We start from the raw sequence: 57,671 nt of genomic DNA, 5'->3' as shown, positions 1-57,671 counted from the left end.
ATGGCTTTCTCCCGCAAAAAAGCTGGCCTTGAGGCCGTATTGGTCTGGGCGCGCAAGCTGCCCCTCGTGCACCGCAGCACAATGCGGCGTTGCACCATAACAATGTAGTTTCACCGTGATGACTACAAGTTGGGGAATGCACCTAGCAGAATGTTTGAGAGGCACGAACAAAACCCAGCGAAGCGGCCCTGGCAAAAAGCGCGAAACGCAGACAGCACGTGTAGTACGGCAAGTTCACGCGACGCCGCCGGGAGGGCCTTGTTCGCGGCGCCCGACTGGCCACGAACCGATCGGTGGCGGGGACGGGCGGCACAAGGCCACGATTTCCCCGCGAACAGTAGGGTCTTGAAATAAGGGACGGGGCGCCCATCTTGGGCACTGCAATCGATTTGTCACGGAGTGCCAGGGTAATGAGCGAACAGAACGAACTGAATCCACAACAAGAAAACCAGCAGGACGATCTCCAGCAGTTCGAAGACGCGGAAGCCGCGCAGGGCGAGCGCATGGACGCGCTGGCCGCCGAACTGGAGAAAGCCCGCCAGGATGTGCTGTATGCCAAGGCCGAGGGCGAGAACATCCGGCGCCGCGCCGCCGAGGAAGTGGACAAGGCCCGCCGCTTCGCCGTCGAGAAGTTCGCCCGCGAGTTGATGGCGGTGAAGGACGCGATGGAAATGGCGCTGCTGGATCAATCCGGCAACTTCGAAGCGCTGAAGATGGGCGTCGATCTCACCCATAAGGCGCTGGTGAGCGCGTTCGAGAAATTCGAGCTGACCGACATCGCGCCGCAGGCCGGCGACAAGCTCGACCCCAACCTGCACCAGGCGATCTCGGTGGAGCCGTCGTCACAGGAAGCGAACACCGTGGTGCGCGTGCTGCAAAAGGGCTACCTGCTCTCCGGCCGCGTGCTGCGTCCGGCGATGGTCATCGTCGCGGGCCCGCAGTAGACGCCACCGACAAAACCCTCCTGGCGGCGTCGCGTGGGGGCGCCGAGCTGAAACTTGCCGTACTACACGTACTGTCTGCGTTTCGTGCTCCTTGCCAGGATCGCTTCGCTGGGTTTTGTCGGCGGCGCCGACGATGTATTCAACGATGGATCGCCGCCGGGTTACCGCCACATGAAAGGCGACGCTTGAAAACCCGCACGACATCCCCACTTGCGCAACAAGGTTATTGAATTCAACGCCGCGATCGAGGTCGCGGCCCGGAACAAAGGATAGACAGACATGGCAAAAATCATCGGTATCGACCTGGGCACCACCAACAGCTGCGTGGCGGTGATCGAAAACGGTCAACCCAAGGTGATCGAAAACTCGGAAGGCACCCGCACCACCCCGTCGATCATCGCGTATCAGGACGACGGCGAGATCCTGGTCGGCGCCCCGGCCAAGCGCCAGGCGGTGACCAACCCGCGCAACACCCTGTACGCCGTCAAGCGCCTGATCGGCCGCAAGTTCCAGGAAAAGGAAGTGCAGAAGGACATCGACCTGATGCCCTACAGCATCGTCAAGGCCGACAACGGCGACGCCTGGGTGGAAGTGCGCGGCGACAAGAAGGCCCCGCCGCAGATCAGCGCCGAAGTGCTGCGCAAGATGAAGAAGACCGCCGAGGACTACCTGGGCGAGGAAGTCACCGAAGCCGTCATCACCGTGCCGGCCTACTTCAACGACAGCCAGCGCCAGGCCACCAAGGACGCCGGCCGCATCGCCGGCCTGGAAGTGAAGCGCATCATCAACGAGCCGACCGCCGCCGCGCTGGCCTTCGGCATGGACAAGAGCGAGAAGGGCGACCGCAAGGTGGCGGTGTATGACCTGGGCGGCGGCACCTTCGACATCTCGATCATCGAGATCGCCGACGTCGATGGCGACAAGCAGTTCGAAGTGCTGGCCACCAACGGCGACACCTTCCTGGGCGGCGAGGACTTCGACCAGCGCCTGATCGACTACATCATCGGCGAGTTCCAGAAGGAGCAGGGCATCGACCTGAAGAAGGACGTGATGGCGCTGCAACGCCTGAAGGAAGCCGCCGAGAAGGCCAAGATCGAGCTGTCCAGCGCCGCGCAGACCGAAGTCAACCTGCCGTACATCACCATGGACGCCACCGGTCCCAAGCACCTGGTGCTGAAGATCACCCGCGCCAAGTTCGAATCGCTGGTCGACGAGCTGATCGAGCGCTCGATCGAGCCGTGCCGCATCGCGCTGAAGGATGCCGGCCTGAAGGCTTCCGACATCGACGACGTGATCCTGGTCGGCGGCCAGACCCGCATGCCCAAGGTGCAGGACAAGGTGAAGGAGTTCTTCGGCAAGGAACCGCGCCGCGACGTGAACCCGGACGAAGCCGTGGCCGTCGGCGCCGCGATCCAGGGCGCCGTGCTGGGCGGCGACCGCAAGGACGTGCTGCTGCTGGACGTCACCCCGCTGAGCCTGGGCATCGAAACCCTGGGCGGCGTGCTGACCAAGCTGATCAACAAGAACACCACCATTCCGACCAAGGCGTCGCAGGTGTTCTCCACCGCCGACGACAACCAGAACGCGGTGACCATCCACGTGCTGCAGGGCGAGCGCGAGAAGGCGTCCGCCAACAAGAGCCTGGGCCAGTTCAACCTGACCGACATCCCGCCGGCGCCGCGCGGCGTGCCGCAGATCGAAGTCACCTTCGACATCGACGCCAACGGCATCCTGCACGTGTCGGCCAAGGACAAGGCCACCGGCAAGGAAAACAAGATCAAGATCCAGGCTTCCTCGGGCTTGAGCGAGGAAGAGATCCAGCAGATGGTGCGCGACGCCGAGCTGAACGCCGAAGAGGACAAAAAGCTGCACGATCTGGTCAGCGCCCGTAACCAGGGCGACGCCATGATCCACTCGGTGAAGAAGTCGCTGACCGAGTTCGGCGACAAGATCGCCGCCGACGAAAAGGCCGCGATCGAAACCGCGATCAAGGAACTGGAAGAAGTGGTGAAGGGCGACGACAAGGACGCCATCGAAGCCAAGACCAACGCGCTGATGCAGGCCAGCCACAAGCTCGCCGAACAGATGTACGGCCAGCAGGGCGGCGCCGAAGCGGGCGCGGCCGGCGCGGCCGGCGGCGAAGCCGGCCAGGGCGAGGACGGCAACGTGGTCGATGCCGAGTTCACCGAGGTGAAGGACAACAAGTAATTCGGGAAGGGGGAAGGGCGAAGAGGGAAGGGTGTGCGGCGCAACCATCGCGATCTGAAAGCCTGGCAACGGGCGATGGATCTGGTGGAGTGTGTCTACACGGCCACCCTCGCTTTCCCCCAGAACGAGCAGTACGGCCTCATTTCACAATTGCGGCGGGCATCGGTATCGGTGCCCGCCAATATTGCTGAAGGCTTCGCCCGAAATGGCAGCAGGGAATTGCTTCATTTCCTGGGAATCGCGGCCGGATCGCTGTCGGAATTGGACACGCTGATCGAATTGGCCATCAGATTGAATTACCTAAGCGATCAAGAGGAACTGGGCGGTTTGGTGGACGAAGTATCCGGATTGGTCATGGGGCTTGCGGCGTCCATTCGACGCAAGCTTTGACCCTTCCCCCTTCCCCCTTCCCCCTTCTCAGCCCATGAGCAAAAAAGATTTTTACGATGTGCTGGGCGTCAACCGCGACGCCAGCGACGACGACATCAAGAAGGCCTATCGCAAGCTGGCGATGAAGTACCACCCGGACCGCAATCCGGACAGCAAGGAGGCCGAGGAAAAGTTCAAGGAGGCCAAGGAGGCCTACGAGATCCTTTCCGACGCGCAGAAGCGCGCCGCCTACGACCAGTACGGCCACGCCGGGGTGGACCCGCAGGCCGGGATGGGCGGCGGGGGCGGCTTTGGTGCCGGTGGCTTCGCCGATGCGTTCTCCGACATCTTCGGCGACATCTTCGGCGGTGGCCGGGGCGGCGGTGGCGGGCGTTCCAACGTCTACCGCGGCGCCGACCTGCGCTACAACATGGAGATCACGCTGGAAGAGGCCGCGCGCGGCGTCGAGAAGCAGATCAAGATCCCCTCGCACGAGGAATGCGACACCTGCCACGGCAGCGGCGCCAAGCCCGGCACCGAGGCCAAGACCTGCCACACCTGCAACGGCCACGGCCAAGTGCGCGTGTCGCAAGGCTTCTTCAGCATCCAGCAGACCTGCCCCACCTGCCACGGCAGCGGCAAGTACATCCCCGATCCCTGCCGCACCTGCCATGGCACCGGCCGGGTGCAGACCACCAAGACCCTGGCGGTGAAGATCCCCGCCGGCGTGGACGAAGGCGACCGCATCCGCCTGTCCGGCGAAGGCGAGCCGGGCGTCAACGGCGGGCCTCCGGGCGACCTGTTCGTGGTGGTCCACCTCAAGCCGCACGGCGTGTTCGAGCGCGAAGGCAACGACCTGCACTGCGAGATGCCCATCGGCATCGGCACCGCCGCGCTCGGCGGCGAGATCGAGATCCCCACGCTGGAAGGCAAGGCGCGCATCAGCATCCCCGCCGGTACCCAGACCGGCCAGGTGTTCCGCCTGCGCGGCAAGGGCATCAAGGGCGTGCGCACCTCGATCACCGGCGACCTGATGTGCCACGTGGTGGTGGAAACCCCGGTCAACCTCACCAGCCGGCAGAAGGAACTGCTGAAGGAGTTCGAGGAGATCAGCCAGGGCGACGCCGAAAAGCACAACCCGCGCGCCAAGTCGTTCATGGATAAAGTGAAGGCGTTCTTTTCCTGAGCGGCGCGTTGCGCAACACAAAACCCCGGCCATGGCCGGGGTTTTGTTTTGTGGACGTCGACGAACCGCGGTGTGGCCAGGGGAACGCTTGCCGCGCCCGGCCCGTTGGATCACCCGAACCGATACACATCCATCGCCAGCACCCGCTCGGTCACCTCGTCGTGCAGCCGGACGACCGGCTCGCCGTCGGCGGCGCCCAGGGCCACGAACAGCGGCAGCAGGTGCTCCTCGCTGGGGTGCGCGCGCGCGGCGTGCGGCGCCTGTTGGCGATAGTCGAGCAGGGCGTCCAGCTCGCCGTGGTCCAGCCGCTGGTGCATCCATGCCTGGAACGGCGCCACATAGGCGGGCGATACCGGCTCGGCGCCGAACACGTCGTGCAGGTTGTGCGTCATGCTGCCGCTGCCGACGATCAGCACCCCGCTATCGCGCAGGCTGCGCAGCGCCTGGCCCAGGCGGTAATGCCAGGCGGGGCCCTGGCGCATGTCCAGCGCCAGTTGCACCACCGGCACGTCGGCGTCGGGATACATCACCCGCAGCGGCACCCAGGCGCCGTGGTCCAGGCCGCGGGTGAGGTCCACGCGCGGCGAGAAGCCCTGCGCGCCCAACAGTTCGAACACCTCGCGCGCCAGCGCCGGATCGCCCGGCGCGGGGTATTGCAGCGTATAGAGCACCGGCGGAAAGCCGCCGAAGTCGTGGATGGTGTCGGGCTGCGCCACCGCGCCGACCGCGCCGCCGCTGGCGTGCCAGTGGGCCGACACCATCAGCACCGCGCGCGGGCGCGGCAGGTCGCGGCCGATGGCGGCCCAGACCTTGCCGGCGTTGCCGGCGTCCAGCGCCAGCATCGGCGAGCCGTGCGACACGAAGAAGGTGGGAAGGCGGGACATGGCGGCACTCCGGAAATCGTCGGGTGAGGGGATGTCCCGGAGTGTGCCACCGTCAATTGAAGGGATAAATCAGCTCTGATGGGATGATTTGTCCTGTTTATCGCATCAGTGCCGGTGGCTGCGGGCCGCGTTGCCCCGCGCCACGACCAGACTTGCGCTGTCACCCCGGGCCGGTTTCGCCCCGGGGTGACCGGACTGCCGCGCTCCGGCAACCCGGCCCGCCAGGGTCACAGATTGCACGGCGACGCCAGCCCGCGCGACGGCACGGTGTCGCGGAACGGCACCTTCGCCCCGCGCAGCGCCTTCACCTGCGCATCGACCTGGGCGGGGGTCAGCACCTCGTCCTTCACGTGCAGCACCCAGTCGACCTCCTGCTGGTATTCGCGTCGCGTGGCGCCGAGCGACGCCAGATTGGTGAACCACAGGTTGAAGTTGATCGACATCGGCACCTCGGGGTAGTAGTCGCCGCCGTGGCGGGCGAACGGCTTGCCATCGAGGAAGTAGTTCACCTGCCCCTTGGCGATGTTCAGCACCAGCGTGTGCCAGCCTTCCTGGCTGCCGGCCAGCCGGTCGTACTGGTTGTCCTTCCAGAAATTGGGCGCCGGGATGAAGGTTTCCCAGGTGGTGGCGTAGAAGTACGGCCCGCTGGCGCCCCAGCCGCCGTTGGGCAGGTATTCGAAATCGGCCTCGCTGTAGTCCGGGTCCTTGGGCGCCTTCAACGGGCTGATCAGGTAGAAGGTCTCGACGATGGCGTCGCCGTCGGGGCCGCTGACCGGCGCGTCGCGGAAGCGCACCCGCGCGGCGTAGGTGCCTTCCAGGTACTTGCGGGCGTGGCACAGCTGCGCCTGGCGCGAGCCCTTGGCGCTGCCGTCGGTGGCGGCGCGCAGTTGCAGCAGGCGGTTGTTCTTGTCGGCCGGATCGGCGATCACCCGCACCCCGTCGGCCCACCATTGGGCGCCTTCCACGCCGGGCCAGCCGGCGCTGGTGCGCACGGTCCAGCCCTTGGCCGCCAGCGCCTGGCGGTCGGTGTACTGGAAATCGTCGAAGAACAGCGCTTGGGCCTGCGCCAGCGGGGCGAGGGTGGCGAGGCAAAGCAGAGTGGACAACGCACGCATGGGGTTCCTCCTTGGAAGGGGTAGGCGGACCTGGGCGGAGCCGGCATGCGTCGGCGGCGAGCGGGCCGCTTCGATTGGTTTCTTGGGGTTTCATGGGCGCCGACGCGGATGAAGCATCGCGATCCGGCGCGGGCGGATCCGCCTGGGGCGGACGTAGGGGTTATAGCGCGCGGGCGCCGGGCACGCCATGCACCGGGCGCATGGCCGTCCGCCCTATAATGCATGACCATTCGTTGACGGATGTTCTATGGAAAACGGCATGCACAACATGTTCCTGCCCGGGCTGGACGAGCCGGACTGGAAGGAACACCGCCAGGAAGCGCGCTTCCTGGTGAACTGGCGCGTCGCCATCGTCTACGAGGAACGCGAGCAGCGGCTGTCGTTCCGCGGGCGGGCGTTCGACATCTCGCACGGCGGCTTCAGCCTGCATTCCGACTTCAGCCTGCCGATGTCCGACAAGGTGACGGTGCTGATCTCGATCCCCGCCACCCATGCCGGCCAACGTCCCAAGGTGGTCGAGGTGAAGAGCCGGGTGGTCTACACCGTGCTGTCCAACGAATTCGGCCTGTTCCGCACCGGCGTGCAGTTCGTCGAATTCAAGGGCGACGGCCGCGAGTCGCTGGATTTCCATCTGTCTTATCGCAATCCCGCCCCCCAGCGCACCCGCCAGGAATAAAGCGGCTGACAAAGCCCAGCGCAGCGGTTCTGGCGGCGTCGCGTTCGCTTGCCGTACTACTCGTACTGTCTGCGCGCTCGCTCCTTGCCAGAACCACTGCGCTGGGCTTTGTTGCTGTGGCTGGCAAACCCTTCCGGCGTCGTCGCGTGGGGTGGCCGAGCCGAACTTGCCCGCTTCCCCCGCGCCGGCCGTCTTCAGGCCGCCGCCAGGCGCGGCCGGCGCACCAGCAGCGCCGCCGCGGCGCCCAGCGCCAGCGTCAGGCCGAGCGCGATGCCCGCCACCGCGTACCAGCCCAGCGCCTGATACACCCAGCCGGCCAGCCCGGCCGCGGCGGCCACCACGCTGAAGGTCAGCAACTCGTTGGCCGATTGCAGCCGCGCCCGGGCGGCGGGCGGGCTTTGCGCGATCAGCGTGCTGCCGCCCATGTACATCAGGTTCCAGCCCAGCCCCACCAGCAGCAACGACGCATGGAAGTGGTTCAGCGTCAGCCCGCCCAGCGCCAGCGCGCACGCCGCCAGGTTGAGCACGCCGCCGGCCCACGCCACCCGCCCGGCGCCGAAGCGCGCGATCAGCCGCCCGGTGACCAGCGACGGCGCGAACATCCCCAGCATGTGCCACTGGATCACGCTGGCCGCGTGCAGCGGGGTGAAGCCGCAGCCGGCGATGGCCAGCGGGCTGGCCACCATCATGAACATCATCAGCCCGTAGCCTCCGGCGCAACCGAGCATGCCGCCGAGCGCGCGCGGCGTGGCCAGCACCTCGCGCCACGGCGTGCGCTCGGCGGGTGCCACCAGCGGCGGCGGCGCGGGCAGGCGCGCCAGGGCCAGCGGCAGCAAGGCCAGCAGCGCCATCGACGCCATGCCGAGAAAACTGCCGGCGTACAGCACGTGCGGCACCCGGTCCACCGCGTAGCCGCCCAGCAGCGGGCCGGCGAACGCGGCCAGGATGCCGCCGCTCAGCACCCACGCCATCGCCGAGCCCTTGTGCGCATCGGGCGCGCCCTCGGCCGCCGCGTAGCGGTAGTACAGCGCCGTCGCCTGGTAAAAGCCCTGGAACGGCGCCGCCAGGCAGAACAGCGCGAACGATTGCAGGTACAGCGCGGTCACGCACACCAGGCCGCCCGCCATGCCGAGCACCGCCCCCAGCGCGAACACCCGCCGGTAGCTCGGGGCCTGTTCACGCTCTTTTCGCGGCAGCGTTCGGGGCAGTGCCGGTGTGCGGCAAGGCGCAGGACGCGCTGCGGTATGAATACCGTGAGCGGCGTGCAACGCGGTAGCGCGCCGGTAATGCCCCGAACCCTGCGGGCCGGGCCGGAAAAAGGTCATCCACTGCGTTGTGCTCCTTGGAAATAACCGGTTATTGCCTGCGTCGCACGCCTTGTGCCTGACCTTTTTCCGGCCCGGCGCTGCCGCGAAAAGAGCGTGAACAGGCCCTGGGCGCGCCAGCAGGCGCGGCACCACCAGCGTGGCCAGCGCGGTGCTCAGCGTGATCAGCAGGTAGGGCAGGGTGGCCAGGCTGCTCCACGGCGCCAGCCGCGCGCCGACCAGACCGCTGAACGAGATGCCGGTCGCCGTGGCCGCCATGTAGCAGAACTGGCATAGTCCGAGCAGCCAGGCGTTTTGTCTGGCAAAGGCTGGCTTCATGTTTATTTGTCCTATGACGTATTTGTAGATTTGGATGGTACAAAGAACGATTCTTGACTGCAAGGGCCGTGGCGCGGACGACATCTTCGTCCACGTGCGCGAGCTGATCGAAGACGGCACGCTGGGCCAGGGCGAAGCGTTGCCGCCGATCCGCGCGCTGGCGCAGGCGCTGGCGGTCAACCGCAACACCGTCGCCGCCGCCTACCGCAAGCTGATCGCCGCCGGCCTGGCCGAAGCGGCCGGGCGCGCCGGCACCCGCGTCGCCCCGCGCACCCGGCTGGGCATGCCGCTGGGCGTGCACGCCTTCACCTCGGCGCCGGGCATGCTGGAACTGGCGTCGGGCAACCCCGACCCGGCGTTGCTGCCCGACTACGCGCCGTACCTGGCGGCGTTGCCGGCGGAGCCGCCCGCCCTGTACGGCCAGCCCTGCTATCTGGCCGACCTCCAGGCGTGGGGCCGCGACTGGTGGCTGCGCCAGGGCCGTATCGGCGCCGAGGTGGCCGAGCCGCTGCTGACGCATGGCGCGCTGGACGGCATCGAGCGCGTGCTGGCGGCATGGCTGGCGCCGGGCGACACCGTGCTGGTCGAGGAGCCGTGCTTTCCCGGCTCGCTGGCGCTGCTGCGGCAGATGGGCGTGACCCTGATCGGCGTGCCGCTCGACGGCGATGGCATGCTGCCGGACGCGCTGGCGGCGGCGCTGGCGCGCAAGCCCAAGGCGCTGTTGTGGACACCGTATTCGCACAATCCCACCGGGGTGAACACCACGCCCGAGCGCGCCGCCGCGCTGCGCGCCGTGGTCGATGCCCATCCCGAACTGTTGCTGATCGAGGACGACCACTTCGCCGCCTTCACCGACGCCGCCACGCCGTCGCTGGTCTCGCCGGGCCGCGCGCGCTGGGCGGCGGTGCGTTCGCTGTCCAAGTGGCTGGGGCCGGATCTGCGGCTGGCCTTCCTCACTGGCGACCTCACCACGCTGACCCGGGTGCAGCGCCGCCAGTACGTCGGCCCGCGCTGGCCCAGCTTTTTGCTGCAACGGCTGGCGCTGGCGCTGCTGCGCGCGCCGGAGACCGAAACACTGCGTCGCCGCGCCGCCGCCTGCTACGCCGAGCGTCATGTCGCGCTGACCGACGCCCTGCGGCGGCGCGGGCTGGCGGCGCAGGCTGGCGAGGGGCTGAACGTGTGGCTGCCGCTGGCCGACGACGCGGTGGTGGCGCAGGCGCTGGCGGCGCGCGGCTACCTGGTGCGCGCGGGCGACGCCTTCCGCGTCACGCGGCGGCTGTCGGCGCTGCGCGTCAGCTGCGCTGCGCTGCCGGCCGAACGCGCCGACGAGCTGGCCGGCGCCATCGCCGACTGCCTGGGCGGGCTGGGGGCGGCCGCGTGAGCCGCGACACCGCGCGCGACGCGTCGCAACGCACGCCGCTGCGCTATCGGCTGTCGTTCCGCCAGCTGCTGCTGGTGGCGTTCCTGCTGGTGGGCGCCGTGCTGTCGGCCAGCTCGCTGTACGTGCTGGTGACGCTGGAACGGCTGGCCGCGCACAGCCGCGAATCGGCGCGCGAGGCGGTGCGGCTGACCGAGGCCGCCGAGCGCCTGGGCGAGCGCACCCTGACCATGGAACGCAGCGCCCGCCAGTTCCTGGTGCTGGACGACCCGGTGTTCCTGCAACGCTTCCTCGACGCCTGGAAAGAGGCGCGGGTGGCGCTCGACACCCTGGCCGGCGTGCTGCCCGAGGCGTCCGCCAGCGATTTCGACGCCTGGCAGCGCCACGGCGAGGGCGCGCGGCAACTGCTGGAGGCCGGCAAGCCCCGGCGCGGCGGCGAGGCCGCGCTGTTCGCGCACTTCGCCCAGTTGCGCGACGTGAACGAGCGGCTGGCGCTGACCGCCAAGCGCCGCGTCGAGCGCGGCAACGACGCGCTGATCGCCGAACTGGAACGCCAGCGCGGCCTGCTCGGCGCGCAGGTGGCCGCCGCCGCGGTGCTGGCGGTGCTGCTGGCGCTGTGTTTCGGCCTGTGGCTGACCCGGCCGCTGGCGCGGCTGGAACGCGCCATCGCGCGCCTGGGCGAGGGCCGCTTCGACCAGGAGATCGCCGTGCGCGGCCCGGAAGACCTGCGCCGCGTCGCCGCGCAGCTCGACTGGCTGCGGCGCCGGCTGGCCGCGCTGGAGGCCGACAAGGCGCGCTTCCTGCGGCATGTCTCGCACGAACTGAAGACCCCGCTGGCATCGCTGCGCGAAGGCGTGGCGTTGCTGGACGACGAAGTGCCCGGCCCGCTGGCGCCGGCGCAGCACGAAGTGGTCGGCATCCTCAGGCAGAATGTCGCCGCCTTGCAGACCCAGATCGAGGACCTGCTGCGCTACAACGCCGCCGTGTTCGACGCCGGCCGTGCCGTTCATGCCCGACTGGCGTTGCAACCGGCGATCGCCGCCGCCGTCGAATCCCAGCGCCTGCAATGGCAGGCGCACGGCCTGAGCGTGACGGTCGAGGGCGACGACGCAACCCTGCTGGCCGACGCCGACCAGCTCGGCGCCGTGTTCGGCAACCTGCTGTCCAACGCCATCCGCTTCAGCCCGCAAGGCGGGCGCATCCGCTTCGGGGTGAGCGCGCGGCCGGGCGCGGTGTGGATCGACTGCCGCGACGACGGCCCCGGCGTGGCGTCCGACGACGCTGCGCGCATCTTCGAACCGTTCTACCAGGGGCGCCGCCAGCCGCCGGGTGCCCGCCATGGCAGCGGCATCGGGCTGTCCATCGTCCACGAATACATCGCCGCCCTGGGCGGCACCATCGCGCTGCTGCCGAGTGAACGCGGCGCGCATTTCAGGATCGAATTGCCGCTATGAAACGTCTTGCCGTGATCCTCGCCCCGCTGTGGCTGGCCGCCTGCGTCACACCGCCGCCGCCCCCGCCGCAACCCGCCCCCGAACCGACGCCCACGCCCGAGCCGGTGGTCTACGTGGAGCACCTGCCCAGCGAAGTGGACGCCGTGCTGGCCTATGGCGCGCGGGTGCGCAACCTCACCGCCGCCGAGCTGGCGCGCGAACTGGCCGCGCTGGCCGGCGAGCCGTCCGGCCCCGACACCACCCTCAAGCGCGCGCTGGTGCTGTCGCGCATGCACGGCAACGGCGAGCTGGCACGCGCCATCGGCCTGCTGGACGCGCTCGGCAAATCCACCGAAGAGGTCGCCGCGCCGTTCAAGCCGCTGGCCGCCGTGTTGCAGGCGCAGTTCAACGAGCGCCGCAAGCTGGAGGACCAGGCCGACCGGCTGGCGCAGCAGGTCAAGGACGAGCAGCGCCGCGCCGACGAGGCCAACGCCAAGGTCGAGGCGTTGAAGAAAATCGAAAGCACGCTGCCGGCACGGCCCAGCGCGCCCGCCACCAAGTGAGCCCCATGGCCGATACCGCCCCGCACCTGCTGCTGATCGACGACGACGCCGACATCCTGCGCCTGCTCACCATCCGCCTGACCGCCGCCGGCTACCGCGTCACCACCGCCGACAGCGGCCAGGCCGCGCTCAACCGGCTGGACATCGAGCGCCCGGCGCTGGTGGTCAGCGACGTGCGCCTGCCCGACCGCGACGGCCTGGCGCTGTTCGACGAGATCCGCGCCCGCCACCCGGCGCTGCCGGTGATCCTGCTGACCGCGCACGGCACCATTCCCGACGCGGTGGAGGCCACCTCGCGCGGCGCCTTCGCCTACCTGACCAAGCCGTTCGACGGCCGCATGCTGCTGGACAAGATCGCCCAGGCGCTGGCGCTGACCGCGCCCAGCCCCGCCGAAACCCCGCGCGGCGAGGAATGGCGCGAGGGCCTGATCAGCCGCAGCCAGCGCATGGCCGAGCTGCTGGCCGAGGCCAAGCTGGTGGCGGTGACCGACGCCAGCATCCTGATCCGTGGCGAGAGCGGCAGCGGCAAGGAAGTGCTGGCGCGCGCCATCCACCGCGCCAGCCCGCGCGCCGGCGCGCCGTTCATCGCGGTGAACTGCGGCGCCATCCCCGAGCAGTTGCTGGAAAGCGAGCTGTTCGGCCACGTGAAGGGCGCCTTCACCGGCGCTGTGGCCAACCATCGCGGCCTGTTCCAGGCCGCCAACGGCGGCACGCTGTTCCTCGACGAGATCGGCGACATGCCGCTGGCGTTGCAGGTGAAGCTGCTGCGCGTGTTGCAGGAGCGCGCGGTGCGCCCGGTGGGCGCGGCCGAGGCGGTGGCCATCGACGTGCGCATCCTGTCCGCCACCCACCGCGACCTGGACGCGGCGATGGCCGAGCACCAGTTCCGCGAGGATCTCTATTACCGGCTCAACGTGGTGACGCTGGCGCTGCCCACGCTGACCGAGCGGCGCGAGGACATCCCGCTGCTGGCCAATCACTTCCTGGCGACCGTCTCCGAGAAATACGGCCGCCGCGTCAACGGCTTCGCCCCCGACGCCCTGGAGGCGCTGTCCACCGCGCCGTGGCCCGGCAACGTGCGCCAGCTGTACAACGTGGTCGAGCAGGTGTGCGCGCTGTCCACCGCGCCGCTGGTGCCGCTGGCGCTGGTGCAGCGCGCGCTGCGCGCCCCCGGCATCGAGGTGCTGAGCCTGGCCGAGGCGCGCCAGCGCTTCGAGCGCGACTACCTGGTCAAGCTGCTCAAGCTCACCGGCGGCAACGTGGCCGACGCCGCGCGGCTGGCCGAGCGTAACCGCACCGAGTTCTACCGCCTGCTGCAAAAGCACGGCCTCACCCCCGAGCTGTTCCGCGCCGACGAGCCGCCTGTTGCCGATGGGCGACAGGAATAATCCTTTAGTAATCATCGGTTTGTAGGGTATGCCACCCCTGCTGTCGCCCTGCGGCGACAACAGCGGGTGGCGGCCTGCGCCGGCTTGCGGCACCGCTCTGCGCAATGCTTTGATTTCGCTGGGTTTTCCGTGGGTGGCACGGGCCTTGCTGTACCGAAGCCCAACAAGGCTTTCCGCCTTGTCGTGCAAGATCCGCGCTTCCCCCGGCGCGTCATCCAAGGAGATACCCATGACCTTCCGTACCCTGCTTGCCCGCACCTTCGCCGCCGCCGCCCTGTCCACCGCCGCCATCGCCCCGCTGCACGCCGCCGACGACGCCGACACCACCGGCGCCGTCAGTGCCTACGTGGACGACGCCACCATCACCACCAAGGTGAAAGCCGCGCTGATGAAGGACAAGCAGCTTTCCGCGCTCGACGTGAAGGTCACCACCGAGAAGGGCGTGGTGATGCTGTCCGGCACCGTGGAAACCCCCGACGCCGGCGTGCGCGCCATCGAGATCGCCGCCTCGGTGGAAGGCGTGAAGGACGTGAAGAGCGCGCTGACGGTCAAGGCCGCCTGAGCCCCGGGGCGAATCGCCCTGACGCCCGGCCGGAGCGCATTCCGGCCCCTTCGATTGGATTGCAACACCCTGCTTGGGCGGCCCTGGTGCCGCCCCTTTTTGCGTCCTGACGTTCTGCTTGCGCTGGTGGATAATCCCGGCTCGGCCGGGCCCCGGCGTATGGATGGCAGGAAAGCATGAAACGGATCGCGAGCGGCATCGGCCTGTGGCTGGCATTGATGGCGGGCACCGACGCCGCCGGCATCGATTGCGCGGCGGCGCGCACGGTGGTGGACAGCACCATCTGCGCCCGGCCCGAACTGCGCCTGATGGATCGCGACGTCGCCGGGCTGTACCGCCAATTGCAGCGCGAACCCACGGTGGACGGCGTGGCGCTGCGGCAGGCGCAGCGACGCTGGCTGACGCAACGCGACGCCTGCGGCGCCGAGGCGGATTGCCTGCTGCAACGCCATGTGGAGCGGAGCGCGGCGCTGGATCTCCAACTGCACGTGGCGCGCGCCTATCAGCCGGATGGCGTGGACCGGGCCGCGATGCGCCAGTTGCGCGACGCCGTGGCCGCCGCGATGGCGCGCGACGAGGAGTTCCCGCTGGAAACCGCTTTGGCCGCGTTCGCCTTGCCGCCCGAGCGCGTCACCCGCTTCCGCAACGTGCGGCCGCCCGACGCGCCGGAGGACGCCGACGCGCGCTTCCCGAGCGAGCGTCCGGCCGGCGTCACCCCGGACGAGTGGCGCGCGTTGCGGGCATCGCAGGTGGAAGGCGGCGGCGAATCCGGCAACGCGGGCTATGAACTGATCGACCTGGACGGCGATGGCGACCGCGATCTGCTGATCGACAGTTACCAGGGCGGCACCGGCCTGTGGAGTTACGCCATCGCCCTGGAACGGCGCGGCGGTCGTTTCGTGGCCCCGGCGCGCGCCAGACCGGCGGCGGGCGAGGCCGGCGACGAATCGCTTTACGCGATCAACGGCCGCGGCGGCAACCAGCAGGCGACCTGGGTCCGCCTGCAAGGCCGCGTCTACACCGCGCTGCGCGACAGCGTGTACGGCAGCGACCGGCTCTACCTGCTGCGGCCGCTGCGCACCCTGGCGCTGGTGCCGCGCCTGACCGTCGACTATCGCTACCATTTCACCGTGCCCCGCCAGCAGCGGCCGGAAGCCGGCCAGCCGCCGTACCAGCTGGACGAGCAGCGACTGGCCGCGCTGAACCAGGCGGTGGCCGACCCGGACGCCTTCCACGCCGGGCCGCCCGCCGACGGGCCGCTCTGCCCGATCCCGCCCGGCACCCCGGAGGAGAACCAGGCCGACTGGTACGGCTTCGGCCCCGGCCACTACAGCTTCGAGATCGTCGCCGACCTGCCGGTCTGGCTGGACGGCGCATGCCACGTCGGGCAACTGATCGACTGGTTCGGGCAGTACGATCGCACTCACGGCCTGAGCGCCCAGTTGCAGATCAAGAAGCCGGGAAGCCCCGGCCCGGAAACCCTCTACGAACTGAGCGCGCGCCGCAGCGCCATCCGCGTCGGCGCGGAACTGGCGGTGTATCCGCCCTGAGATCGGCGGGTGCGGTGGGAGGCAGTCAAACCATCCTTCCGGCTTGTGCAGCCCTAGCGCTTCCCCTTTTAATTCTTTCTGCATTCTTGCAACGTTGGGTAACATGCGCGCCACGCCCATGAGGGTGGGTTGCACGTGGGAAACGGGAACAAATGAAACGGACAGTGGCCGGCATCGGCCTATGGTTGGTCGGTGGACTGGTGTGGGCGGGGAGCGGCGATGGCGCCGGGATCGGTTGCGACACCGCGCGCACGGGGGCGCGCAGTGCAGCGCGTACCCCGGTGGAGGCGGCGATCTGCGCCCGGCCCGAACTGCGCAAGCTGGACGAGCGCATTGCCGGTCGCTATCGGCAATTGCAGCGCGAGCCGAAGGTGGATGGCACGGCATTGCGGCGGGATCAGCAGCGCTGGCTGGCGCAGCGCGATGCTTGTGGCACCGCGGCAGACTGCCTGCGCGACCGCCTCGAGGAGCGGTTGGCCGAAGTGGCGGCGCAGGTGTGGCAGGTGCAGGCCTATCAGCCGGACCAGGTGGACGAGGCCGCGATGCACCAGTTGCGCGATGCGGTGGTCGCAGAAATGGAGCGCGACGCGGAGTTTCCGCTGGAAACGGCCCTCAAGTCGTTCGCGCTGCCTGCGCAGGAGGTCACGACTTTTCGCAACCAGCCGAGCGCTGAGGCGTCCGAGGCGGGCGCGGACGACAAGCTGCTGTTCCCGACCGAGCGCCCCGAAGGCGTGACACCGGCCGAGTGGGAGCTACTGCGGGAAGACTGGGTGGATGGCTGGGAAGGGGGAGATTACGCCTACAGCCTCATGGATCTGGATGGCGATGGCGACCGCGATCTGGTGGTCGATCACTACAGTCTCGATATCGGCTGGCGTTTCGTTTCCACCTGGACGCAGAGTAATCAGCGCTTTCTGCGCTCGTTCACGGCGTGGGATCCGGTCGGCAACACCGCATTCCCTCAGCTCTACATGATGGGAAGCGAGGACGGGCGCCAGCAGGGGACCTGGATACGGCTGCAAGGCCGGGTTTATGCGGCGTATCGCGACAGCCTGTATGGCGTGGACCAGATATACCTGTTACGTCCATTGCAACTGCTGGCCAAGGTGCCCCGGTTGACCATCGACTACCGTTACCGTTTTTCCGTCCCCCGCCGCCAGGTCCCCGACAACGGGCGGGAGGCATATCTGCTGGACGATGCGCGGCTGGCGGCATTGAACAAGGCGGTGACTCCGCTGGAGCAGATCCGTCGTCCGGCCGGCGGAAAACACGCGCAGGTGATCTGTCCGATTCCGCCCGAGACGTACGAGGGCTTGTACTACCAGTGGGAATCGATGGGAGTCCGGGCCAATGAGCAGGCTGTCGCCGATCTGGCCGTGTGGCAGGACGATACCTGCGAGATCGGGCAGTTGGTGGCTTCGTTCGCGGGCTACACGGCCAAGGATGGTCTGGCCGCCCGGTTGCGCGTCAGCTCCCCTGGCGGCATGGAACTGCCCAGCTATGTGGTGACCGCGCGCCGCGTCGCCACTGGCGTCACGGCCGAGCTGGCCTTGTACATGCTCTGGCAACGCTGAGCGCTGTGCATTGACGAGGCCCCGCCTCAACGCCTGACCGGCGCCTCGGAAAAGCGCGCCTCGCGGGCGTTGCGCTCGTCGCCGCGCCGCTCGGTCAGGATGCCGTACAGCTCGGGGCGGCGACCCTGCATCCAGCGGCGCCCGGAACACAGCGGTAGCAGCGTCAGATCCAGGTCGGCCACCACCAGCGCGTCGGCGGCGGCCCAGGTCTCGGCCAGGATGCGACCGTACGGGTCCAGCAGCATGGCGTTGCCGGTGCGCACCTCGTCGTCGTCCTGGCCGACGCCGTTGCTGAACAGCAGGAACATCCCGTTGTCGTGGGCGCGCGACGGCAGCCAGCGCAGCAGCCATTCGCGCCCGTTGGGGCCACGGAATTCCGCCTCGATGGCGGCCGGGTCCTCGGCGCGTCGTTGCCACCGTTCGAGCGGGATCGGCTTCATCGCGTGCGGGCTGCGCGAGTTCGTGCCGCCGGTCTGGTGCGGCGCCAGCAGCACCGACGCGCCCAGCAGCGCGGTGGCGCGCGCGTTCTCGATCAGGTTGTTGTCCCAGCAGATCAGCACCCCGGCGCGCACGCCCCACGGCGTGTCGAACACGGTGTAGCCGTCGCCGCTGTGGATGTGCTCGTGCTCGAACGCATGCAGCTTGCGGTGCGCGTGCACCTGGCCGTCGGGCATGCACACCGCGTAGGTGTTGTGCAGCCGACCGTCGTCGCCGCGCTCGATCAGGCCGGCGCCGATCAGCATGCCGTGTTGCCCCGCCAGCGCCCGCAGCGCCGTCACCGACGGGCCGTCCGGCACCGGCTCGGCCAGCGCCTCCAGTCCGGCGCGGTCCAGATTGCGCACGAACCAGTAGCCGGTGACGCACATTTCCGGGAACGCCAGCATCTGCACGCCCTGGGCGGCGGCCTCGGCGACGAAGTGGCGGATGCGCCCCAGGTTGTAGTCCTTGTCGCCGGGGCGGGCTTCGAACTGGACGGTGGCGGCGCGGATCGACGATGCGGTCATGGCGGGTTCCTCGGTGAGCGATGCGACGATTAAACCGCGTTCCAGGCGCGCTGGATAATGATGGATTTTCCGCTTGGTGATAACTTGGCGGAATGAACATCAAGCTCCTGCGCTCGTTCCTGGTCCTGGCCGACTGCCTGCACTACGGCGAAGCCGCGCAACGGTTGTGCCTGACCCAGCCGGCGCTGACCAAGCAGATCCGCCAACTGGAATCCGACCTGGGCGGCCCGCTGTTCGTGCGCGGGCGCCACGGCACCGCGCTCACCGGCCTGGGGCGTTACCTGCGCGACGAAGGCGGCGACCTGCTGCGCCGGAGCGAGGCGCTCACCAGCCGCGCGCGGCAGGCGGCGCGTGGCGAGGCCGGGCGACTGGCGATCGGCTTCGGCCTGTCGTCGATCGAACTGGCGCCGCGCTGGGTGGCGGCATTCCGTCGCCAGTACCCGCAGGTGGAGGTCAGCCTGGAGGACATGTCGTCCGCCGAGCAGGTGGCCCGACTGCTGGCGGGCACCTTGCAACTGGGCTTCGTGCGGTTGCCGGTGGCGCCGCCGCTGGCCTGCCGCGCGCTGCTGACCGACCAGCTGGCCCTGGCCACCGCCGACCCCGCACTGGCCTGCACCACGCCGGCCGCCGTGGCGGCTGCGCCGCTGATCGCGTTGCTGCCGCAGCGCGGCCCGGGCCTGGCGGGGCAGGTGGCGCAATGGTTCGCGGGGCACGGCCTGCACGCCGAGGCGGCGCAGCAGACCAGCGACATCCAGACCGTGCTGGCCTTGGTGGCGGCCGGCACCGGCGTGGCCATCGTGCCGCGCAGCGCCGCCCGCATCGCCCCGCCCGACGTGCGCCTGCTGCCGTTGCCGGGCGGGGAGTGCGGCTGGCAGGTGGGCATGGCGTGGCACCCTGGCCGCGACGAGCCGGCGCGCGACCGCTTTGTCGCGCTGGTCACGGCGGGTTGAGCGCCGCCGCGCGGGTCAGGCGTCCCGCAGACGACCGAGCAGTTCGTCCAGGCACTCGGCGACGGTGCGGTGGGCGGTGTCGATGACGATCCGCCCGCCATCCCACGCTTGATAGTCGCGCGCCTGCACCGCCTGCCAGTCGGGCAGGATCAGGCCGGGGATGTCGCCGATCCGCGCTTCCACCCGCCGCCGGTGCTCGTCCGGGTCGGAACAGACGATCTCGATATCCAGGTGCCGGGCGGCTGTGTCGAGCGACACCTTGCGCCAATGACGCCGGGTCAGCGGCCACGGATTGCAGCAATCGGCGACCACATCGACGCCGGCCGCCAGATTGTCGGCGGCGACACGCTGCGCCAGCGCATAACCCTCGCCTTGCACCGACAGGCCGGCCAGGTCGCGCAGCGCCTGTTCGATGGTATCGATACGCAGGTAGCACGCGCTGATGCGGCCGGCCAGCTGGCGCGCCAGCGTCGTTTTGCCGACGCCGGGCAGGCCGGCGAAGACGCAAAGCAGGGGTGGGGAGTCGGGCATCGTGGGGGCGCGGGGGCGGGAATGCCCCTCCAAAAGGACTGATATGCCACGAGGTTCCGCGCAGACGCAACGTTCTTTCTTAGGATCGAATCGTTTCGCGCGGCGCACCATCCGGTGCGCGCCTTCCAAATCCCCGGGAACCCCAATGAAAATCGGCATGCGAATGCGGCTGCTGGGCTTGCTCAGTGTGATCGTGCTGATCCTGACCACGCTGGTGGCGTGGTGCTACATCCAGAAGGCGAGGGCGCCGGTGCAGGACCTGACCAGCAACGTGATCCCCACCCTGGCCATCCTCAACCAGTTGAGCGCGGATTTCTCCGACAGCCGCCGCACCTTGCTGGTCCACCTGCTGGAGCAGGACGACACCAGGATGGCGGAGATCCAGGCCCAGTTCGAGCGCGAACAGGCCCGGCTGGTGCGGCTGATGGACGACTACGACCGGCTGCTGTTCGACGAGCAGGATCGCCGCTACGCCGCGGTGGCGCGCCGCGAGATGGCGGCCTACCACCTGCTGGCCCGCCAGGCATTCCAGGCCAGCAGCGAGCATCGCCGCCAGGACGCGCTGGACATGGTCAGCCGTATCACCGCGCCGCAGGCGCGCAAGGTGCTCGACCAGCTGGAGACCATGTCCAACTACTACGGCCAGCTGACCACCCAGGCCGACCGTTCCATCCACCACAGCTTCGCGGCGCTGCTCTCGGTGCTGAGCGGGCTGTGCGTCGCCACCGCGCTGGCGATGCTGGCGAGCAGCGAACTGGTGACCCGCTCGGTGACCGGCCCGCTGCACCGCCTGCGCGATTTCGTGGTGCACGTGGCGCACCATTACGAGTTCTCGCACCGCCTGCCCGCAGCCGGGCGCGACGAAGTGGCCGAGACCAGCCGGGCGTTCAATTCGCTGCTCGACATCCTCCAGGACAACCTGTGGCAACCGCCTCGGCACGACACCGCGGCGGCGGCGCCGCTGGAGGGCCCATCGTCGCCGGTACCGCTGCCCGCGCCCGGCGAGGCCGTGGCGGAGCGCGTCGCGGCGGAGGCCGGCCGGATGGACAGCGAAATGGCCGGCGCCACCCAGGAACTGGTGGCGCAGACCAACGCGGTATCGCGCAGCGCGGCCATCGCCGCCGCGCATGCCGGCGAAGCCAGCCGCGGTTTCGCCGGCTCGGCCGAGCGCCTGCGCCGGCTGGCCGGGCGCACCCTGGCCACCGCCGGCGAGATCGCCGGTTCGGCCGAGCAGATCCGGCGCGAAGTCGGCCATACCGCCGACGCGCTGTACCGCGCGGCCGACGCGTCCATCGACGAGGACATGCGGCGGCGCATCCGCCACCAGGGCCAGACCGTGGCCGATCAGGTGAACCGGCTGGCGACGGCGATCCACGAGCACGACACAGCCAGCGGCGAGATGGCGCGGGAGATCGAAAAGGCCGCGCAGTTGTCCGAGCAGATCGGCACCAACGCCTTGCGCGCCTGCGAGGCCAGCAACGAGCTGCACCGGCTGGCGCAACGCATGCGCAAGCTCCAGGACGGCGCCTCGCCGGCTTAGCGCCTCAGACCTCCGCCCATTGCCGCAGCAGGTTGTGATAGTGGCTGGTCAGCGCCACCACTTCCTCGCTGTCGCCGAGGCGGGTGCGCAATTGCTGGATGGTGCGATCCAGCTCGAACAGCGTGGCGCGGCGGCTGTCGTCGCGCACCATGCTCTGCACCCAGAAGAACGACGCCACCCGGGCGCCGCGCGTCACCGGCGCCACGCAATGCAGGCTGGACGACGGATACAGCACCAGATCGCCCGCCGGCAGCTTCACCTCGTGCTGGCCGTAGGTGTCGTCGATCAGCAGTTCGCCGCCGTCGTACTCGTCGGGCTCGGCCAGGAACAGCGTGCACGACAGGTCGGTGCGCAGCATGCCGCCGCCCGGCTGGGCGCGCACCGAGCCGTCCACATGGAAACCGTAGTGCTCGCCGCCCTCGTAGCGGTTGAACAGCGGCGGCACCGTGCGCAGCGGCAGCGCGGCGGGGAAGTACAGCGGATGCCGCGCCAGCGCCTCGACGATCACCTGGCCCCAGCGCTGTGCCAGCGGCGAGTTTTCCGCCAGTTGCCGGTTCTGCTTCACCACGGCGCCTTGCGGGCCGACCGTGCGCCGGCCGTCCACCCAGTCGGCGGCATCCAGCTCGGCGCGCAGCGCGCGCCATTGGTCGGGGGCGAGGACTTCGGGGATGTGCAGCAGCATGGGATGTGTTTTCCGGATGACCAATGACAACGCCGCCACGCGTCAACGGGGCGGCGGTGGGAGCCAACGAAAGATCGTGTGAGCACCCGAGCAAAGCGAGGCTCCCTCGCGGCGGCGAGGGCGGGGGGAGTGGAATCGAGCAGGCGCGAGCCGTTTCTGGCATACCAATGCCAATGAGCACCCGGCTTGGCCGGGGGCCCGATACGGCCCGATTCGCACTGTGGCAAAACGCACCTCCGAGGCTCGCGGTGGCGAGGGCGGGGGGAGTGAAATCGACCAAGAGAGCGCCGTGGCTGGCATACCGTTGTCGATGTGCCCCCGGCTTTGCCGGGGGCTTGATTCCAGGTCATCCCCACCCCTGGTTGCCGAGTGGTTTCGGCGCTTAAAAAATAAAGCTGGCCGTCAGGCGTGCCGAGCGCGGCGTGCCCGGCGTGTAACGATAACCGCTCTTGTTGATCGCGGCCACGTAGTCCTCGTCGAACAGGTTGTACACGTTCAGTTGCACGTCGAAGTTCTTGCTGACCGCATACGACGCCATGCCGTCGAACATCCAGTACGACTCGACGTACTTCGGCGTGCCCACCGCGCCGTCCTTGCCGCGCTGCAACTGGCCGACGTAACGGCCGCCGCCGCCCACGGTGAAGCCGTGGCCCAGGTTGTAGCTGGTCCAGGCGGTGAAGGCGTTCTTCGGCGTGTAGTTCAGGTCGTGGCTGTCGTCGTTGCCGACGTTGGCGCCGCTCAGCACCTTGGTGTCCATGATGGTGAAGCCGGCGCTGACACCCCAATTCTTGGTGATCTGGCCCACCGCGCCCAGCTCGATGCCCTGCACGCGCTTCTTGCCGGTCTGGTAGTACTGCAAGTCGACCGGGTCCTGTTCCACCTCGTTGCGCACCTCGGTGCGGTAGATGGCGGCGGTCAGCGACAGCTGCCGGTCCAGCAGATCCCACTTGGTGCCGATCTCGGCGGTGCGCGCCTCCTGCGGCTTGTAGTCGGGATTGCCGGCGTTGTTGGCGTTGCTGCTCAGCGTGAAGTTGTTGCCGCCCGGGGGTTGCTGCGAAGTGGCGTAGTTGACGTAGATGCTGCCGTTGGCCGCCGGCTTGTACACCACGCCCAGCTTCCAGTTGAACAGGTTGTCGGCGTCGTCCAGGTCGGTGGCGGTCACCAGGGTGCCGGTCGGGTTGCCCTGGCACGGAATGGCGCTGTTGCCGGTGCCGCCGCACGCGGCCACGTTGGTGTACGAGGTCTTGTAGCGTTCCAGGCGCATGCCGCCGTTCACCTGCCACTGCTCGTTCAGCTTGATGGTGTCGAACAGGTAGACCGCCGCGGTGCGGGTTTCGCCGTCGGCGTGGCCGCCGTTCAGTTCCCAGGTCATGCCCGACACGTTCGGATCGGGGTCGTACAGGTTGGCCGCCGGCCAGTTGCCGGTGCGCACCGTGCTCAGGTTGGTCTGCTTCTCGCGGGTGAATTCCACGCCGCCGCTCAGGTCGTGCACCAGCGCGCCGGTCTGCACCGTGGCGGTGACGTTGGTCTGGTTGGTGAGGATCTCGTTGGTCTGGTTCTTGAACGTCGGCGTGCTGCGCGCCAGGGTCCAGGTGGACGGATCGAGCGGGTTGGGCGTGAGCAGGTTGGCGGCCGAGCCCATGAACGCGGTCAGCATGTAGTCCTGGCGCGTCTTGCCCCAGCGCGTGGTGTTGCGCAGCGTGGCGGTGGGTGACAGATCGTGCTCGATGGTGAAGGTGACCATGTCGGCGCGCACGTCGTCGTAGTCGTGCGTGGTGCCGTAGAAGTTCTCGGGATCGACGCGGCCGGCGCCGCCGATGAACGGGCGCTTGGGATCGGGGCTGCTGTAGCCGGGCAGACCGATGGTCGGCACGCCGCCGTCCGGCACGTTGTTCTGCTCGACGTGCATCACGTCGAGGAAGGCGCGGGTGGGGCTGCCCAGCCCGTAGGCCAGCGAGCCCGCCACGCCCCAGCGGTTGTTCTCCACCATGTCGCGGCCGACCACGCCATCCTTCTGGCCCATCACGTTCACGCGCAGCGCGGCGCCCTCGATGGCGGTGATGGCGCGGTTGAGATCGGCGGTGGCGCGCAGGTAGTCGTCGCCGGCCACCAGCGACGCGTTGCCGGCGTCTTCCAGCGACGCGCGCTTGGTCACCAGGTTGATGGCCCCGGTGGGCGCGCTGCGGCCGTAGTCGGTGCCGGCCGGGCCCTTGGTCACTTCGATCTGGCTGACGTTGAAGGTATCGCGCGAGATCGAGCCCAGGTCGCGCACGCCATCGACGTAGATGCTGCTGGAACTGTCGAAGCCGCGCATGTAGATGGCGTCGCCGGTGGTGGTGTTGCCGTTCTCGCCCAGGAAGAAGGTGCTCACGCCGGGGCTGTTGCGCAGCGCCTCGGTCAGCGTGGTGGCGCCCTGTTCCTTGACCAGTTGCTCGGTGATCACCGACACGGTCTGCGGCGTGTCCAGCAGCGGCTCGGTGAACTTGGGCGACGCCACGCGCTCGGCCTTGTATTCCGGCTGCCCGGTCGGCGCGGTGACCGTCACCGTGGGCAGCGTGGCCTCGGCGGCGAGGGCGGCGGTGGGAACGGCCAGCGCCAGCAGCGTGGCGGCGGTGGTCGACTTGAGGGCGGGCGTGGACGCGCCGTGCTTGCGGCTACGGATGTAGGCCATCGTGTGATGCTCCCTGAACGTGATCTCTGAGGCGACGCTCTGATGGCGTCATGCAAATGCGAATTTTTCGCAATTGTAACAAATTAATTGAGAATCTTTCTCGTTCGTTTTGAGTCTTTTTCGAGTAAGCGACAGGAAAGAAAATGCCGTGATCCGGGGACGGCCCACGCGGGGCGGGCGCGGTGCCGCGCCGGCCAACCGCCAACCGTTGACGTTAGGCGCCGACAGTCGGCGGTTATCACCGGCGAGAGCGGGTCAGCGGGCCGGCTCCGTGCGTGGTGCAGCGCGGCATGCCATCGCGCGGGGCGCCCAAAGCTGACATTTCGCTGAGCAAAGAAAGCTGCATACGCGATGGACCGCTTTCAATCTTTGATATGATAATCGTTCTCAACAACCCGGAACGCAGTGGGCGCGCTGGACTTTGCTTGGAGGTTTCCCGATGTTGGTTGAGTTGCCGCAGCCCACGCTCGAAGCGGTGTTCCTGGCGCATCGCGCCCAGTTGCTGGGCCTGGCCCGCAAGGTGGTCGGCACCGTCGAGACGGCGGAAGAGATCGTGCACGAGGCGTACCTCAAGCTGGTGGAGGGCGCCTGCGCCCGCGAGGTGCGCAACCCGCTGGGCTATTGCTGCCAGGTGGTGCGCAACCTGGCGCTGGACCACCTGCGGCACCAGGCGGTCGAGGCCACCTACCGCGTCTACACCGACGACGGCGAACTGCCGCAGGTGGCCGGCGGCACCACCCCCGACCAGGGCATCGACGAGCGCCGCGTGCTCGACGCCATCGACCGCGTGCTCGCCACCCTGCCGCCACGCACCCGGCTCGCCTTCGAGCTGTACCGGCTGGCCGGCTTGACCCAGCGCGACATCGCCAGGCAGCTCGGCTGCTCTGCCACCCTGGTCAACTTCATGCTGCGCGACGTCGCCAACGCCCTGGCCGGCTGCCGCCACCTGCTGCACGACGACTGACGCCGCCGCGCCGGTCGCCATGCCGCGTTCCGTCGCCGCGCGTGCGGCCCGCGGCACGCCTCGCGCCGGGCGATTTCCGCGCTTCCGAGCGATCGTGCCTTGTGTGTATCCTTGGCCGGCCGGTGCCACAGTCGCCAGGAATCGAAGGGAGAACAACAAAATGCAGCACGACCCGATCTGGGAAGTCGCGTGGGGCTGGGTGACGCGCCAGCACGAAGGCACGCTGGACGACGCCGCGCAAGCCGAGTTCGCCAACTGGCTGCACGCCGATCCGCAGCACCGCCGCAGCTACGACGACGCGGCCCGCCTGTGGCGGCTGACCGGCCTGGTGCCGCCAGCCAACGAACTCGACGCGCCGGGCTGTCCAAGCGACGACGAGCGCTGACCGCAGTCCCCACCCGAACCCGCCGCCCCGGCGGGTTTTTTGTCGCCCCCGCCCCGGCCTTTGGCCCCGGAACGGATCGCGCGACGACGATGCCGGATTTGCCGCCTTGCACGACAAAGGTCTGCCGGAACAGGCTTTTCCGGCGGCTGCTTGCGCTTGCGCAAGCACCGCCGTCTCGGTTGTCCGTGGTGAAGTCCACCGACCTAACATGCGGCGACAGATACTTCGCATAAGGTGTAAGCAAGGCCCGGGCTTTCAAGTGTCATTCAAAAACCCCGTGCAATGCGGGGAGTGCGACGGAAAACCCCTCAAGCTGTTGACCGAAACGGAAATGGCCCAATTCAAGGCATTCTGCGCGGCGCGGTTTGGTCTGGACGAGGTCCGGGCCTGCCACGCGATTTTCCGCGAGTTGCAGACGATGGCCGACGAAAACACCGGGGTCGTTCGGGCAAAGATTACTGGTGAGCCACCCGGCCCGAGCGCCATCCCACGCGCTCCGGCCGCCGCCCCGAATCCCTCCGTGCTCCTCCGTATTCCCCGTGCCCTCCGTGGTTCAAGGTTTGGGGTCTCCGTTCGCCGCGCTAAACAAATCCCCCCCTACCTCGTCATCTGAGGCAAGCCCACCGCAACCCGCCGGTGGAATGCCGTCACCACGCACGAGGATTGCCATGACCACCAGTTGTTTCGACCGCGACGACGAGACCTTCATCGTCCTGGTCAACCACGAGGAACAGTATTCGATCTGGCCGCACTGGAAGGCCGTTCCCGGCGGCTGGCGCGCCGTCGACGGCGTGCGCGGCGACAAGCAGCAGGTGCTGGACTACATCGAGCGCACCTGGACCGACATGCGCCCGCGCTCGCTGCGCGACTGGATGGCGCAGCAGGCCGACGCCGCGCGCTGATGTCGCGGCCGATCGACCTGCTGGCCCTGCCGTGCGCGGGCGCCAGCGCCACCCTGTACGCCCGCTGGCCCCGCGCCTTGCCCGACTGGCTGCGGCTGCGGCCGCTGGAACTGCCGGGGCGCGGTGCGCGTATGGACGAACCCCGCGTCGAGGACTTCGACCGGCTGGTCACCCTGCTGTGCCAGGAGATCCAGCCGCGCGGCCCTTACGTGCTGTTCGGCCACAGCATGGGCGCCTTGCTGGCGCACGGCATCGCGCGCCGGCTGCACGCCGCGCGCCGCGCCATGCCGCTGGCGTTGCTGGTGTCGGGCAGCCCCGCGCCGTCGCGCCGCGACAGCGCCCGCTACGCCGATCTCGACGACGCCGCGTTGCTGGCCGATCTGCGCCGCCACGGCGGCACGCCCGAGGCGGTGCTGGCGCACCCGGAATTGCGGCGGCTCACGCTGGACACCCTGGCCGCCGACTACCGCGTCTGCGCCAGCTTCAGCTATCGCCAGACCGCGCTGCTGCCGCTGCCGATCCACGCCTTCGCCGGCCGCCAGGACGACATCGGCGCCGCCAGCGTCGAGGCCTGGGGCGGCGAGACCACCGGCTCGTTCGCGCTGGACTGGTTCGACGGCGGCCACTTCTTCATCCGCCAGCACGAGGACGCGGTGATCGCCGCCGTGGTGCGCGCGCTGGGGCCGCTGGCCGCCACACCGCGCCACGACCGGCCCGCGCCGCGCGCCGCCGCGACGAGCCGACCTGGATGACGCGCCCAGCCTCCACCGCCGCCCGGCCCCGCGCCTGTCGCGGCCGGCCCGTCGCCCCGGCGTGACGGCGGCCGGCTCGCGCATCAACCCGGACCCAACCGAGGAACCCAGATGAACGATTTATCGATCCGCTTCACGCGGCGAGGCCCGGCCGCGTCGGAACTGCCGGTCCTGATCGAGCCCGACTTCGCCGGCGAGCCGCTCCAGACCGCATTGCCCCGGCTGCGCGGCCGGATCGAGCGCGAAGTGCGCCGCGTCGGCGGCGTGCTGCTGCGCGGCTTCGCCGTGCCCACGGTCGAGCATTTCCGCCAGTTCGCCGCCGATTTCGGCCACCCGCTGCTCAGCTACGAATTCGGCTCCACCCCGCGCTCGGCGGTCGGCGGCGGCGTCTACACCTCCACCGAATACCCGGCGCACCAGCACATCCCGCTGCACAACGAACAGGCGTACACCCGCGAGTGGCCGATGAAGATCTGGTTCCACTGCGTCACCGCCGCGCCCCAGGGCGGCGAAACGCCGATCGCCGACAGCCGCGCCATCCATCGCCGCATGCCCGAGGCGATCCGCCGCCGCTTCGAGCCCGGCGTGCTCTACGTGCGCAACTACGGCGATTTCGACGTGCCGTGGCAGCAGGTGTTCAACACCGGCGATCGCGCCGAGGTCGAAGCCTATTGCCGCCGCGCCGGCATCCGCTGGGCCTGGGGCGAGGACGACGCGCTGCGCACCACCCAGCTGTGCCAGGCCATCGAGACCCATCCCGTCACCGGCGAAACGGTCTGGTTCAACCAGGCGCACCTGTTTCACGTCTCCAACCTGCAAGCCGAAGTGCGCGAATCGCTGGAGGAACTGCTCGGCCTGGACAACCTGCCGCGCAACACCTATTTCGCCGACGGCTCGGCCATCCCCGACGAGGTGTTCGCCGAAGTGCGGCGCGTGCTCGACGAGGAGACCGTGTCGTTCCGCTGGGAAGAGGGCGACGTGCTGATGCTCGACAACATGCTGGCCGCGCACGCCCGCGCCCCGTTCCAGGGGCCGCGCAAGGTGGTGGTCGCCATGGCCGAGCCGCACGGCAACCTCCACCGCGCCTGATCCGCTCCCGAACCCACGCCATGCGAGAACCCCAGATGAACGCCCAACCGGCCCCGCGCCGCCATCCCGCCCATTTCGTCGGACACCTGCGCCAACTGGCGCGCGCGCGCCCCGCCGACACCGCCCTGGTGGTGGTGGACGAGCACGACGGCCGGCCCGTGGACCGCGCCATCGACTACGCCACGCTGGACGCGCGGGTGCGCGCGCTGGCCGCCACGCTGCAACGCCGCTTCGGCCCCGGCGAGCGCGCGCTGCTGCTGCTCGACAACGACGACCACTACGTCGTCGCCTTCTTCGCCTGCCTGTACGCCGGCATGGTGGCGGTGCCGGTGTTCCCGCCCGAATCGTCGCGCCCGCAGCACGTGGCCCGCCTGCTGGGCATCGCCGCCGACGCGCGCGCCTGCTGCATCCTCACCGTCGAGACCATGCGTCCGCTGGTCGAGGCCGCGGCCCACCGCCTGCCGCAGGTATCGGTGCTCGCCGTCGACCAGCCCGGCGAGCACCGCGCCGACGACTGGATCGAGCACGCCCCGCGCGACGAGGACATCGCCTTCCTGCAATACACCTCCGGCTCCACCTCCGCGCCCAAGGGCGTGATGGTCAGCCACGGCAACCTGATGGCCAACGAGCGCGCCATCGAACAGGGGCTGGGCGTCGGCGACGACGACGTCTTCGTCTCGTGGCTGCCGTTGTTCCACGACATGGGCCTGATCGGCGGCATGCTCCAGCCGATCCATCGCGGCATCAAGCTGGTGCTGATGACGCCGCGCTTCTTCCTGGAGCGCCCGGCGCGCTGGCTGGAGGCGATCTCGCGCCATCGCGGCACCCTCAGCGGCGGCCCCGACTTCGCCTACCGGCTGTGCCTGGAGCGGCTGAACGACGCCCAGCTCGAAGCGCTCGACCTGTCGAGCTGGCGGGTGGCGTTCTCCGGCGCCGAGCCGGTGCGCCACGACACCCTCGCCGGCTTCGCCGAGCGCTTCGCCCCGGTGGGCTTCGCCGCCGACGCGCTCTACCCGTGCTACGGCCTGGCCGAGGCCACGCTGTTCGTCAGCGGCGGCGTGCGCGGGGCCGGCATCGTCGCCCACGGTTTCGCCAGCGACGCGCTGGCGCAGGGCCGTGTCGAGGCCGCCGCCGACGCGCCGCTGCTGGTCGGCTGCGGCCACGCCCCGAGCGAGCACGCCATCGACATCGTCGACCCGGCCACCCTGGCGCCCGTCGGCGCCGGCCACGTCGGCGAGGTCTGGGCCGCCGGCCCCAGCATCGCCAGCGGCTACTGGGGGCGGCCCGACGCCACCCGCGACACCTTCGTCGAGCGCGACGGCCGGCGCTGGCTGCGCACCGGCGACCTGGGCTTCGTCCACCACGGCCAGCTCTACATCACCGGGCGGCGCAAGGACCTGATCATCGTGCGCGGGCACAACCTGTATCCGCAGGACATCGAGCGCGCCATCGAGAGCGAGGTCGAGGCCGTGCGCAAGGGCCGCGTCGCCGCGTTCGCCGTCAGCGGGCCGGATGGCGAGGGCATCGGCGTCGCCGCCGAACTGTCGCGCGGCATGCAGAAGCTGATCGCCCCGCAGTCGCTGGTGCAGGTGCTCAGCGCCGTGGTCAGCGAACTGTGCGGCGAACCGCTGTCGGTGGTGGTGCTGCTCAACCCCGGCGCGCTGCCCAAGACCTCCAGCGGCAAGCTGCAACGCAGCGCCTGCCGCCAGGGCTGGCAGGAACGCAGCCTCGATGCCTGGGCCATCCACGAATTCGGCGCGCTGGTGCAAAGCGAAACCGACGCCGACGCCGTCCCGGCCGGCGCGCCCGATCCCGCCCGCGCCGCGCTCGACGCCACCGCCCACGCCGCGCTCGATCCCGCGGCTCGCGCCGCGCTCGATCCCACCGCTCGCGCCGCGCTCGATCCATTCACCGCCGACCTGGCCGGGCTGTGGCGCCAGGCGCTGCGCCTGCCGGCGGATGCGCCACTCGGCCCCGACGCCCACTTCTTCACCCAGGGCGGCAACTCGCTGGCCGCGGTGCAACTGGCCGCGCTGGTGGCCGAGCGCTGGCGCGTGGCGCTGCCGCTGTCGCTGCTGTTCGAACAACCGCGGCTGGCGCCGCTGGCGCAGGCGCTGCAACGGCTGCGCACCGCCGGCGACCACGCCGCGCCGCCCGCCATCGCCGCGCTGCCGGCCGCGCGCCGCCACGGCCCGCTGCCGCTGTCGCCTGCGCAGGAACGCCAGTGGTTCCTGTGGCAGCTCGACCGCCAGGGCACCGCCTACCACCTCAGCGGCGTGCTGCGGCTGAGCGGCGCGCTGGACGCCGCGCCGTTGCAGGCCGCGTTCGACGACCTGATCGCCCGCCACGAAGCGCTGCGCAGCGTGTTCCGCCAGGACGCCGACGGCGGCGTCGCCCAATACGTGCAGCCGCCCGAGCCGCTGGCACTGGCGTTGATCGACCTCGCCGACACCCCGGCCGGCCAGCGCCGTGCGCGCGCCGACGCCGCCATCCAGGCGCAGCACGACCAGCCGTTCGACTTGACGCGCGGCCCACTGCTGCGCGCCGCGCTCATCCGCCTGGACACCGCCGAGCACCTGCTCGCCGTCACCGTGCACCACATCGCCGCCGATGGCGTGTCGATGCAGGTGATGCTCGACCAACTCGCAGAACGCTACCTGGCGCACCAGGCCCATGCCGGGGGCGTCGCGCTGGCGCCGTTCGCGCCGCTGGCGGTGCAGTACGCCGACTTCGCCGCCTGGCAGCGCGACTGGCTGGCGTCCGGCGTCGCCGCCCGGCAACTGGACTGGTGGCGCGGCCAGCTCTGCGACCGGCCGGGCGACGAGCAGCCGGTGCTGGCGCTCGCCACCGACCACCCGCGTCGCCCGCAGGCCGGCTACCGCGCCGCGCGCCACGGCATCGCCGTGCCGGCGCCGCTGCTGGCCGCGCTGCGCCGCACCGCCCAGGCCGAGGGCGCCACGCTGTTCATGGTGCTGCTGACCGCGTGGCAGGCGCTGCTGCATCGCCATACCGGCCAGCGCGACCTGCGCGTCGGCGTGCCGGTCGCCAACCGCCACCATCCGGGGCTGGCCGGGCTGATCGGCTTCTTCGTCAACACCCAGGTGCTGCGCGCCGAGGTGCACGGCCGCCTGCCGCTGGCCGAGCTGCTGGCGCAGGTACGCCACACCGCGCTGGGCGCCCAGGCGCACCAGGACCTGCCGTTCGAGCAACTGGTGTCCGCCTTGCAGCCCGAGCGCAGCCTCAGCCACACCCCGTTGTTCCAGGTGATGTTCAACCACATCAGCGAAGACCTGGGCGCGCTGGCGCGGCTGCCCGGCCTGACGGTGCGGCGCGAAGTCCCGCCGGCGCAGCACGCCCAGTTCGAACTGACGCTGGAAGCGCGCGAAGCGGCCGACGGCGCGCTGGCGCTGGAACTGATCCATGCCGCCGAACTGTTCGAGCCCGCCACCATCGCCCGCCTGGGCCGCCACTACCTGCGCCTGCTCGCCGCGCTGGCCGACGCGCCGCGGACCGCCGTCGGCGACGTGGCGCTGCTCGACGACGACGAGCGGCAACAGCTGCGCGAGTGGGGCGACAACGCGCTGCGTTATCCCGACAACCAGCCGGTGCACCGGATGTTTTCCTGGCACGCCCGGCGCCAGCCCGACGCCGTGGCGCTGCTGTTCGGCGATGTCCAGCTCAGCTACGGCGAACTGGAGCGCCGCGCCAACCGGCTGGCGCACCACCTGATCGGCCTGGGCCTGCGCCCCGAGGCGCGCGTCGGCGTGGCGCTGGAGCGTTCGGTGGAACTGGTGGTCGGCCTGCTGGCCATCCTCAAGGCCGGCGCCGCCTACGTGCCGCTCGACCCGGACTACCCCGCCGAGCGGCTCGCCTGGATGGCCGCCGACAGCGGCATCTCGCTGCTGCTGACCCAGCAACGCCTGCTGAATCTGCTGAGTGCGCCGGCCGGCGTGCCGGTGCTGACGCTGGATACGCTCGACCTGTCCGCCGCGCGCGACGACGATCCCGGCGTGCCGGTGCACGGCGAACAGCTCGCCTACGTGATCTATACCTCCGGCTCCACCGGCCGCCCCAAGGGCGCCGCCAACCGCCACCGCTCGCTCACCAGCTGCATGCGCTGGATGCAGGACGCCTACGCCCTCGGGCCGGGCGACACGGTGCTGCACAAGGCGCCGTTCGGCTTCGACGTCTCGGTGTGGGAGCTGTTCTGGCCGCTGACCACCGGCGTGCGGCTGGTGGTGGCGCAACCGGGCGACCAGCGCGACCCCGAGCGCATCGTGCGCCTGATCGAGCGCCACCAGGTCACCACGCTCAACTTCGTGCCCGCCATGTTGCAGGCCTTCCTCGCCCATCGCGGCATCGAAGGCCGCACCCGCCTGCGCTACGTGATCTGCGGCGGCGAGGCCATGCCGCCCGGCACCCAGCGCGAGGCCCTGCAACGGCTGCCCGGCATCAGCCTGCAAAACCTCTACGGCCCGACCGAGACCACCATCCATGTCACCCACTGGACCTGCCGCGCCGATGGCGGCAGCAACGTGCCGATCGGCAGACCCATCAGCGACACCATCACCCGCGTGCTCGACGCCGACCTCAACCCGGTGCCGCCCGGCGTGCCCGGCGAACTGTACCTGGGCGGCCTGGGCCTGGGGCGCGGCTACCTCGGCCGGCCGGGCCTGACCGCCGAACGCTTCGTCGCCGACCCGTTCGATGGGGGGGCCGACCACCGAGGAGGCGGGCGGCTGTACCGCACCGGCGACCTGGTGCGCTGGAACGGCGACGGCCAGCTGGAATACCTGGGCCGCATCGACCACCAGATCAAGATCCGCGGCTTGCGCATCGAATTGGGCGAGGTGGAGGCGCAACTACTGGCGCAGCCCGGCGTGCGCGAAGCGGTGGTGGTGGCCCAGCCGGGCCCCGCCGGCAGCGGGGCGGCCGGGGTACGGCTGGTGGGCTATATATCGCCGCATGCCGATCAACCGTTCGATCAAACCGCGCTACGCGCTGTGCTCGACCCGACCGCCTTGCGCGCCGCCCTGGCCACGCAACTGCCCGACTACATGGTGCCCAGCGCGCTGGTGGTGCTCGACACGCTGCCGCTCAACCCCAACGGCAAGGTCGACCGCAAGGCGCTGCCGGCGGCCGAAGTGACGGCCAGTGGCGAATACGCGGCGCCGCAGGGCGACACCGAGCAGGCGCTGGCGGCGATCTGGTCCGAGCTGCTGGGCGTGGCGCGGGTCGGCCGGCACGCCAGCTTCTTCGAGCTGGGCGGCCATTCGCTGCTGCTGCTGAGCGCGCAGCGCCGCATCGCCGACACCCTGGGCCGCGCGCCCAGCGTGGTCGAGCTGTTCCAGTACCCCAGCATCGCCGCGCTGGCCGGCTTCCTCGAACACGGCGCCGCGCAGCCGGCCGGCGCGCTCGACCAGGCGGACCAGCGCGCCCGCCGCCAGCGCGCCGCCCTGCAACGCCGCCCCAACCTGGAAAGGACCCCCACATGAACGCACGCCACAGCGACGCCCCGCTCGACGCCGCCAACGGCATGGAGATCGCCATCGTCGGCATGGCCGGGCGCTTTCCCGGCGCCGACGACCTGGACGCCTTCTGGCGCAACCTGCGCGACGGCGTCGAAGCGGTGCGCCACTTCGACGACGACGCGCTGCGCCGGCACGGCGTGCCCGACGAGCTGCTGGCCGACCCGGCCTACGTCAAGGCCGGCATCGTGTTCGACGGCATGGCGCACTTCGACGCCGGCTTCTTCGGCTATACCCCGCGCGACGCCGAACAGCTCGACCCGCAGCAGCGGGTGTTCCTGGAGACCGCGTGGCACGCGCTGGAGCACGCCGGCTACGGCGACCCGACGGCCGCCGGCACCGTCAGCGTCTACGCCGGCAGCGGCGCCAACCTCTACCTGACGCGCCACCTGCTGCCCGCGCTGGCGGCCGACGCCAGCCGCGACATCGCCACCTTCCTCGGCGCGCTCAACGGCAACGACAAGGATTCGCTGGCCACCCGCGTCGCCTACAAGCTCGACCTGCGCGGCCCGGCGGTATCGGTGCAGACCGCGTGCTCCACCTCGCTGGTGGCGGTGCACCTGGCGTGCCGCGGCCTGCTCCACTACGAGGCCGACGTCGCGCTGGCCGGCGGCGTGTGGCTCAACCTGCACCAGGGCGGCGGCTATCGCTACCAGCAGGGCGCCATCCTCTCGCCCGACGGCCATTGCCGCGCCTTCGACGCCCGCGCCGCCGGCACCGCCATCGGCAGCGGCAGCGGCGTGGTGGTGCTCAAGCGTCTGGCCGACGCCCTGGCCGACGGCGACACCGTGCACGCCGTGATCAAGGGCAGCGCGCTGAACAACGACGGCGCCGACAAGGTGGGCTACACCGCGCCCAGCGTGAACGGCCAGGCCGAAGTGATCCTCGCCGCGCAGGCGATCGCCGAAGTGACAGCCGATTCCATCGGCTACGTCGAGGCGCACGGCACCGGCACCGCGCTGGGCGACCCGATCGAGATCGCCGCGCTGACCCAGGCGTTCCGCCGCACCACCCCGCGCCTGGGCTACTGCGCCATCGGCTCGCTCAAGACCGCCATCGGCCACCTGGACGCCGCCGCCGGCGTCGCCGGCCTGATCAAGACCACGCTGGCGCTGGCGCACCGCACCCTGCCGCCCAGCCTCAACTTCGAGCAGCCCAACCCGCGCATCGACTTCGCCAACAGCCCGTTCCAGGTCAACACCGTCGCCCGGCCGTGGCCCGCCGGCGCCACCCCGCGCCGCGCCGGGCTCAGCGCCTTCGGCATGGGCGGCACCAACGTGCACGCCGTGCTGGAGGAAGCGCCGGAGCAGGCGCCGTCGCCGCCGCCCGAACGCACCCAGTTGCTGCTGGTGTCGGCGCGCAGCGAGGCCGCGCGCGCCGCCGCCGCCGCCCGGCTGGCCACCGCCCTGGCGCAGCCGGATTCCCCGGCGCTGACCGACGCCGCCCACACCCTGCGCGTCGGCCGCAAGCGCTTCGCCCGGCGTCTGGCGGTGCTGGCCGACGACCGCACCGCCGCCGTCGCCGCACTCGCCGGCGAGGGGGGCGGCGAGGGGGCGGGCGAGCGCTTCGAAGGCAGCGCATTGTCGGCCCGGCCCGGACTGGCGCTGCTGTTCCCGGGGCAGGGCGCCCAGCATCCCGGCATGGGCCGGGCGCTGTACCGTGCCGAGCCGGTGTTCCGCGACACCGTCGACGCCTGCTGCGAACGGCTGCAACCGTTGCTCGGGCTGGACCTGCGCACGCTGTTCCATCCCGCGCCCGGCGACGAGGCCGACGCCGCGGCCCGCCTCGCCCGCACCGCGCTGACCCAGCCGGCGCTGTTCGTGCAGGAATACGCGCTGGCGCAACTGTGGCTGAGCTGGGGCGCGCGCCCCGACGCGCTGCTGGGGCACAGCATCGGCGAATACGTGGCCGCCTGCGTCGCCGGCGTGTTCTCGCTGGACGACGCGCTGGCGCTGGTCGCCGCGCGCGGCCGGTTGCTCCAGGACTGCCCGCCCGGCGCCATGCTGGCGGTGGGCCTGCCCGAGCGCGAACTGCTGGCCGCCATGCCCGCCGGCTGCGACCTGGCCGCCGTCAACGCGCCCGACCTGTGCGTGCTGGCCGGCCCGGCCGACGCCATCGACGCCGCCGAGCGCACCTTCGCCGCGCGCGGCGTGGCGTTGCGCCGACTGCGCGTGTCGCACGCTTTCCACTCGGCACTGGTCGAGCCGATGTTCGAACCGTTCCGCGCGGTGCTGGCCGGCGTGACGCTGCATCCGCCGCGCATCCCGCTGGTTTCCAACGTCAGCGGCGGCTGGCTCGACGCCGCGACGGCGTGCGACCCCGATTACTGGCTGCGCCACCTGCGCGGCACCGTGCGCTTCGCCGACGGCCTGGCCACCGTGCTGGAACGCGCCGACCGCCTGCCGCTGGAAGTGGGCCCCGGCGACACGCTGAGCGCGCTGGCGCGGCGCCATCCCGCGCTGGCCGGCCGCCCGGCCGTCGCCAGCCAGTGCCATCCCGAGCGCGCCGCGCACAACGGCCGCCAGCCGCTGCGCGCGCTGGCGCAACTGTGGGTGGCCGGGCTGGAGCTGGACGCGCTGGCGCGCCACGCCAGCGGCAGCCGGCGCGTGCCGCTGCCGGGCTATCCGTTCGAGCACGCGTCGTACTGGGTGGCAGCGGCCGCCGCGCCAGCCCAGGCCGCGCGTCCGGCCGGCATCGCCGGCTGGTTGTACCGGCCGCTGTGGCGGCGACTGGGCGCCACGGCGACCGCCACGGCGCCGGTGCCGGGCAGCGTGTTGCTGCTGGCCGACGACCTCGGCGTCGCCGACGCGCTGGCCGCCCGCTGGCGCGCGGCCGGGCGGCGGGTGACGCTGGCCTCGCCCGGGGCCGATTGCCGGCGCGACGGCGAACGCCATTGGCTGCGCCCCGGCGAGCGCGACGACTTCGCCCGCCTGCTCGACGAGGCCGGGCCGTTCGACCGCATCGTCCACCTGTGGAACCTCGACTGCGGCGCGCTGACATCGCCCGGGCTGGTGCTGGCGCGCGGCTTCGACAGCCTGCTGGCGCTGGCCCAGGCGCTGGACGCCACCGGCCACGCCGCGCGCGGCGCGCAGCTCGTCGTGATCGCCGACGGCGTCGAGGACGTGGACGGCGGCGAGCGGCTGTGCGCCGAAAAGGCCGCGCTGTGCGGCGGCTGCAAGGTGCTGGGCCAGGAATATCCCGCGCTGGCGTGCCGGGTGATCGACGTGGCCGTGCCGCAGGCCGGACTCGAAGCCGGCTGGCTCGACCTGCTGGATGCCGAGCTGGCGCGCGGCGACGCGCCGTCGCCGCTGGCGCTGCGCGGCCGCCATTGCTGGCACAAGGATTTCGAAGCCGCGCCGTGGCCGGCATCGGCCGCGCCCCGGCTGCGCCAGGGCGGCGTGTACCTGATCAGCGGCGGCCTGGGCGGCGTCGGCCTGGCATTGGCGCGCCACCTGGCCGGCGCCTGGGGCGCCCGGCTGGCGCTGCTCGGCCGCCAGCCGCTGCCGCCGCGCGCCGACTGGCCGCAATGCATCGCCGTCGGCGACGCGCTGGCGGCACGGCTGCAAGCCATCCTCGATCTGGAGGCCGCCGGCGCCGAAGTGCTGCCGCTGGCGGCGGACCTCACCGACCCCGCCGCGTGGCCCGCCGTGCTCGACGCCACCCGCCGCCATTTCGGCGCGTTGCATGGCGTGATCCATGCCGCTGGCGTGGCGGGCGGCGGCATCGTCGCCCGGCGCGACCCCGCCGCCGCGCAGGCGGTGCTGGCGCCCAAGCTGGCCGCGCGCGCACTGCTGGCCGCGCTCGACGCCGAAACCGCGCCCGGCGTGGCTACGTCCGGCGTGGATTTCGTGCTGCTGTGCTCGTCGCTGAGCGCGCTGACCGGCGGCTTCGGCCAGTTCGACTACTGCGCCGCCAACGCCTTCCTCGACGCGCTGGCGGCCGAGGCCACCACTCCGGCGCGGCCGGTGCTGGCGGTGGATTGGGACGTGTGGCGCGGCCTGGGCATGGCCGCCGGCCAGCAATTGCCCGACGGCGTCGGCATCGCCGCCGGCGACGCCGGCCCCTTGCTCGACGCGCTGCTGTCCGGCCTGGACAGCGCCCAGGCGGTGGTCTCGACCGCGCCGCTGGCGCCGTTGCTGGCGGGCCAGCCGTCGCTGGATCTGGCCGAACGCCTGGCCGCCGCGCCGGCCCCGGCGCGCGCCGGCCATCCGCGTCCGCCGCTGGCCACGCCCTACGCCGCGCCGGCCGACGGCCTGGAAGCCGACCTCGCCGCGCTGTGGAGCGACTGCCTGGGCATCGCCGGCCTGGGACGCGACGACAACCTGTTCGAGCTGGGCGGCGATTCGCTGCTGGCGATCCAGCTGCTGACGCGGGTGCGTCAGATGTACGGCGTCGCCCCGCACCCCGGCACGCTGTTCCGCGCCCCGACCATCGCCGCGCTGGCGCGGCAGATCGAAACCTGCCTGATCGAACAACTGGAAGACACCGCGCCGGCCGAAGCGGCGACGGTGGGAGCCTGATATGTCCTCGACGCAAGACCTGTCCGACCGCCGCGCCCGCCTCAGCGACGCCCAGCGCGCGCTGCTGGCGCAACGCCTGCGCGGCGCCGCCGCCGCGCCCGCCGTGGCGCCCATCGAACGCCTGACCGCGCGCGACGCCGGCCCGGCCTCGTTCGCCCAGCAACGGCAATGGCTGCTGTGGCAGCTCGACCCTGGCAGCGCCGCCTACCACCTGAGCGGCGGGCTGGATTTCGCCGGCGCGCTCGACGTGGCCGCCCTGCGCCACGCGCTGGCCGCGCTGGTGGCGCGCCACGAATCGCTGCGCACCGTGTTCCGCGAGGACGGCGACGGCCAGTTGATCCAGTGCGTGCGTCCGGTCGACGGACCAGGGCGAATCGACCTCGCACCGCAATGGCTCGACCTCGCCGCACTGGACGACGCCGCGCGCGACGCCACCGTCGCCGCCGAGACCCGGCGCCTGTGCGCCACGCCGTTCGACCTGGAACACGGCCCGCTGCTGCGGCTGAGCCTGCTGCGGCTGGGCGTCGAGCGGCACCGGCTGCTGGTGGTGATGCACCACACCGTGTCCGACGGCTGGTCCACCCAGTTGATCCTCGACGAGCTGGCCGAGCTGTACCGCGCCGCCCGCGAGGCGCGCCCGGCCGCGTTGCCCGCGCTGCGCGTGCAATACCTGGACTACGCGCCGTGGCAGCGCCGCCTGCTGGCGCAGGGCGAGGGCGCGCGGCAACTGGCGTACTGGCGCGAACAACTGACCGGCGAACCGTCGGGCGGCGATCCGTCGGTGCTGCAACTGCCCACCGACCACCCGCGCCGCGCCGACGGCCGTTACGCCCAGGCGCAATACGAAACGCCGCTGCCCGACGAGCTGGCGCAGGCGCTGCGCCGGCGCGCCCAGGCCGAGGGCGCCACGCCGTACATGCTGCTGCTGAGCGCGTGGATGGCGCTGCTGTACCGCCACACCGGCCAGACCGACGTGAGGGTGGGCGTGCCCACCGCCAACCGCCACCATCCCGACACCGCCGGCATCGTCGGCTTCTTCGCCAACACCCAGGTGCTGCGCGCCCGCTTCGCGCCGCGCCTCACCCTGGGGCAACTGCTGGCGCAGACCCGCGACGCCGCACTGGGCGCCCAGGCGCATCCCGACCTGCCGTTCGAGCAACTGGTCGAGGCGCTGCAACCCGAGCGCACCTGGGGCGTCAGCCCGTTGTTCCAGGTGGCGTTCAACCACCTGCGCCACGACCGCCGCGCGCTGGCCGGCTGGCCCGCCCTGGCCGTGCGGCGGCTGGAGCTGGAACAGCCGGCCGCCCAGTTCGAGCTGACGCTGCAAAGCCTGGAGGACGAAGCGGGCGGCATCGCGCTGCAATTCAAGTACGCCGCCGAGCTGTTCGAGCCGGCCACCATCGAGCGCTGGGCCGGACACTACCTGGCGCTGCTGCGCGCGCTGGCCGACACCCCCGAGGCCACGGTGGACCGGATCGACCTGCTGGCGCCGGCCGAACGCGCGCTGCTGCAAGCGTGGGGCGATGCGAAGCGCGGCGAACCGGCGCAACCGCCGCTGCACCGGCTGTTCGAGCGGCACGCCGCGCGGGCGCCGCGCGCCCCGGCGCTGGCGTATGGCGACACCCGGCTGGACTACGGCGAGCTGAACGCGCGCGCCAACCGCCTGGCGCACCGGCTGATCGCGCTGGGCGTCGGCCCGGAAACGCGGGTCGGGCTGGCGCTGGAGCGCTCGGCCGAACTGGTGGTGGCGCTGCTCGCCATCCTCAAGGCCGGCGGCGCCTACGTGCCGCTCGATCCGGCCTATCCGCAGGCGCGGCTGGACTACATGGCCGCCGACAGCGGCATCGCGCTGCTGCTGACCGACCGCGCGCTGCGGTCGCGCTTCGACGGCGACGCCCTGCCGCCGGTGCTGGCGCTCGACACCCTGGCGCTGGATGGCGAGCCGGAGCACGACCCGGCGCTGGCGATCCACGACGAGCAACTGGCCTACGTGATCTATACCTCCGGCTCCACCGGGCGGCCCAAGGGCGCGCAGCTCAGCCACCGCAACGTCGCGCGGCTGCTGTCGGCCACCGCGCCGTGGTTCGACTTCGGCCCGGACGACACCTGGACGCTGTTCCACGCCTACGCCTTCGATTTCTCGGTGTGGGAGCTGTTCGGCGCGCTGTGCAGCGGCGGCCGGCTGGTGGTGGTGCCGTACTGGGTCAGCCGCTCGCCCGACGATTTCCTGGCGCTGCTCGCCCGCGAGCGCGTCACCGTGCTCAACCAGACGCCGTCGGCGTTCGCCCAGCTGATCCACGCGCTGCCGGACCGCGAACCCCCCGCGCTCGACCTGCGCTGCGTGATCTTCGGCGGCGAGGCGCTGGAGCCGGCCGCGCTGCGCCCGTGGTTCGACCGCTTCGGCGATTCGCGGCCGCAACTGATCAACATGTACGGCATCACCGAGACCACGGTGCACGTCACCTATCGCCGCATCACCATCGATGATCTGGGGCGGATCGACCCTTCAACGCGGGATGTGTCGGCCCGTGGAGCGGATGACGGCTCGAAGCGCGGCGCAGCGAACAGCCTTCCTGTTCGCAAGCCGTGCGACACCGCCGCCGCCGCTCCACGGGTCGACCCGCAGGGAAGGGCGGAGCCCTTCACGCCCGTGGTGGAGGGCCGATCCGCCCCACGCCAATCGCGCAGCCCGGTGGGCGTGGCGATCCCCGACCTGGGCGTGCGCGTGCTCGACGGCGCGCTCAACCCCGCGCCGATCGGCGTGCCCGGCGAGTTGTACGTCAGCGGCGCCGGGCTGGCGCGCGGCTACCTGGATCGCCCCGGCCTGAGCGCCGAACGCTTCGTCGCCGACCCGTTCGGTGGGGCGGCCAACGGTGGGGCGGGCGGCCGGCTCTACCGCAGCGGCGATCTGGCGCGCTGGAGCCACGACGGGCAGCTGGAATACCTGGGCCGCATCGACCACCAGCTGAAGATCCGCGGCTTTCGCATCGAGCTGGGCGAGATCGAGGCGCAACTGCTGGCGCAGCCGGCGGTGCGGCAGGCGGTGGTGCTGGCGCGCGACGGCTCCGCCGGGCCGCAACTGGTGGCCTACCTGTCGCCGCAGCCCGACGCCACGCTCGATACCGCCGCCCTGCGCGCGGCGCTGGCCCTGGCGCTGCCCGACTACATGGTGCCGGCGCACTGGGTGACGCTGGCGGCGTTGCCGTTGAACGCCAACGGCAAGATCGACCGCCAGGCACTGCCCGAGCCCGCCGCCGCCGAACGCACCCACGCGCCGCCCGAGGGCGACACCGAAACCGCGCTGGCCGCGATCTGGGCCGAAGTGCTGGGCCTGGCGCGCGTCGGCCGCGACGACCACTTCTTCGAGCTGGGCGGCCACTCGCTGGCGGTGTTGCAGGTGCAGGCGCGGGTGCAGCAGCGGCTGGGCGTCAAGCTGCCGCTGCCCGACTACTTCCGCCAGCCCCGCCTGGCCGACCTCGCCGCCGCCCTGGCCCTGGCGCACGCCGAAAACGACGACACCGAACTGGCGAAGATGCAGGCGCTGCTCGATCTGCTGGAGACGTAGTGGGTGGTATTGGAGGAAAGGCCAATTCCACACCTTGGACCACAGAGAACACGGAGGACACGGAGATTCACGGAGGGAAACCTGAAAGTCGAAAGAGGAACCCGCTTCCGCAGTGGTTTGGTTTTTCTCCGTGCTCTCTGTGTTCTCCCTGCCCTCGGCATTTCCCGGAAGTTGTTTTTCACAGAGGGAAAACCTGGGAAGGCCGAAGTAGGAAAAGCCAACCCCACACCTTGGACCACAGAGAACACGGAGGACACGGAGATTCACGGAGGGAAACCTGAAAGTCGAAAGAGGAACCCGCTCCCGCAGTGATTTGGTTTTCTCCGTGCTCTCTGTGTTCTCCCTGCCCTCGGCATTTCCCGGAAGTTGTTTTTCACAGAGGGAAAACCTGAGAAGGCCGAAGTAGGAAAAGCCAACCCCACACCTTGGACCACAGAGAACACAGAGAGCACGGAGATTCACAGAGGGAAAACCTGAAAGTCGAAAGAGGAACCCGCTTCCGCAGTGGTTTGGTTTCTCCGTGCTCTCTGTGTTCTCCCTGCCCTCGGCATTTCCCAGAAGTTGTTTTTCAGAAGTTGTTTTTCTCAACCCCCCAGGCACGACATGACCTTCGATCCCCACGATCTGGCGCACCGCTTTGCCCGCCTGCCGCGCGCCAAGCAGGGCGTTTTTTTGGATTCCCTGCGCCAGCAGGGCCTCGATTTCGCCCGGCTGCCCATCGTGCCGGCGCCGCGCGACGGCGACGCGGCGTTGCCGTTGTCGTCCGCGCAGTTGCGGCAGTGGTTCCTGTGGCAGCTGGCGCCGCATGACAGCGCCTATCACATCGCCGGCGCGCTGCGGCTGCGCGGCACGCTGGCGCCGGATGCCGTGCGCGCCGGCTTCGACGCGGTGCTGGCGCGCCACGAAGCATTGCGCACGGTGTTCCGCCCCGGCGCCGACGGCGGCGTGGTGCAACAGGTATGCCCACCGACGCCGCTCGACCTGCCGCTGATCGATCTGGCCGCGTTCGACCCGGCCCGGCGCGAGGACGAAGCGCGTGCCGCCGCCGAGCGCTTCGTCGCGGTGCCGTTCGACCTGGGGCAGGGGCCGTTGCTGCGGGTGGCGCTGATCCGCCTGGCGCCGGACGACCATCTGCTGGCGGTGGCGATGCACCACATCGTGTCGGACGGCTGGTCGATGCAGCTGCTGGTGGACGAATTCGTCGCCCACTACCGCGCCCGGGTCGAGGGCGGCGACGCGCGACTGCCGGCGCTGACTATCCAGTATTCCGACTACGCCGCGTGGCAGCGCAGCTGGCTGGACGCCGGCGAGCGCGAGCGCCAGCTGGCGTATTGGCGCGAACAGCTGGGCGACGAAGCGTCGGGCGACGAACCGTCGGTGCTGCAACTGCCGGCCGACCACCCGCGCGCCGCCGACGGCCGCTACCGTCCTGCCAGCCTGCGCGGCCGCTTGCCGGCCGATCTGGCGCAACGGCTGCGCCAGCGCGCCCAGGCGACGGGCGCCACGCCGTTCGTGCTGCTGCTGAGCGCGTTCCAGGCGCTGCTGTACCGCCTGACCGGGCAGGGCGACCTGCGCGTCGGCGTGCCGGTGGCCAACCGCCAGCGCGCCGAAACCGCCGGGCTGATCGGCTTCTTCGTCAACACCCAGGTGCTGCGCGCCCGGCTGGACGGCCGCACCCCGTTCGACGCGCTGCTGCGTCGCGGCGTCGAGGCCGCGCTGGGCGCCCAGGCGCACCAGGACCTGCCGTTCGAGCAACTGGTCGAGGCGCTGCAACCGGAGCGCACCCTCGGCGTCAGCCCCTTGTTCCAGGTGATGTTCAACCACCTGAGCGGCGACCTGCGCGCACTGGACCGCTTGCCCGGGCTGACGCTGGAAGACTGCCCATTGGCCGGCCGCACCGCGCAGTTCGAGCTGACGCTGACCACCCACGAGCACGACGACGGCACGCTGTCGCTGCGCTTCGACTACGCTGCCGAACTGTTCGACGCCGCCACCGTCGAGCGCTGGCACGGCCATTACCTGGCGCTGCTGGCGGCGCTGGCCGACGCCCCGCACACCGCCGTCGGCGACGTGGCGCTGCTGGGCGACGCCGAGCACGGCCGGCTGGCGCGCTGGGGCCGCAGCCACGCGGCGCGGCCGGTGCGGACGGCGCACGCGCTGTTCGCCGCCCAGGCCGCCGCACGCCCCGACGCCACCGCGCTGATCCTGGGCGACGCGCACTGGTGCTACGGCGAACTGGAGCAACGCGCCAACCGCCTGGCGCACCGGCTGATCGGGCTGGGCATCGGCGCCGAAGCCAGGGTGGGTATCGCGCTGCCGCGCTCGCCCGACCTGGTGGTGGCGCTGCTGGCGGTGCTCAAGAGCGGCGGCGCCTACATACCGCTGGACCCGACCTATCCGGCCGAGCGGCTGGGCTACATGATGGTCGACAGCGGCATCGCGCTGCTGCTGACCGACAGCGCGCTGGCCGCCACGCTGCCGCGCCCGGACGGGCTGCCGCTGCTGGCGCTGGACCGCGCCGACCTCGACGCCGGGCCGGCGCACGACCCGGCCGTGGCGGTCCACGACCATCAACTGGCCTACGTGATCTATACCTCCGGCTCCACCGGCCAGCCCAAGGGCGTGGCGGTGGCGCACGGCCCGTTCGGCATGCACTGCCGCGAAACCGCCGCGCTGTACGAAATGGGCCCGGATTCGTGCGAACTCCACTTCCTGTCGTTCTCCTTCGACGGCGCGCACGAGCGCCTCTTCACCGCGCTGGGCTGCGGCGCCGCCGTGCTGCTGCGCGACGACGCGCTCTGGAGCGCCGACACCACCTTGCAGGCGCTGGCGCGCCACCGCGTGAGCAACGCCGGCTTCCCGCCGGCCTACCTGCGGCAACTGGCCGACAGCGCCCGCCAGCACGGCGACTGCCCGCCGGTGCACCTGTATTCGTTCGGCGGCGAGGCCATGCCGCGCGACGGCTACGACGCCGTGCGCGCCCACCTGCGCCCGCAACGGCTGATCAACGGCTACGGCCCCACCGAAGCGGTGGTCACCCCGGTGCTGTTCAAGGCCGACGCCGCCGACGCCATCGCCTCGGCCTACGCGCCGATCGGCCGGCCGATGGGCGAGCGCAGCGCCTGGGTGCTCGACGCCGATCTCAACCTGGTGCCGCAGGGCGTCGCCGGCGAGCTGTACCTGGGCGGCCTGGGCCTGGGGCGTGGCTACCTCGGCCGGCCGGGGCTGACCGCCGAACGCTTCGTCGCCGACCCATTCAGTGAAGGCGGCCGGCTGTACCGCACCGGCGACCTGGTGCGCTGGAATGGCGACGGCCAGCTGGAATACCTGGGCCGCATCGACCACCAGGTGAAGATTCGCGGCTTTCGCATCGAGCTGGGCGAAGTGGAGGCGCAACTGCTGGCGCAGCCCGGCGTGCGTGAAGCGGTGGCGGTGGCGCAGGACGGCCCGGCCGGGATGCGGTTGGTGGCTTATGTGTCGGCGCACGCCGATCAACCGTTCGATCAAACCGCGCTACGCGCGGTGCTCGACCCGACCGCCTTGCGCGCCGCGCTGGCCGCGCACCTGCCCGACTACATGGTGCCCAGCGCGCTGCTGGTGCTCGATGTGCTGCCGCGCAACCCCAACGGCAAGGTCGACCGCAAGGCGCTGCCGGCGGCCGAGCTGGCCAGCGCCGGATTCGAGGCGCCGCAAGGCGAGCTGGAACAGGCGCTGGCGGCGATCTGGTGCCAGCTGCTGGGCGTGGCGCGCGTCGGCCGGCACGACCACTTCTTCGAGCTGGGCGGGCACTCGCTGCTGGCGCTGGGGCTGGTGGACGCGGTGCGCCGCCAGGGCCGCACGCTGGAAGTGCGCGCGCTGTTCCAATATCCGCGCCTGGCCGAACTGGCCGCCGCCATCGCCGCCGCCGACAGCGCGCCGGCCGTGGTCGTCCCGCCCAACCGCATCCCCGCCGGCTGCACCGCGCTCACCCCCGACCTGCTGCCGCTGGTGACGCTGGAGCCGGCGCAACTGGCGCGCATCGAGGCGCTGGTGCCCGGCGGCGCCGCCAACATCCAGGATATCTACCCGCTGGCGCCGTTGCAGGAAGGCATCCTGTTCCACCATGCGTTGCAGACCGAGGGCGACGTCTACGTCACCACCCAGGCGCTGGCCTTTGACAGCCGCGAGCGGCTGGAACGCTTCGTCGCCTGCCTGGAACAGGTGATCGCGCGCCACGACATCCTGCGCACCGCCGTGCTGTGGGACGGCTTCGCCGAGCCGGTGCAGGTGGTGTGGCGCGAGGCGCCGCTGCGGCTGCGCTGGCTGGACGACGCCGCGCGCCTGGCGCACGAAACGGCGCCGGGACGCTATCGCATCGACGTGCAGCGCGCGCCGCTGATCCACGCCATCGCCGCGCCCGACCACGAACGCGGCGGCTGGCTGCTGCAACTGCCGTGCCACCACCTGATCACCGACCACACCACGCTGGAACTGCTGGTCGAGGAGATCGACCTGATCCAGCGCGGTAAGGCGGCGCGCTTGCCGCCGCCGCTGCCGTTCCGCGAATTCGTCGCCCAGGCGCGGCTGGGCATCGGCCAGGCCGAGCACGAAGCGTTCTTCCGCCGCCTGCTGGGCGACGTGAGCGAACCGACCGCGCCGTTCGGCCTGCTGGATGTGCAGCGCGACGGCGGCGGGCTGGACAGCGCCACGCTGCCGCTGCCCGCCGCGCTGGCCGCCACGGTGCGCGAACAGGCGCGGCGCCACGGCGTCGCCGCCGCCACGTTGTGCCACCTGGCGTGGGCGCTGGTGCTGGCGCGCGCCACCGGCCGCCGCGACGTGGTGTTCGGCACCGTGCTGTTCGGCCGGATGCAGGCCGAGGGCGCGCAGCGCGCGCTGGGGCTGTTCATCAACACCCTGCCGCTGCGGCTGGCGGTGGACCGCGACAGCGTCGCCGACGGGCTGCGCCAGACCCAGCGGCGCCTGGCCGACCTGCTGCGCCACGAGCACGCCAGCCTGTCGCTGGCGCAGCGTTGCAGCGCGCTGCCCGGCGGCACGCCGCTGTTCTCCAGCCTGCTCAACTACCGCTACGGCGCGGCCGCCGCGCCGGCCGCCCGCTGGCCCGGCATGGAGATCCTGGCGGCCGAGGAGCGCACCAACTATCCGCTCACCGTGTCGGTGGACGACCTGGGCGACGCGCTGACGCTGAGCGCGCAGGCGGCGCGCGCCGGGCTGGCGCGACGGGTGTGCGACGACATGGCCGCCGCGCTGGCCGCCGTGGCCGGCGCGCTGGCCGACCGGCCGGAACGCCGGCTGTGCGACATCGTGCTGCTGGGCGACGCCGAGCGCGCCGCGCTGCGCGGCTGGAGCGTCAACGCCGACCGACATCCCGACGAGCAGCCGGTGCACCGCCTGTTCGAGCAGCAGGCGCGCCAGCGGCCCGACGCGGTGGCGCTGCTGTTCGGCGACACGCAGCTGGGCTACGGCGAACTGAACCGCCGCGCCAACCGCCTGGCGCACCGGCTGATCGGGCTGGGCGTGCGGCGCGAAGCGGTGGTGGCCGTGGCGCTGGAACGTTCGGTGGAGCTGGTGGTGGCGCTGCTGGCGGTGCTCAAGGCCGGCGCCGCCTACCTGCCGCTGGACCCGGACTACCCGGCCGGGCGGCTCGCTTACATGGTCGAGGACAGCGCCCCGGCGCTGCTGCTCACCCACGGCGCGCTGGCCGGGCGCCTGCCGCCCGCCGGCACCGCGCTGCTGGCGCTGGACACGCTCGATCTGGCCGGCGAACGCGACGACGACCCCGCGCTGGCGCTGCACGGCGAGCAGCTGGCCTACGTGATCTATACCTCCGGCTCCACCGGCCGGCCCAAGGGCGCGGGCAACCGCCACCGCGCGCTGTTCAACCGGCTGGCGTGGATGCAGCAGGCGTACCCGCTGGGGCCGGACGACACCGTGCTGCAAAAGACCCCGTTCAGCTTCGACGTGTCGGTGTGGGAGTTCTTCTGGCCGCTGATGGTCGGCGCGCGCCTGGCGGTGGCCGCGCCGGGCGATCACCGCGACCCGGCGCGGCTGGTGGCGCTGATCCGCCGCCACGCCGTCACCACGCTGCATTTCGTGCCGTCGATGCTGCAAGCGTTCCTGGCGCACGGCGACATCGAATCGTGCACCGGCCTGCGCCGCATCGTGTGCAGCGGCGAAGCGCTGCCGGCCGAAGCGCAGCAGGGCGTGTTCGACCGCCTGCCGTGGGCGGCGCTGCACAACCTGTACGGTCCGACCGAGGCGGCCATCGACGTGACGCATTGGACTTGCCGCGCGGACTTGAGAAAAACGCGCGCGCAAGGGTTTTCCGTGCCCATCGGCGCGCCGATCAGCGCCACCACTACTTATGTCCTGGACGGCGACCTCAACCCCGCGCCGCAAGGCGTGGCCGGCGAGCTGTACCTGGGCGGGCTGGGCCTGGGGCGCGGCTACCTGGGCCGGCCGGGGCTGACCGCCGAACGCTTCGTCGCCGACCCGTTCGATCCTGAGGGCGGCCGGCTGTACCGCACCGGCGACCTGGTGCGCTGGAACGGCGACGGTCAGCTGGAATACCTGGGCCGCATCGACCACCAGGTGAAGATCCGCGGCCTGCGCATCGAGTTGGGCGAAGTAGAGGCGCAACTGCTGGCGCAGCCCGGCGTGCGCGAGGCGGTGGCGGTGGCGCAGGACGGCCCCGCCGGTGACCGGCCTGCCGGCGCGCGGCTGGTGGGCTATGTCTCGGCGCACGAAGGTCACGTGCTCGACCCGACCGCGCTGCGCGCCGCCTTGGCCGCGCACCTGCCCGACTACATGGTGCCCAGCGCGCTGGTGGTGCTCGACACGCTGCCGCTCAACCCCAACGGCAAGGTCGACCGCAAGGCGCTGCCCACGGCGGCGTTCGGCGGCGGCGTCGAATACCAGGCGCCGCGGGGCGAGGCGGAACAGGCGCTGGCGGCGATCTGGTCCGAACTGCTGGGCGTGGCGCAGGTCGGCCGCGACGACCACTTCTTCGCGCTGGGCGGACATTCGCTGCTGGCGTTGCAGGTGGCGGCGCTGCTGGGCGAACGCCACGCCGTCAGCGTGCCGGTGCGCGCCTTCTTCGACCATCCGACGCTGGCCGCGCTGGCCGGCCACCTGGCGGACGCCGGCTTCGGCCAGGCCCGCGCCAGCCGTCTTTCCGCAATGAGCCAACTGCTCGACGAATTCGAGGTCTGATCCATGCCGCTCGACGAACACCAGATCGCCCAACGCTTCGCCGCCCTGGCCCCCGAGGCCCGCCAGGGTTTTCTTGCCCGGCTGCGCGACGCGGGGCTGAACTTCACCGAACTGCCGATCGTGCCCGCCGCGCGCGACGGCCGCCTGCCGCTGTCGTACGGCCAGCGCGGGCTGTGGCTGACCTGGCGGCTGGACCCGGACAGCGCGGCGTATCACATGGGCGGCGTGCTGCGCATCGATGGCGCGCTCGACGCCGCCGCGCTGGCGTCTTCGCTGGACGCGCTGCGCGCGCGCCACGAAGTGCTGCGCACCGTCTACCCGGCCGACGACGACGGCGAGCCGTGGCAGCAGATCCTGCCCGCCGCGCCGCAGCCCCTGCCGCAGACCGACCTGCGCGCGCTGCCCGAGGCCGAACGCGCCGCCGAACTGGCCCGACAACAGCGCGCGCTGGTCGAGGCGCCGTGCGCGCTGGACCGCGAAGCGCCGTTCCGCGCCGCGCTGTGGCGGCTGGCGGACCGGCAATACGCGCTGGGGCTGGTGCTGCATCACATCGCCGGCGACGGCTGGTCGATCGGCATCCTGATCGACGAACTGCTGGCGCTGTACGACGAGGCCGCCAATGGCAATCCGGCGGCGCTGGCGCCGCTGCCGATCCAGTTCGCCGACTTCGCGGTGTGGCAGCGCAACTGGCTGGAGGCCGGCGAAAAGCAGCGCCAGCTCGACTACTGGCGCCAGCGGCTGGGCGACGGCGAGCACGCGCCGCTGGCGTTGCCGCGCCCGCAGGACGACGCCACCGCCGACGGCAGTCTCACCGTGCGGCTGCCCGCCGCCCAGGCCGAGCGCCTGCAAGCGCTGGCGCGCCGGTCCGGCGCCTCGCTGTTCATGGTGGCGGTGGCGCTGTTGCAGGCCACGCTGCATCGCCACACCGGTCAGGCGCGCATCTGCATCGGCACCCCGGTCGCCAACCGGCAGAAGGCCGAAACCCACGGCCTGATCGGCTACCTGCTCAATCTCCAGGTGTTGGCCGGGCAGGTGGACGTCCGCCAGCGCTTCGACCAGCTGCTGGCCCAGGTGCGCGACGCCACGCTGGGTGCGCAGCAGCATCCCGACCTGCCGTTCGACGCGCTGGTCGAGGCGTTGCGGGTGGAGCGCCGCGCCGGCGAGCATCCATTGTTCCAGGTGAAATGCACCCAGCAGGCCGCCGCGCCGGCGCTGCGCCGGGTGCCGGGCCTGCGGCTGGCGTTGCAGGCGGCGACGGCCGGCGCCGCGCATTTCGACCTCAGCCTGGACCTGTTGCCGGGGCCGGACGGCGTGGCGCTGACCTTCGCCTACGCCGCGCGCCGGCTCGACGCCGCCAGCGTGGCGCAACTGGCCGACACCCTGCTGGCGTTCGCCGCGCAGGTGGCCGACGACCCGGCCCGCCGCCTGGCCGACCTGGCGACACCGGGGGTGGCGGACGCGCTGGCCGGGCCGGCGCCGCAGGCGCACGGCAGCGTGCTCGACGCCTGGGACGCCGCCGTGGCGCGCGTGCCGGACGCCATCGCCGTGCGCGACGAGACGCAGGCGTACAGCTATCGCGCGCTCGACGCCCAGGTGGCGGCGCTGGCGGCGCGGCTGCTGGCGGCCGGCATCGGCGCCGAGGCGCGGGTGGGCGTGCACGCCGGGCGCAGCGCCGAATTCGTGCTCGGCGTGCTGGCGGTGCTGCGCGCCGGCGCCGCCTACGTGCCGCTGGACGCGGCGCTGCCGGCCGAGCGGCTGGCGTTCCTGCTGGGCGACTGCGGCGCGCGCCTGCTGCTGAGCACCGCGCCGGACGCGGCGCCGGCCACGTTGCCGGTGTGGCCGCTGCGCTTCGAGGCCCAGCCGGCGCCCGTCGCCGGGCCGTGGCCCGCCATCGCGCCGCAGCAGGCGGCGTACCTGATCCATACCTCCGGCTCCACCGGCCAGCCCAAGGGCGTGGTGGTGCCGCACGGCGCGCTGGCCAACTACACCCGGGCGGTGCTGGCCGCGCTGGCGCTGCCCGAAGCGGCGCGCCAGGTGGCGATGGTGTCCACCGTCTCGGCCGACCTGGGCCACACCAGCTTCTACGGCGCGCTGTGCAGCGGGCGCACCCTGCACCTGATCGACGCCGCGCGCGCCTTCGACCCCGACCGCTTCGCCGAATACCTGGCGCGCGAACGCATCGACGTGCTCAAGATCGTGCCCAGCCACCTGCAAGCCCTGTTGCAGGCGGCGAACCCGGCCGACGCGCTGCCGGCGCACACCCTGGTGCTGGGCGGCGAAGCGTGCCCGTGGGCGCTGCTGGAACGCATCGCCGCGCTGAAGCCCGCGTGCCGCGTGCTCAACCACTACGGCCCGACCGAAACCACGGTGGGCGTGCTCACCCAGCCCGCGCGGCACGCCGCGCGCGCCGCGGCCACGCTGCCGCTGGGCCGCCCGCTGGCCGGCATCGACGCCTGGGTGCTGGATGGTGCGCTCAACCCGGTGCCGGCCGGCGCGGTGGGCGAGCTGTACCTGGGCGGCGCCGGCGTGGCGCGCGGCTACCAGGGCCGGCCGGCGTTGACCGCCGAACGCTTCGTGCCGCATCCGGCCACGCCCGGCGCGCGGCTGTACCGCAGCGGCGACCTGGTGCGCCAGTTGCGCGACGGCAGCCTGGAATTCCTCGGCCGCGCCGACGACCAGGTGAAGATCCGCGGCTATCGCGTCGAGCTGGGCGAAGTGCGCGCCGCGCTGCTGGCGCTGCCGGGTGTGCGCGACGCGCAGGTGGTGGTGGGCGCGGCGGCGGACGGCCGCGCGCAACTGCTGGCCTACCTGGTGCCGGCGTCGCTGGACCCGGCCGCGCTGCGCGACGCGCTGGCCGAGCGCGTGCCCGACCATCTGCTGCCCAGTGCTTTCATTGTGCTGGACGCGCTGCCGCTGACCGCCAACGGCAAGCTCGACCGCAAGGCGCTGCCGGCGCCGGCCGCCGCGCCGGCCGGGAACCGGAGCGCGGACGACGCCCCGCAGGGCGACGCCGAATGCCTGCTGGCCGAAGTCTGGGCCGAGGTGCTGGGCGTGGCGCGCGTCGGCCGCCACGACAGCTTCTTCGCGCTGGGCGGCGATTCCATCCTCTGCCTGAAGGCGGTGGCGCGCGCCCGCAAGCGCGGGCTGAAGCTGACCGCCAGGCAATTCTTCGAGGCGCAGACGCTGGCCGCCATCGCGGCGCGGGCGCAAACGACGGCCCCGGCGGTGCGGACCACCACCCCGCCGCTGCCGGCCGCGCGCCGCGCCGGGCCGTTGCCGCTGTCCTACGCGCAGGCGCGGCTGTGGTTCCTCTGGCAACTGGAGCCGGACAGCACCGCCTACCACATCGCCGGCGCGCTGCGGCTGGAGGGCGAGCTGGACCTGGACGCGGTGCGCGGCGCCTTCGACGCGCTGGTGGCGCGCCACGAAGCGCTGCGCACCGTGTTCGAGGCGGGCGACGACGGCCTGGCGCGCCAGCGCATCCGCCCGGCCGGCGCGCTCGACCTGCCGCTGACCGACCTGTCGGCGCGCGACCCCGCGCAACGGGCCGCCGAGGTGCGCGCCGCCGCGCTGGCACTCAACGCCCGACCGTTCGACCTGACCCGGGGGCCGCTGCTGCGCGCCGGGCTGATCCGCGAATCGGCGCGGGCGCACGTGCTGGCGGTGGTGATGCACCACATCGTGTCGGACGGCTGGTCGATGCAGGTGCTGGTCGAGGAACTGGTGGCGCACTACCAGGCGCGCGTCGAAGGCCGCGCCGCCGAAACCCCGCCGTTGCCGATCCAGTACGCCGACTACGCGCTGTGGCAGCGCGACTGGCTGGCCGCCGGCGAGCAGGCGCGGCAACTGGCGTACTGGCGCGAACAACTGAGCGACCCACAGTCGGGCGGCGGACCGTCGGTGCTGCAACTGCCGGCCGACCATCCGCGCCGCGCCGACGGCCGCTACCGCAACGCGGAGCTGGCGCTGACGCTGCCGGCCGAACTGGTCGGCGCCGTGCAACGCCGCGTCCAGGCCGAGGGTGCCACGCTGTTCATGGCGCTGCTGGCGGCGTTCCAGGTGCTGCTGCATCGCCATACCGGACAGCACGACCTGCGCATCGGCGTGCCCATCGCCAATCGCCAGCGGGTCGAGACCGAAGGCGTGATCGGCTTCTTCGTCAACACCCAGGTATTGCGCGGCATCGTGCACGGCCGCAGCACGCTGGGCCAGGTGCTGGCCCAGGCGCGGCAGGCCGCACTGGGCGCGCAGGCGCATCAGGACCTGCCGTTCGAACAACTGGTCGAGGCGCTGCAACCGCAGCGCAGCCTGGGCAGCACGCCGTTGTTCCAGGTGATGTTCAACCACCAGCGCGGCGACCTGCGCGCGCTGGCCCGCCTGCCGGGGTTGCAGGTGGCGCCGTACCCGCTGGCGCCGCAGGCGGCGCAGTTCGAGCTGACGCTCAACAGCCACGAGCATCCGGACGGCCGGGTCGAGCTGCTGTTCCAGTACGCCGCCGAGCTGTTCGAGCCGCGGACGGTGGCCGCGTGGGCGCGCCATCTGCAAGCCGTGCTGCGGGCGCTGGCGGACGCTCCGGATTCCACCGTGGGCGACTTGCCGCTGCTGGACGCCGCCGACCACGCCACCCTGGCGCGCTGGGGCGTGGCGCCGCCGCCGCCGGGCGGCTTCGACCCGGTGCCGGCGCAGTTCGCGCGCCAGGCCCGGCGGCATCCCGACGCGGTGGCGCTGCTGTTCGGCGACACCCGGCTCAGCTACGCCGAGCTGAACGGGCGCGCCAACGCGCTGGCGCACGCGCTGATCGCCCAGGGCGTCGGCCCCGATACGCGGGTGGGCATCGCGGTCGAGCGCTCGGTCGGCATGGTGGTGGGGCTGCTCGCCATCCTCAAGACCGGCGGCGCCTACGTGCCGCTGGACCCGTCCTACCCGGCCGAGCGGCTGGCCTACATCATCGAGGACAGCGGCCTGTCGCTGCTGCTGACCCAGCGCGCGGTGCGCCCGCGCATCCCGGCGCCGGACGACCTGCCGGTGCTGCTGCTGGATGACCAACCGCCGGCCGGAACGGCCGTCGCGGGCGACCCCGAGGTGGCGCTGCATCCGCAGCATCTGGCCTACGTGATCTATACCTCCGGCTCCACCGGCCGGCCCAAGGGCGTCGGCATTCCGCACCAGGCGTTCCAGCGGCATTGCCACGCGGCGGTCGGCTTCTTCGGCCTGACGCCGGACGACCGCATGTTGCAGTTCTCCACGCTGAACTTCGACGGCTTCGTCGAACAACTCTTCCCGCCGTTGCTGGTCGGCGCGGCGGTGGTGCTGCGCGGGCCCGATCTCTGGGACAGCGCCACCTTCCACCGCGAACTGCTGGCGCGGCGCATCAGCGTGGCCGACCTGACCACCGCCTACTGGCTGGTGCTGGTGCAGGATTTCGCGCGCAGCGGCGTGCGCGACTACGGCGCGCTGCGGCAGGTGCATGCCGGTGGCGAGGCCATGCCGCCCGAAGGCGTGCGCGCCTGGCGCGATGCCGGCCTGGCCGGGGTGACGCTGCTGAACACCTACGGCCCCACCGAGGCCACCGTCACCGCCACCGTGCTCGACTGCGCGCCCTACGTGGACGGCACGCAGCCGCTGCCGCCGCAGATGCCGATCGGCCGCGTGCTGCCCGGCCGCGCGCTGCGCGTGCTCGACGGCGACCTCAACCCGGTGCCGCCGGGCGTGGCGGGCGAACTGTGCATCGGCGGCGAACTGCTGGCACGCGGCTACGGCGGCCGTCCCGGCCTGAGCGCCGAGCGCTTCGTCGCCGACCCGCTCGACACCGCCGGCAGCCGGCTGTACCGCACCGGCGACCTGGTGCGCTGGCGTCACGACGGCCAGCTCGACTACCTGGGCCGGATCGACTTCCAGGTGAAGGTGCGGGGCTTCCGCATCGAGCTGGGCGAGGTGGAAGCGCAGTTGCTGGCGATCCCCGGCGTGCGCGAAGCGGTGGTGCTGGCGCAGCAGGCGGCCGCCGGCACCCGGCTGGTGGCCTACGCCTCGGCGGCCGACGGCGCGCTGGACGGCGCCACGCTGCGCGCGCGGCTGGCCGAGGCGCTGCCGGACTACATGGTGCCGGCGGCGGTGGTGCTGCTGCCGCGCCTGCCGCTGAACCCCAACGGCAAGATCGACCGTCACGCGCTGCCAGCGCCGCGGGAGGACCACGCCGGCCACGTGCCGCCGCAAGGCGCGCTGGAACCGGCGCTGGCGGCGATCTGGGCCGCGCTGCTGGAGGTGGCGCAGGTGGGTCGGCACGACAACTTCTTCGCGCTGGGCGGCCATTCGCTGCTGGCGCTGCGGCTGGTGCAGCGCATCCACGAACAATGGGGCGAGGGCAGCGTCAGCCTGCTCGACGTGCTGCGTGCGCCCGACCTGGCGGCGCTGGCGCAGGCGATGGCCGAGCGCGAGCACGCCGAGGACCGCGACGTGCTGGTGCTGGGCCGCGAGCACCACGGCGCGCCGCTGTTCCTGTTCCCCGGCCTGTTCGTCAACACCGCCGAGTACCGGGCGCTGATCGGCGCGCTGGCGCAGCGGCGGCCGGTGTACGGCTTCGTCAGCCACGCGCTCACCGCGCGGCGCTGGCGCGACTTCACCGTGGCCGGCATCGCCGCCGAGTACGCCGCCTACATCCGCGCCCGCACCCGCGACGGCGCCTGCGCGCTGGCCGGTTGGTCGCTGGGCGGCGAACTGGCGCTGGAGACCGCAAGGCAACTGGAGGCCGATGGCGTTGAAGTGCGCTTCGTCGGCCTGATCGACACCGCGCACACCGCGCCGCCGCCACGCCCGCCGCTGACGCCCGCGCAACTGGAGCAGGTCGACGCCACGGTGGCGGCGTGGCTGGCGCGCTCCGGCATGCGCCGGCACTGGCAGGCATTGCTGGCGCGGCTGAGCCCGTCGCAACTGGCGCAGTACCGCCACCAGGTGGCCGACGTCGGCGACCGACTGCCGTGCGACGGCGACGCGATCCACGCCGCCGAGTACCAGCTGTGGGCCGAGGTCAACGTCAACAACGCCGTCGCGCAGCACCGCCACGGCCGCATCGCCGCGCCGCTGCACCTGTGGCACGCCGAACAGACCGTCGCCGCCGGCAAACGCCGCGCGTGGGACCGGCACGCCGATACGCTGTACGAAACCGTGGTGCCCGGCACCGGCCACCTCGACATCATCCACGCCCCGGCCTTCCTCGCCGGCATCGCGCGGGCGCTGGACGAGGCGACGGATCGTAGTCCGGCTTAGGGGGCTGGTGGGGGGGCGAAACCCCAAGTCTTGAACCACAGAGGGCACAGAGAACACAGAGATACACGGAGAAAAACAAAACGAAAGACGAAAACTTGAGTGTTCCGGCCTTCCCCACTCTTGGGTTTTCTCTGTGTACCTTCGTGTTCTCTGTGTCCTCTGTGGTTCAAGATTTAGGGTTCCCGTTCCAGCCGCCCAACCCCGACCAGCGGCCAATCGACCGTGCGGTGCTTGCCCGGATGCCCAGGGCATCTTTACCATCATGCCTGACAAAAATTGTTGGGTAGATGACGTGGATATGTCGGATATGCTGGCTTCCTTCGCCAGCGCCTTCACCCAGGCGCAGCGGCTGCTGACCCTGCACCTGGGCGACGGCGCCGCCTACGGCGAGCAACTGCTGCCGCAATCGGTCGCCGGCGAGGAAGCGCTGTCCCGGCCGTATCGCTACGTGGTGGAATGCCTGTCGCCCGACGTCGGCGTGCCGCTCAAATCGCTGCTCGGCCTGCCGGCGCAGCTCGGCATCCTGACAGCCGACGGCGACGAAGTGGTGCGCTGCGGTGTGGTCACCGCCGCCCGGGCACTGCCGTCCGATGGCGGCTTTGCCCGCTACGCGCTGACGGTCGAACCGCCGCTGGCGCTGCTG

Annotated in this window: 33 protein-coding genes (1 of these 33 running past the window's edge); 25 read left to right on the top strand and 8 right to left on the bottom strand. The window is 71.4% G+C overall.

Features of this window, described 5'->3' with window-relative positions; genetic code table 11:
- Positions 1 to 2, bottom strand: a 2-nt sliver of a protein-coding gene (gene aceA / locus C556_RS0113900; protein ID WP_018748860.1) for an isocitrate lyase. Its footprint begins 1,279 nt before the window's first position; a 2-nt sliver of its 1,281-nt coding sequence is all that appears in the window; its start codon straddles the left edge of the window (only 2 of its three bases are visible, at positions 1 to 2); the stop codon falls past the left edge of the window.
- A 408-nt stretch (positions 3 to 410) separates the two neighbouring features.
- Between aceA and grpE the strand changes: the two genes are divergently transcribed.
- The 4 genes from grpE to dnaJ all read left to right on the top strand — a co-directional run bounded on the left by grpE (position 411) and on the right by dnaJ (position 4,707).
- Positions 411 to 944, top strand: coding sequence for a nucleotide exchange factor GrpE (gene grpE, locus C556_RS0113895; RefSeq protein WP_018748859.1), 534 nt, complete (start codon positions 411 to 413; stop codon positions 942 to 944).
- A 279-nt stretch (positions 945 to 1,223) separates the two neighbouring features.
- On the top strand, positions 1,224 to 3,152 hold the full coding sequence (gene dnaK, locus C556_RS0113890) for a molecular chaperone DnaK (protein WP_018748858.1): 1,929 nt from the start codon (positions 1,224 to 1,226) through the stop codon (positions 3,150 to 3,152).
- Between the two features lie 33 nt (positions 3,153 to 3,185).
- Positions 3,186 to 3,542, top strand: coding sequence for a four helix bundle protein (locus C556_RS0113885; RefSeq protein WP_026263096.1), 357 nt, complete (start codon positions 3,186 to 3,188; stop codon positions 3,540 to 3,542).
- A gap of 34 nt (positions 3,543 to 3,576) precedes the next feature.
- Positions 3,577 to 4,707, top strand: a complete 1,131-nt coding sequence (gene dnaJ, locus C556_RS0113880; protein WP_026263095.1) for a molecular chaperone DnaJ — start codon at positions 3,577 to 3,579, stop codon at positions 4,705 to 4,707.
- Between the two features lie 110 nt (positions 4,708 to 4,817).
- Here the strand turns inward: dnaJ and C556_RS0113875 are convergent, their stop codons facing one another.
- A complete protein-coding gene (locus C556_RS0113875; RefSeq protein ID WP_018748855.1) occupies positions 4,818 to 5,591 on the bottom strand; it encodes a DODA-type extradiol aromatic ring-opening family dioxygenase in 774 nt (257 codons plus the stop codon).
- 227 nt (positions 5,592 to 5,818) lie between these two features.
- Positions 5,819 to 6,706, bottom strand: a complete 888-nt coding sequence (locus C556_RS0113870) for a glycoside hydrolase family 16 protein (protein WP_018748854.1) — start codon at positions 6,704 to 6,706, stop codon at positions 5,819 to 5,821.
- Between the two features lie 259 nt (positions 6,707 to 6,965).
- Here C556_RS0113870 and C556_RS0113865 point away from each other — a divergent pair, with 259 nt between their 5' ends.
- Positions 6,966 to 7,382: a PilZ domain-containing protein gene (locus tag C556_RS0113865; protein ID WP_157236188.1), complete on the top strand. Its 417-nt coding sequence runs from the start codon at positions 6,966 to 6,968 to the stop codon at positions 7,380 to 7,382.
- Positions 7,383 to 7,576: 194 nt separating this feature from the next.
- Here the strand turns inward: C556_RS0113865 and C556_RS20475 are convergent, their stop codons facing one another.
- Positions 7,577 to 9,025 (bottom strand): MFS transporter, encoded by a 1,449-nt coding sequence (locus tag C556_RS20475; RefSeq protein ID WP_157236187.1) that lies wholly within the window; start codon positions 9,023 to 9,025, stop codon positions 7,577 to 7,579.
- Between the two features lie 34 nt (positions 9,026 to 9,059).
- On the opposite strand from C556_RS20475, the gene C556_RS0113850 reads away from it, so the two are divergent.
- From C556_RS0113850 to C556_RS20465, 7 genes are all read left to right on the top strand, one after another.
- Positions 9,060 to 10,406 carry an aminotransferase class I/II-fold pyridoxal phosphate-dependent enzyme gene (locus C556_RS0113850; RefSeq protein ID WP_040431184.1) on the top strand — a complete coding sequence of 449 codons (1,347 nt, stop codon included), beginning with the start codon at positions 9,060 to 9,062 and terminating at the stop codon, positions 10,404 to 10,406.
- On the top strand, positions 10,403 to 11,857 hold the full coding sequence (locus C556_RS0113845; protein WP_018748850.1) for a sensor histidine kinase: 1,455 nt from the start codon (positions 10,403 to 10,405) through the stop codon (positions 11,855 to 11,857). Before C556_RS0113850 ends, C556_RS0113845 begins: the two co-directional genes overlap by 4 nt.
- Positions 11,854 to 12,399 carry a hypothetical protein gene (locus C556_RS20470; RefSeq protein ID WP_018748849.1) on the top strand — a complete coding sequence of 182 codons (546 nt, stop codon included), beginning with the start codon at positions 11,854 to 11,856 and terminating at the stop codon, positions 12,397 to 12,399. Before C556_RS0113845 ends, C556_RS20470 begins: the two co-directional genes overlap by 4 nt.
- A 5-nt stretch (positions 12,400 to 12,404) precedes the next feature.
- On the top strand, positions 12,405 to 13,787 hold the full coding sequence (locus C556_RS0113835; protein WP_018748848.1) for a sigma 54-interacting transcriptional regulator: 1,383 nt from the start codon (positions 12,405 to 12,407) through the stop codon (positions 13,785 to 13,787).
- 229 nt (positions 13,788 to 14,016) lie between these two features.
- Positions 14,017 to 14,349, top strand: coding sequence for a BON domain-containing protein (locus tag C556_RS0113830; RefSeq protein WP_018748847.1), 333 nt, complete (start codon positions 14,017 to 14,019; stop codon positions 14,347 to 14,349).
- A gap of 176 nt (positions 14,350 to 14,525) precedes the next feature.
- Positions 14,526 to 15,899 carry a lysozyme inhibitor LprI family protein gene (locus C556_RS0113825; protein ID WP_018748846.1) on the top strand — a complete coding sequence of 458 codons (1,374 nt, stop codon included), beginning with the start codon at positions 14,526 to 14,528 and terminating at the stop codon, positions 15,897 to 15,899.
- Between the two features lie 152 nt (positions 15,900 to 16,051).
- Entirely contained in the window at positions 16,052 to 17,473 is a 1,422-nt protein-coding gene (locus tag C556_RS20465; protein WP_083930600.1) for a lysozyme inhibitor LprI family protein, read from the top strand.
- A 26-nt stretch (positions 17,474 to 17,499) separates the two neighbouring features.
- Here C556_RS20465 and C556_RS0113815 read toward each other — a convergent pair whose 3' ends face one another.
- A complete protein-coding gene (locus C556_RS0113815) occupies positions 17,500 to 18,477 on the bottom strand; it encodes a nitrilase family protein (RefSeq protein ID WP_018748844.1) in 978 nt (325 codons plus the stop codon).
- Positions 18,478 to 18,569: 92 nt separating this feature from the next.
- Here C556_RS0113815 and C556_RS0113810 point away from each other — a divergent pair, with 92 nt between their 5' ends.
- Positions 18,570 to 19,427, top strand: a complete 858-nt coding sequence (locus tag C556_RS0113810) for a LysR family transcriptional regulator (RefSeq protein WP_018748843.1) — start codon at positions 18,570 to 18,572, stop codon at positions 19,425 to 19,427.
- A gap of 15 nt (positions 19,428 to 19,442) precedes the next feature.
- On the opposite strand, the gene C556_RS0113805 is transcribed toward C556_RS0113810, so the two are convergent.
- Positions 19,443 to 19,958, bottom strand: coding sequence for a P-loop nucleotide/nucleoside kinase family protein (locus C556_RS0113805; RefSeq protein ID WP_018748842.1), 516 nt, complete (start codon positions 19,956 to 19,958; stop codon positions 19,443 to 19,445).
- A 157-nt stretch (positions 19,959 to 20,115) separates the two neighbouring features.
- On the opposite strand from C556_RS0113805, the gene C556_RS0113800 reads away from it, so the two are divergent.
- The gene (locus tag C556_RS0113800) at positions 20,116 to 21,498 is read left to right on the top strand and encodes a methyl-accepting chemotaxis protein (protein ID WP_211214733.1); all 1,383 of its coding nucleotides are present in this window, start codon (positions 20,116 to 20,118) and stop codon (positions 21,496 to 21,498) included.
- A 4-nt stretch (positions 21,499 to 21,502) separates the two neighbouring features.
- On the opposite strand, the gene C556_RS0113795 is transcribed toward C556_RS0113800, so the two are convergent.
- A complete protein-coding gene (locus C556_RS0113795; protein WP_018748840.1) occupies positions 21,503 to 22,180 on the bottom strand; it encodes a Fe2+-dependent dioxygenase in 678 nt (225 codons plus the stop codon).
- Between the two features lie 382 nt (positions 22,181 to 22,562).
- Entirely contained in the window at positions 22,563 to 24,851 is a 2,289-nt protein-coding gene (locus C556_RS0113790) for a catecholate siderophore receptor Fiu (RefSeq protein ID WP_018748839.1), read from the bottom strand.
- Positions 24,852 to 25,290: 439 nt separating this feature from the next.
- Here C556_RS0113790 and C556_RS0113785 point away from each other — a divergent pair, with 439 nt between their 5' ends.
- The 11 genes from C556_RS0113785 to C556_RS20455 form a co-directional block, all read left to right on the top strand.
- Positions 25,291 to 25,815, top strand: coding sequence for a sigma-70 family RNA polymerase sigma factor (locus C556_RS0113785; RefSeq protein ID WP_018748838.1), 525 nt, complete (start codon positions 25,291 to 25,293; stop codon positions 25,813 to 25,815).
- 160 nt (positions 25,816 to 25,975) lie between these two features.
- The gene (locus tag C556_RS0113780) at positions 25,976 to 26,200 is read left to right on the top strand and encodes a FecR/PupR family sigma factor regulator (RefSeq protein ID WP_018748837.1); all 225 of its coding nucleotides are present in this window, start codon (positions 25,976 to 25,978) and stop codon (positions 26,198 to 26,200) included.
- A gap of 668 nt (positions 26,201 to 26,868) precedes the next feature.
- A complete protein-coding gene (locus tag C556_RS0113770) occupies positions 26,869 to 27,102 on the top strand; it encodes an MbtH family protein (protein WP_018748835.1) in 234 nt (77 codons plus the stop codon).
- Positions 27,102 to 27,854, top strand: coding sequence for a thioesterase II family protein (locus C556_RS0113765; protein ID WP_018748834.1), 753 nt, complete (start codon positions 27,102 to 27,104; stop codon positions 27,852 to 27,854). The genes C556_RS0113770 and C556_RS0113765 overlap by 1 nt, the downstream gene beginning before the upstream one ends.
- Before the next feature lie 111 nt (positions 27,855 to 27,965).
- Positions 27,966 to 28,943: a TauD/TfdA family dioxygenase gene (locus tag C556_RS0113760; RefSeq protein WP_018748833.1), complete on the top strand. Its 978-nt coding sequence runs from the start codon at positions 27,966 to 27,968 to the stop codon at positions 28,941 to 28,943.
- Between the two features lie 35 nt (positions 28,944 to 28,978).
- Positions 28,979 to 34,438: a non-ribosomal peptide synthetase gene (locus C556_RS0113755; protein WP_018748832.1), complete on the top strand. Its 5,460-nt coding sequence runs from the start codon at positions 28,979 to 28,981 to the stop codon at positions 34,436 to 34,438.
- On the top strand, positions 34,435 to 38,991 hold the full coding sequence (locus tag C556_RS0113750; protein WP_018748831.1) for a type I polyketide synthase: 4,557 nt from the start codon (positions 34,435 to 34,437) through the stop codon (positions 38,989 to 38,991). Before C556_RS0113755 ends, C556_RS0113750 begins: the two co-directional genes overlap by 4 nt.
- A gap of 1 nt (position 38,992) precedes the next feature.
- Positions 38,993 to 42,556 carry a condensation domain-containing protein gene (locus C556_RS0113745; RefSeq protein WP_018748830.1) on the top strand — a complete coding sequence of 1,188 codons (3,564 nt, stop codon included), beginning with the start codon at positions 38,993 to 38,995 and terminating at the stop codon, positions 42,554 to 42,556.
- A 603-nt stretch (positions 42,557 to 43,159) separates the two neighbouring features.
- On the top strand, positions 43,160 to 49,765 hold the full coding sequence (locus C556_RS0113740; RefSeq protein WP_018748829.1) for a non-ribosomal peptide synthetase: 6,606 nt from the start codon (positions 43,160 to 43,162) through the stop codon (positions 49,763 to 49,765).
- Positions 49,766 to 49,768: 3 nt separating this feature from the next.
- Positions 49,769 to 57,028, top strand: coding sequence for a non-ribosomal peptide synthetase (locus C556_RS20460; protein ID WP_018748828.1), 7,260 nt, complete (start codon positions 49,769 to 49,771; stop codon positions 57,026 to 57,028).
- 307 nt (positions 57,029 to 57,335) lie between these two features.
- Positions 57,336 to 57,671 (top strand): contractile injection system protein, VgrG/Pvc8 family (locus tag C556_RS20455; RefSeq protein WP_040431183.1); only part of this gene is annotated, 336 nt, incomplete at its 3' end.

Origin of the sequence: Chitiniphilus shinanonensis DSM 23277 (assembly GCF_000374805.1) — a bacterium.
Classification (GTDB): Bacteria; Pseudomonadota; Gammaproteobacteria; order Burkholderiales; family Chitinibacteraceae; genus Chitiniphilus; species Chitiniphilus shinanonensis.
The sequence above is the reverse complement of the archived record's forward strand: the minus strand, read 5'-3'. Positions and strand labels throughout refer to the sequence as shown.

Coding starts and splice junctions, on each gene's coding strand:
- C556_RS20470 (WP_018748849.1), top strand. CDS start 11,854: ATGAAACGTCTTGCCGTGATCCTCGCCCCGCTGTGGCTGGCCGCCTGC.
- C556_RS0113750 (WP_018748831.1), top strand. CDS start 34,435: ATGAACGCACGCCACAGCGACGCCCCGCTCGACGCCGCCAACGGCATG.
- C556_RS0113810 (WP_018748843.1), top strand. CDS start 18,570: ATGAACATCAAGCTCCTGCGCTCGTTCCTGGTCCTGGCCGACTGCCTG.
- C556_RS0113805 (WP_018748842.1), bottom strand. CDS start 19,958: ATGCCCGACTCCCCACCCCTGCTTTGCGTCTTCGCCGGCCTGCCCGGC.
- C556_RS0113870 (WP_018748854.1), bottom strand. CDS start 6,706: ATGCGTGCGTTGTCCACTCTGCTTTGCCTCGCCACCCTCGCCCCGCTG.
- C556_RS0113780 (WP_018748837.1), top strand. CDS start 25,976: ATGCAGCACGACCCGATCTGGGAAGTCGCGTGGGGCTGGGTGACGCGC.
- dnaJ (WP_026263095.1), top strand. CDS start 3,577: ATGAGCAAAAAAGATTTTTACGATGTGCTGGGCGTCAACCGCGACGCC.
- dnaK (WP_018748858.1), top strand. CDS start 1,224: ATGGCAAAAATCATCGGTATCGACCTGGGCACCACCAACAGCTGCGTG.
- C556_RS0113800 (WP_211214733.1), top strand. CDS start 20,116: ATGCGAATGCGGCTGCTGGGCTTGCTCAGTGTGATCGTGCTGATCCTG.
- C556_RS0113815 (WP_018748844.1), bottom strand. CDS start 18,477: ATGACCGCATCGTCGATCCGCGCCGCCACCGTCCAGTTCGAAGCCCGC.
- C556_RS0113770 (WP_018748835.1), top strand. CDS start 26,869: ATGACCACCAGTTGTTTCGACCGCGACGACGAGACCTTCATCGTCCTG.
- C556_RS0113760 (WP_018748833.1), top strand. CDS start 27,966: ATGAACGATTTATCGATCCGCTTCACGCGGCGAGGCCCGGCCGCGTCG.
- C556_RS0113745 (WP_018748830.1), top strand. CDS start 38,993: ATGTCCTCGACGCAAGACCTGTCCGACCGCCGCGCCCGCCTCAGCGAC.
- C556_RS0113740 (WP_018748829.1), top strand. CDS start 43,160: ATGACCTTCGATCCCCACGATCTGGCGCACCGCTTTGCCCGCCTGCCG.
- C556_RS0113835 (WP_018748848.1), top strand. CDS start 12,405: ATGGCCGATACCGCCCCGCACCTGCTGCTGATCGACGACGACGCCGAC.
- C556_RS0113875 (WP_018748855.1), bottom strand. CDS start 5,591: ATGTCCCGCCTTCCCACCTTCTTCGTGTCGCACGGCTCGCCGATGCTG.
- C556_RS0113755 (WP_018748832.1), top strand. CDS start 28,979: ATGAACGCCCAACCGGCCCCGCGCCGCCATCCCGCCCATTTCGTCGGA.
- C556_RS0113785 (WP_018748838.1), top strand. CDS start 25,291: ATGTTGGTTGAGTTGCCGCAGCCCACGCTCGAAGCGGTGTTCCTGGCG.
- C556_RS0113765 (WP_018748834.1), top strand. CDS start 27,102: ATGTCGCGGCCGATCGACCTGCTGGCCCTGCCGTGCGCGGGCGCCAGC.
- C556_RS20460 (WP_018748828.1), top strand. CDS start 49,769: ATGCCGCTCGACGAACACCAGATCGCCCAACGCTTCGCCGCCCTGGCC.
- C556_RS0113865 (WP_157236188.1), top strand. CDS start 6,966: ATGCACAACATGTTCCTGCCCGGGCTGGACGAGCCGGACTGGAAGGAA.
- C556_RS0113795 (WP_018748840.1), bottom strand. CDS start 22,180: ATGCTGCTGCACATCCCCGAAGTCCTCGCCCCCGACCAATGGCGCGCG.
- C556_RS20475 (WP_157236187.1), bottom strand. CDS start 9,025: ATGAAGCCAGCCTTTGCCAGACAAAACGCCTGGCTGCTCGGACTATGC.
- C556_RS0113825 (WP_018748846.1), top strand. CDS start 14,526: ATGAAACGGATCGCGAGCGGCATCGGCCTGTGGCTGGCATTGATGGCG.
- C556_RS0113850 (WP_040431184.1), top strand. CDS start 9,060: ATGGTACAAAGAACGATTCTTGACTGCAAGGGCCGTGGCGCGGACGAC.
- C556_RS0113830 (WP_018748847.1), top strand. CDS start 14,017: ATGACCTTCCGTACCCTGCTTGCCCGCACCTTCGCCGCCGCCGCCCTG.
- grpE (WP_018748859.1), top strand. CDS start 411: ATGAGCGAACAGAACGAACTGAATCCACAACAAGAAAACCAGCAGGAC.
- C556_RS20465 (WP_083930600.1), top strand. CDS start 16,052: ATGAAACGGACAGTGGCCGGCATCGGCCTATGGTTGGTCGGTGGACTG.
- C556_RS0113790 (WP_018748839.1), bottom strand. CDS start 24,851: ATGGCCTACATCCGTAGCCGCAAGCACGGCGCGTCCACGCCCGCCCTC.